The sequence below is a fragment of the Streptomyces sp. NPDC002537 genome, assembly GCF_053594975.1.
In genome coordinates this window covers 1-56,859 of the sequence record NZ_JBSFWT010000029.1, presented here as the reverse complement: position 1 = coordinate 56,859, position 56,859 = coordinate 1, and the positions used below count along the sequence as shown (strand labels likewise).

Annotated in this window: 50 protein-coding genes, 1 rRNA gene and 1 pseudogene (1 of these 52 only partly in view); 31 read left to right on the top strand and 21 right to left on the bottom strand. The window is 69.9% G+C overall.

The genetic code is table 11. The features are described 5' to 3' along the window. Positions 1-103: the 3' end of a GTP 3',8-cyclase MoaA gene (gene moaA / locus ACWD4A_RS15845; RefSeq protein WP_451194145.1), read on the top strand. It extends 887 nt beyond the left edge of the window; 103 of the gene's 990 nt are visible here — the last part of the coding sequence; its start codon lies off the left edge, out of view; the stop codon is at positions 101-103. Between the two features lie 9 nt (positions 104-112). Here moaA and ACWD4A_RS15840 read toward each other — a convergent pair whose 3' ends face one another. Together ACWD4A_RS15840 and ACWD4A_RS15835 are read right to left on the bottom strand one after the other, a co-directional pair. Continuing rightward, positions 113-346 (bottom strand): hypothetical protein, encoded by a 234-nt coding sequence (locus ACWD4A_RS15840; RefSeq protein ID WP_451194143.1) that lies wholly within the window; start codon positions 344-346, stop codon positions 113-115. 210 nt (positions 347-556) lie between these two features. Beyond that, positions 557-943 carry a DUF3099 domain-containing protein gene (locus ACWD4A_RS15835; RefSeq protein WP_451194185.1) on the bottom strand — a complete coding sequence of 129 codons (387 nt, stop codon included), beginning with the start codon at positions 941-943 and terminating at the stop codon, positions 557-559. Positions 944-1,167: 224 nt separating this feature from the next. Here ACWD4A_RS15835 and ACWD4A_RS15830 point away from each other — a divergent pair, with 224 nt between their 5' ends. Continuing rightward, on the top strand, positions 1,168-1,446 hold the full coding sequence (locus ACWD4A_RS15830) for a GlsB/YeaQ/YmgE family stress response membrane protein (RefSeq protein ID WP_451194141.1): 279 nt from the start codon (positions 1,168-1,170) through the stop codon (positions 1,444-1,446). 203 nt (positions 1,447-1,649) lie between these two features. On the opposite strand, the gene tyrS is transcribed toward ACWD4A_RS15830, so the two are convergent. The 3 genes and pseudogenes from tyrS to ACWD4A_RS15815 form a co-directional block, all read right to left on the bottom strand. Next, on the bottom strand, positions 1,650-3,074 hold the full coding sequence (tyrS, locus tag ACWD4A_RS15825; RefSeq protein WP_451194140.1) for a tyrosine--tRNA ligase: 1,425 nt from the start codon (positions 3,072-3,074) through the stop codon (positions 1,650-1,652). A 120-nt stretch (positions 3,075-3,194) separates the two neighbouring features. Then, entirely contained in the window at positions 3,195-4,592 is a 1,398-nt protein-coding gene (locus tag ACWD4A_RS15820) for a metallopeptidase TldD-related protein (RefSeq protein ID WP_451194138.1), read from the bottom strand. 82 nt (positions 4,593-4,674) lie between these two features. Continuing rightward, positions 4,675-4,941 (bottom strand): annotated as a pseudogene (locus ACWD4A_RS15815) (TldD/PmbA family protein); the annotation flags it as partial. A gap of 331 nt (positions 4,942-5,272) precedes the next feature. Here ACWD4A_RS15815 and ACWD4A_RS15810 point away from each other — a divergent pair. After that, entirely contained in the window at positions 5,273-5,806 is a 534-nt protein-coding gene (locus ACWD4A_RS15810) for an NUDIX hydrolase (protein ID WP_451194136.1), read from the top strand. Positions 5,807-5,813: 7 nt separating this feature from the next. On the opposite strand, the gene ACWD4A_RS15805 is transcribed toward ACWD4A_RS15810, so the two are convergent. Beyond that, on the bottom strand, positions 5,814-7,124 hold the full coding sequence (locus tag ACWD4A_RS15805) for a hypothetical protein (protein ID WP_451194135.1): 1,311 nt from the start codon (positions 7,122-7,124) through the stop codon (positions 5,814-5,816). A gap of 127 nt (positions 7,125-7,251) precedes the next feature. Here ACWD4A_RS15805 and ACWD4A_RS15800 point away from each other — a divergent pair, with 127 nt between their 5' ends. Continuing rightward, positions 7,252-7,674 carry an ATP-binding protein gene (locus tag ACWD4A_RS15800; protein ID WP_451194133.1) on the top strand — a complete coding sequence of 141 codons (423 nt, stop codon included), beginning with the start codon at positions 7,252-7,254 and terminating at the stop codon, positions 7,672-7,674. A gap of 760 nt (positions 7,675-8,434) precedes the next feature. Here the strand turns inward: ACWD4A_RS15800 and ACWD4A_RS15795 are convergent. The 3 genes from ACWD4A_RS15795 to ACWD4A_RS15785 are packed head-to-tail and all read right to left on the bottom strand — an operon-like array spanning position 8,435 to position 11,681. Then, a complete protein-coding gene (locus ACWD4A_RS15795) occupies positions 8,435-9,187 on the bottom strand; it encodes a hypothetical protein (RefSeq protein WP_451194131.1) in 753 nt (250 codons plus the stop codon). Continuing rightward, entirely contained in the window at positions 9,184-11,262 is a 2,079-nt protein-coding gene (locus tag ACWD4A_RS15790; protein ID WP_451194130.1) for a hypothetical protein, read from the bottom strand. The genes ACWD4A_RS15795 and ACWD4A_RS15790 overlap by 4 nt, the downstream gene beginning before the upstream one ends. Next, positions 11,262-11,681: a hypothetical protein gene (locus ACWD4A_RS15785; RefSeq protein ID WP_451194128.1), complete on the bottom strand. Its 420-nt coding sequence runs from the start codon at positions 11,679-11,681 to the stop codon at positions 11,262-11,264. The genes ACWD4A_RS15790 and ACWD4A_RS15785 overlap by 1 nt, the downstream gene beginning before the upstream one ends. Before the next feature lie 430 nt (positions 11,682-12,111). On the opposite strand from ACWD4A_RS15785, the gene ACWD4A_RS15780 reads away from it, so the two are divergent. Next, positions 12,112-12,636, top strand: a complete 525-nt coding sequence (locus ACWD4A_RS15780) for a hypothetical protein (protein WP_451194126.1) — start codon at positions 12,112-12,114, stop codon at positions 12,634-12,636. 61 nt (positions 12,637-12,697) lie between these two features. Here the strand turns inward: ACWD4A_RS15780 and ACWD4A_RS15775 are convergent, their stop codons facing one another. After that, a complete protein-coding gene (locus ACWD4A_RS15775) occupies positions 12,698-14,224 on the bottom strand; it encodes a TldD/PmbA family protein (protein WP_451194124.1) in 1,527 nt (508 codons plus the stop codon). 223 nt (positions 14,225-14,447) lie between these two features. Between ACWD4A_RS15775 and ACWD4A_RS15770 the strand changes: the two genes are divergently transcribed. The 4 genes from ACWD4A_RS15770 to ACWD4A_RS15755 are packed head-to-tail and all read left to right on the top strand — an operon-like array spanning position 14,448 to position 27,440. Beyond that, complete coding sequence (locus ACWD4A_RS15770; RefSeq protein WP_451194122.1) at positions 14,448-19,742, top strand: DEAD/DEAH box helicase; 5,295 nt, start codon at positions 14,448-14,450, stop codon at positions 19,740-19,742. Then, positions 19,739-22,753, top strand: coding sequence for a helicase-related protein (locus ACWD4A_RS15765; RefSeq protein ID WP_451194120.1), 3,015 nt, complete (start codon positions 19,739-19,741; stop codon positions 22,751-22,753). The genes ACWD4A_RS15770 and ACWD4A_RS15765 overlap by 4 nt, the downstream gene beginning before the upstream one ends. Beyond that, on the top strand, positions 22,750-27,117 hold the full coding sequence (locus ACWD4A_RS15760) for an Eco57I restriction-modification methylase domain-containing protein (protein WP_451194118.1): 4,368 nt from the start codon (positions 22,750-22,752) through the stop codon (positions 27,115-27,117). Before ACWD4A_RS15765 ends, ACWD4A_RS15760 begins: the two co-directional genes overlap by 4 nt. Positions 27,118-27,164: 47 nt before the next feature. Further along, positions 27,165-27,440, top strand: coding sequence for a hypothetical protein (locus ACWD4A_RS15755; protein ID WP_451194116.1), 276 nt, complete (start codon positions 27,165-27,167; stop codon positions 27,438-27,440). A 146-nt stretch (positions 27,441-27,586) separates the two neighbouring features. On the opposite strand, the gene ACWD4A_RS15750 is transcribed toward ACWD4A_RS15755, so the two are convergent. Further along, positions 27,587-28,057, bottom strand: coding sequence for a hypothetical protein (locus ACWD4A_RS15750; protein WP_451194114.1), 471 nt, complete (start codon positions 28,055-28,057; stop codon positions 27,587-27,589). A 29-nt stretch (positions 28,058-28,086) separates the two neighbouring features. Continuing rightward, complete coding sequence (locus ACWD4A_RS15745) at positions 28,087-28,386, bottom strand: hypothetical protein (RefSeq protein ID WP_451194112.1); 300 nt, start codon at positions 28,384-28,386, stop codon at positions 28,087-28,089. 198 nt (positions 28,387-28,584) lie between these two features. Here ACWD4A_RS15745 and ACWD4A_RS15740 point away from each other — a divergent pair, with 198 nt between their 5' ends. The 5 genes from ACWD4A_RS15740 (at position 28,585) to ACWD4A_RS15720 (ending at position 34,046) form a co-directional block, all read left to right on the top strand. Next, on the top strand, positions 28,585-30,753 hold the full coding sequence (locus ACWD4A_RS15740) for an AAA family ATPase (protein WP_451194110.1): 2,169 nt from the start codon (positions 28,585-28,587) through the stop codon (positions 30,751-30,753). Next, positions 30,750-31,955, top strand: a complete 1,206-nt coding sequence (locus ACWD4A_RS15735; RefSeq protein ID WP_451194108.1) for an McrC family protein — start codon at positions 30,750-30,752, stop codon at positions 31,953-31,955. The genes ACWD4A_RS15740 and ACWD4A_RS15735 overlap by 4 nt, the downstream gene beginning before the upstream one ends. Positions 31,956-32,073: 118 nt before the next feature. Beyond that, complete coding sequence (gene fabG, locus ACWD4A_RS15730; protein WP_451194106.1) at positions 32,074-32,793, top strand: 3-oxoacyl-[acyl-carrier-protein] reductase; 720 nt, start codon at positions 32,074-32,076, stop codon at positions 32,791-32,793. A gap of 5 nt (positions 32,794-32,798) precedes the next feature. Further along, positions 32,799-33,569, top strand: a complete 771-nt coding sequence (fabI, locus tag ACWD4A_RS15725) for an enoyl-ACP reductase FabI (protein ID WP_451194104.1) — start codon at positions 32,799-32,801, stop codon at positions 33,567-33,569. Positions 33,570-33,710: 141 nt separating this feature from the next. Then, positions 33,711-34,046, top strand: coding sequence for a hypothetical protein (locus ACWD4A_RS15720; RefSeq protein ID WP_451194102.1), 336 nt, complete (start codon positions 33,711-33,713; stop codon positions 34,044-34,046). Positions 34,047-34,049: 3 nt separating this feature from the next. Here the strand turns inward: ACWD4A_RS15720 and ACWD4A_RS15715 are convergent, their stop codons facing one another. After that, positions 34,050-34,721 (bottom strand): FadR/GntR family transcriptional regulator, encoded by a 672-nt coding sequence (locus tag ACWD4A_RS15715; RefSeq protein ID WP_451194100.1) that lies wholly within the window; start codon positions 34,719-34,721, stop codon positions 34,050-34,052. Between the two features lie 39 nt (positions 34,722-34,760). On the opposite strand from ACWD4A_RS15715, the gene ACWD4A_RS15710 reads away from it, so the two are divergent. The 4 genes from ACWD4A_RS15710 (at position 34,761) to ACWD4A_RS15695 (ending at position 37,156) form a co-directional block, all read left to right on the top strand. Then, complete coding sequence (locus tag ACWD4A_RS15710; RefSeq protein WP_451194098.1) at positions 34,761-36,047, top strand: CynX/NimT family MFS transporter; 1,287 nt, start codon at positions 34,761-34,763, stop codon at positions 36,045-36,047. Between the two features lie 41 nt (positions 36,048-36,088). Further along, a complete protein-coding gene (locus ACWD4A_RS15705) occupies positions 36,089-36,211 on the top strand; it encodes an SGM_5486 family transporter-associated protein (RefSeq protein WP_451194096.1) in 123 nt (40 codons plus the stop codon). A 161-nt stretch (positions 36,212-36,372) separates the two neighbouring features. After that, positions 36,373-36,576: a hypothetical protein gene (locus tag ACWD4A_RS15700; RefSeq protein WP_451194095.1), complete on the top strand. Its 204-nt coding sequence runs from the start codon at positions 36,373-36,375 to the stop codon at positions 36,574-36,576. 61 nt (positions 36,577-36,637) lie between these two features. Further along, positions 36,638-37,156, top strand: coding sequence for a SixA phosphatase family protein (locus tag ACWD4A_RS15695; protein WP_451194093.1), 519 nt, complete (start codon positions 36,638-36,640; stop codon positions 37,154-37,156). A gap of 199 nt (positions 37,157-37,355) precedes the next feature. Here ACWD4A_RS15695 and serB read toward each other — a convergent pair whose 3' ends face one another. Next, positions 37,356-38,588, bottom strand: a complete 1,233-nt coding sequence (gene serB / locus ACWD4A_RS15690; RefSeq protein WP_451194091.1) for a phosphoserine phosphatase SerB — start codon at positions 38,586-38,588, stop codon at positions 37,356-37,358. An 82-nt stretch (positions 38,589-38,670) separates the two neighbouring features. Then, entirely contained in the window at positions 38,671-40,380 is a 1,710-nt protein-coding gene (locus tag ACWD4A_RS15685) for a streptophobe family protein (RefSeq protein ID WP_451194090.1), read from the bottom strand. Between the two features lie 221 nt (positions 40,381-40,601). Between ACWD4A_RS15685 and ACWD4A_RS15680 the strand changes: the two genes are divergently transcribed. Then, positions 40,602-43,214 carry an FHA domain-containing protein gene (locus tag ACWD4A_RS15680; RefSeq protein WP_451194088.1) on the top strand — a complete coding sequence of 871 codons (2,613 nt, stop codon included), beginning with the start codon at positions 40,602-40,604 and terminating at the stop codon, positions 43,212-43,214. Positions 43,215-43,293: 79 nt separating this feature from the next. Here ACWD4A_RS15680 and ACWD4A_RS15675 read toward each other — a convergent pair whose 3' ends face one another. Beyond that, the gene (locus ACWD4A_RS15675; protein ID WP_451194087.1) at positions 43,294-44,001 is read right to left on the bottom strand and encodes a transglycosylase SLT domain-containing protein; all 708 of its coding nucleotides are present in this window, start codon (positions 43,999-44,001) and stop codon (positions 43,294-43,296) included. Between the two features lie 408 nt (positions 44,002-44,409). Beyond that, on the bottom strand, positions 44,410-45,111 hold the full coding sequence (locus ACWD4A_RS15670; RefSeq protein WP_451194085.1) for a nitroreductase family protein: 702 nt from the start codon (positions 45,109-45,111) through the stop codon (positions 44,410-44,412). 160 nt (positions 45,112-45,271) lie between these two features. On the opposite strand from ACWD4A_RS15670, the gene ACWD4A_RS15665 reads away from it, so the two are divergent. From ACWD4A_RS15665 to ACWD4A_RS15650, 4 genes are all read left to right on the top strand, one after another. Beyond that, positions 45,272-46,417, top strand: a complete 1,146-nt coding sequence (locus tag ACWD4A_RS15665; RefSeq protein ID WP_451194083.1) for a GAF domain-containing sensor histidine kinase — start codon at positions 45,272-45,274, stop codon at positions 46,415-46,417. Then, complete coding sequence (locus tag ACWD4A_RS15660) at positions 46,410-47,057, top strand: response regulator (protein ID WP_451194081.1); 648 nt, start codon at positions 46,410-46,412, stop codon at positions 47,055-47,057. Before ACWD4A_RS15665 ends, ACWD4A_RS15660 begins: the two co-directional genes overlap by 8 nt. A gap of 150 nt (positions 47,058-47,207) precedes the next feature. After that, positions 47,208-47,444 carry a chaplin gene (locus tag ACWD4A_RS15655; protein WP_451194080.1) on the top strand — a complete coding sequence of 79 codons (237 nt, stop codon included), beginning with the start codon at positions 47,208-47,210 and terminating at the stop codon, positions 47,442-47,444. A gap of 176 nt (positions 47,445-47,620) precedes the next feature. Then, positions 47,621-47,938, top strand: a complete 318-nt coding sequence (locus tag ACWD4A_RS15650; RefSeq protein WP_451194078.1) for a chaplin — start codon at positions 47,621-47,623, stop codon at positions 47,936-47,938. A gap of 81 nt (positions 47,939-48,019) precedes the next feature. Here ACWD4A_RS15650 and ACWD4A_RS15645 read toward each other — a convergent pair whose 3' ends face one another. Further along, positions 48,020-48,826, bottom strand: a complete 807-nt coding sequence (locus ACWD4A_RS15645; protein ID WP_451194076.1) for a hypothetical protein — start codon at positions 48,824-48,826, stop codon at positions 48,020-48,022. Between the two features lie 122 nt (positions 48,827-48,948). Here ACWD4A_RS15645 and ACWD4A_RS15640 point away from each other — a divergent pair, with 122 nt between their 5' ends. The 4 genes from ACWD4A_RS15640 (at position 48,949) to ACWD4A_RS15625 (ending at position 52,150) form a co-directional block, all read left to right on the top strand. Then, positions 48,949-49,740 (top strand): ABC transporter ATP-binding protein, encoded by a 792-nt coding sequence (locus tag ACWD4A_RS15640; protein ID WP_451194075.1) that lies wholly within the window; start codon positions 48,949-48,951, stop codon positions 49,738-49,740. A gap of 71 nt (positions 49,741-49,811) precedes the next feature. After that, the gene (locus tag ACWD4A_RS15635) at positions 49,812-50,234 is read left to right on the top strand and encodes an NfeD family protein (protein ID WP_451194073.1); all 423 of its coding nucleotides are present in this window, start codon (positions 49,812-49,814) and stop codon (positions 50,232-50,234) included. Between the two features lie 103 nt (positions 50,235-50,337). Beyond that, positions 50,338-51,294, top strand: coding sequence for an SPFH domain-containing protein (locus tag ACWD4A_RS15630; RefSeq protein ID WP_451194071.1), 957 nt, complete (start codon positions 50,338-50,340; stop codon positions 51,292-51,294). Positions 51,295-51,379: 85 nt separating this feature from the next. After that, positions 51,380-52,150 (top strand): sulfite exporter TauE/SafE family protein, encoded by a 771-nt coding sequence (locus ACWD4A_RS15625; RefSeq protein ID WP_451194069.1) that lies wholly within the window; start codon positions 51,380-51,382, stop codon positions 52,148-52,150. A 108-nt stretch (positions 52,151-52,258) separates the two neighbouring features. Here ACWD4A_RS15625 and ACWD4A_RS15620 read toward each other — a convergent pair whose 3' ends face one another. Both ACWD4A_RS15620 and ACWD4A_RS15615 read right to left on the bottom strand, forming a co-directional pair. After that, the gene (locus ACWD4A_RS15620; RefSeq protein ID WP_451194067.1) at positions 52,259-52,771 is read right to left on the bottom strand and encodes an HNH endonuclease; all 513 of its coding nucleotides are present in this window, start codon (positions 52,769-52,771) and stop codon (positions 52,259-52,261) included. Between the two features lie 376 nt (positions 52,772-53,147). Continuing rightward, positions 53,148-53,687: a YbhB/YbcL family Raf kinase inhibitor-like protein gene (locus ACWD4A_RS15615; protein ID WP_451194065.1), complete on the bottom strand. Its 540-nt coding sequence runs from the start codon at positions 53,685-53,687 to the stop codon at positions 53,148-53,150. 83 nt (positions 53,688-53,770) lie between these two features. Between ACWD4A_RS15615 and ACWD4A_RS15610 the strand changes: the two genes are divergently transcribed. Both ACWD4A_RS15610 and ACWD4A_RS15605 read left to right on the top strand, forming a co-directional pair. Beyond that, positions 53,771-54,250, top strand: a complete 480-nt coding sequence (locus ACWD4A_RS15610; RefSeq protein WP_451194063.1) for a ribonuclease domain-containing protein — start codon at positions 53,771-53,773, stop codon at positions 54,248-54,250. Next, a complete protein-coding gene (locus tag ACWD4A_RS15605; RefSeq protein ID WP_451194061.1) occupies positions 54,247-54,678 on the top strand; it encodes a barstar family protein in 432 nt (143 codons plus the stop codon). Before ACWD4A_RS15610 ends, ACWD4A_RS15605 begins: the two co-directional genes overlap by 4 nt. 52 nt (positions 54,679-54,730) lie before the next feature. On the opposite strand, the gene ACWD4A_RS15600 is transcribed toward ACWD4A_RS15605, so the two are convergent. Beyond that, entirely contained in the window at positions 54,731-55,513 is a 783-nt protein-coding gene (locus tag ACWD4A_RS15600; RefSeq protein ID WP_451194059.1) for a sporulation protein, read from the bottom strand. A 62-nt stretch (positions 55,514-55,575) separates the two neighbouring features. On the opposite strand from ACWD4A_RS15600, the gene ACWD4A_RS15595 reads away from it, so the two are divergent. Both ACWD4A_RS15595 and ACWD4A_RS15590 read left to right on the top strand, forming a co-directional pair. Then, positions 55,576-56,226, top strand: coding sequence for a DNA-3-methyladenine glycosylase (locus tag ACWD4A_RS15595; RefSeq protein ID WP_451194058.1), 651 nt, complete (start codon positions 55,576-55,578; stop codon positions 56,224-56,226). A 541-nt stretch (positions 56,227-56,767) separates the two neighbouring features. Next, positions 56,768-56,859 (top strand): 16S ribosomal RNA (locus ACWD4A_RS15590); the annotation flags it as partial.

The window sequence follows — 56,859 nt, the reverse complement described above, 5'->3', positions numbered from 1 at the left end:
CGACTTCTGGCGCCGTGCGACATGGGCCAAGAAGGCGGGCTCCGGCCTGGGCGACCCTGCGTTCCTGCAGCCGCAGCGCCCCATGTCGGCGATAGGCGGCTGACGGCCCGGCCTACGGGCGGGCCGACGCCTCCCACTCCGCCAGGGACACCACGTCCTTGAGGAACCCGCGCAGATCAAGGAAGTTGGACAGGTGCTCGCGGTGCTCGTCGCAGGCGAGCCACGTCTTGCGCCGCTCGGGCGTGTGCAGCTTCGGGTTGTTCCACGCCAGCACCCACACGGCGGCGCTGCGGCAGCCCTTGGCGGAACAGATCACTGCGGTATCAGAGGTATCAGGGGAGTTCACACCCCGACTCTACGACCCCCGGACACGGCGACGCCGGGCAGCCACGGGGGGAGCCGCCCGGCGTCGGTCTGTCGCTCCGACGGGGGATGCGGAGCGCTTAGGAAGTATGTCACGGGGTGACCGGCGCGCGGCACTGAAACCACATGATTGATCTGAGGTTTTCTTGAGCTTGGCGGCGCGTACGCCGCCGCGCGCGCCCGTGCCCGTACATCAGTTGTGGTCACGCGCGTGATCGCCGGAAGCCCGCCGTTCACCGTCGCGGCCCGCTTCCGCCGCGGATTCCGCCACGTCCGCCGCCGGGCCGGGCATCAGCACCGGGCGGGTCGGCGCGGGCACGAACGTACCGGGCAGCGAAGGCGCGTTCTCCCGGCCCGCGTTGGCGATCACCACGGCGACGTAGGGGAGCAGCGCTCCCAGGACCAGCGTGCCGATGGCCACATAGCGCTCGACGTTCCACAGCACCACGGTCAGCACCACCGAGAGGGTGCGGACGAGCATCGAGAGGACATACCGGCGCTGGCGGCCGCGCACATCCTCGGCCAGACCCCGACGGGCCCCGGTGATCCTGATGACCTCCGGCCCGCCCAGCTTCCGCATCACGTTCCACCACCTGCTTGCCGCGACGACGCGCCATTCGTCCAGGACGTATTCAACGTTACGCCGCCCCCGGCACGGGTACGAGACCGGGGGCACCCGGACACCGGCGCTCCGACCTGCATCTCTCTCCCGCACACGGCGTAGGGCCCGGTCCGAAATGCGCCGTACCGCGAGCGGCCCGAGAATGGCGGGACACGCCATATCGCGCCGCATGAGGAGGCGACATGAGCTGGTTGTGGGCCATCATCGTCGGACTGGTGCTGGGCCTGATCGCCAAGGCGATCCTCCCGGGCAAGCAGCAGATCCCACTCTGGCTGACGGTCATCTTCGGCATGATCGGCAGCGCTCTCGGCAACTGGGCGGCCATGGGGCTCGGCATCGCCGAGACCAAGGGGATCGACTGGGGACGGCACCTGCTCCAACTGGCGGGCGCGGTCCTCGTGGTCGGCGTGGGCAGCCGCCTCTGGGCGGCGGTGCGGGGCGGTAAACAGACCCGCGCGTAGCCCCCGGAACGGACGGATGCCGGGCGGACCGCCGACGCGGCCCGCCCGGCATCCGGGGCGGCGCCTGACCAGGCTTGTGGAAGCCCGGTGCGGTACCGCGCCCCGAAGGGGCGCGGGGAAGCGCTGATCTGCGGCTCCGCCGCGTGGGCGCGACCAGCCACCGGTGGCCCGCAGCCGAATGACCGCACTTACCAGCGGAGCGCCTAGGCCCCGCGGACCTCGGCGATCTTCCGGCCGGCCTTGAGGTACAGCCCCGACGGGTCGGTGATCCCCGCCGCCGCCATCTTGGCCAGGGTCTCCGCGACCACCTCGCCCAGCGGGCGGATCGCGTCGGCCTCGGGAAGCACGACGGCCTCCTGGCCCTCACCGTGCTCGACGATCAGCCGCAGACCGTTCTGCTTGGCCACCCGCCGCGCCGCGGAGGCGCTCGGCTGGAAGCCCAGCACCTGGCTCAGCACGGCCGTGGCGGCCTCGGAGCCGTGCTCCGCCAGCTCCACCACGGGCAGGCTCTCGACGTCCGTGAAGCTCTTCCTGGAGAACTGGGCGACGAACCCGGCACGCGCCGCCATGGCCGCCTCGACCCCGTACAGCGCGGCCACGACCTCACCCGCGAGGACCTTCTTGAGGTCCATCGGGTGCAGCGAACGCTCCTCGACCCGGGCCAGGGCGACCGCGATCTCCGCGTCGGTCCACTCGGTCCACGCCTTGAGGTACGGCTCCATCAGCCGGTCCGGCACCGACATGATCTTGCCGAAGACATCGTCGGCGGGCGCGCTCAGCGCGACGTAGTTGTTCTTGGACTTGGACATCTTCGCGCCCGTGCCGTCCGTGCCCTCGATCAGCGGCATGGTGACGACGAGCTGCGGCTGCTGGCCCTTCAGCTCCATCAGCTTGCGGCCCATCTGCAGGTTGAGCAGCTGGTCGGCGCCGCCCAGCTCCACGTCGCACTCCAGGGCCACGGAGTCCAGGCCCTGCGCGATCGGGTAGAGCATCTCCGTCATCGTCAGGCCCGAGCCCGAGGCGAGCCGGCTGCGGAAGTCCTCGCGCTGCAGCAGCTGCGAGACCGGCACATGCGCCAGCAGGGCCAGCAGCTCCGGGAAGGTGTACGGCGCCAGCCACTCGCTGTTCTGCCGGAAGCTGACCTTCTCGAAGTCGAAGAACGGCCGGACCTGGTCGCGGTAGCCCGCCAGGTTCCGCGCGATGTCCTCGTCGGTCAGCGGCGGGCGCTCCGCCGTACGGCCCGTCGGGTCGCCGATCTTGGCGGTGAAGTCGCCGATCAGCAGTGTGACGTCGTGGCCCATCCGCTGGAAGCGGCTGAGGATGATCACCGGCACGGCGTGCCCGAGGTGCACATCGGTGCCGGTCGGGTCGATGCCCAGCTTGATGCGCAGCCCCTTGCCCCCGGCGCGGCGCTCGTCGATGCGGGCGGCGAGCCTGTCCACGCCCGGGAGCACCTCGACCGTACGGGCGGCGATCAGTTCGGCCTGCTCCCGCGCCGACAGATCCGTCAGGTCGAGATAGCGCCGCGAGCCCGTCTCCGTGAGCAGCCGCTGGACGGTCTGGTCGGAGGAGAGGTCCTGCGCGAGGAGCTCGCTGGCGCGGGCGACGGATTCGCCGAGGCGTGTCATGACGTTCCTGGTGATCGAGGGGATGGAGGGAAAGGGGAGACGAGGGAGGGGGTGGACGGACGCGGCCCAGTCTATTCGGCCCGGTCGCGCGCCCTGGCTGTCACACCCCCGCCCGCGCCGTCACACCCCTTGGCTGACCGAACTCATGTTGAAGTCCGGTACGCGCAGCGCGGGCATCGCCGTCCGGCTGAAGTAGTCGCCCCACTCGCGCGGCAGCGTCTGCTCGGTACGGCCCGCCTCGGTCGCCCGGGAGAGCACGGAGACCGGCGACTCGTTGAAGCGGAAGTTGTTGACCTCGCCGACGACCTCGCCCTTCTCGACGAGATAGACGCCGTCCCGGGTCAGCCCGGTGAGCAGCAGCGACGCCGGGTCGACCTCGCGGATGTACCACAGGCAGGTCAGCAGCAGACCGCGCTCGGTGTCGGCGACCATCTCGTCCAGGGAACGGCCGCCGCCCGCGTCCAGGATGAGGTTGTCGACCGCCGGGACGACCGGCAGGCCCGTCAGCCCGGCGCTGTGCCGGGTCGTGACCAGGTGCTCCAGCACGCCGTCGCGGATCCACTCCGTGGCGCCGAGCGGCAGCCCGTTGTCGAAGGCCGACGCGTCGTCGCCGGAGGCCGTCGTGAGCACGAACGGCGCGCACTCCAGGCCCGGGTACGCCGGGTCGCTGCGCAGCGACAGCGGCAGTCCGGACAGCTTCTCGCCGATACGGGTGCCCCCGCCGGGCTTGGCGAAGACCGTGCGGCCCTCGGCGGCGTCCCGGGCGGTGGCGTGCCACTGCTGGTAGACCAGCAGGTCGGCGACGGCGGTCGGCGGGAGCAGCGTCTCGTACCGCCCGGCGGGCAGCTCGATCCGGGTACGGGCCCAGTCGAGCCGCCGGGCGAGCTCGGCGTCGAGCGCCGCCGGATCCACGTCCGTGAAGTCCCGGGTGGTGCGGCCCACCCACGCGGAACGCGTACGGTCCGGGGACTTGGCGTTGAGCTCCAGGGTGCCGGTGGGCTGGTCGTGACGGAGCCGCAGCCCGGCGGAGCTGCCCATGTAGTGGGAGTCGACCCGGTGCAGGGCGAAGCCGTACAGCTCGCGGCCCTCGGCGCGGGCGCGGGCGAAGGACTCGCCCAGCGCGGGCGCGAAGCCGTCGAAGACGGCCGGGGAGGTCTCGGCGGGCGCGTCGGTGAAGCCGGGGGAGTGCGGGACGCCCGTCACCAGCGGCTGGGCGTCCTCGGCGGGGCCCGCCTCCCGGGCGGCGGCCTCCGCGGCCCGCACCAGCGGCTCCAGCTCGTCCGCGGTGACGGCCGAACGGGAGACGACCCCGGAGGCGGTGCCCTCGGCGCCGTCGACGGTCGCGATCACCGTGACCGTACGGCCGCGGGTCACCCCGTTGGTGGTGAGCGCGTTGCCCGCCCAGCGCAGATTGGCGGTGGAGTCCTCGCTCGCGATCACGACACAGCCGTCGGCCCGCGACAGCTCCAGCGCGCGCTCGACGATCTCGTGCGGCTTGTTCCTGCTACGAGGGCTCACTGACCCGCCTCCTGCGTCGCGTTCAGACTGTGCTTGCCCGGGGGACGCCCCCCGGACCCCCGGCCGGTTCCGTGCTGCGCGCTCACTGAGCCGCCTCCTGCGTCGCGTTGAGAATGTTGACGCCCGTGAAGAGGGCGGAGGGGCAGCCGTGGGAGACCGCGGCGAGCTGGGCCGGCTGGGCCTTGCCGCAGTTGAGGGCGCCGCCCAGGACGTACGTCTGCGGGCCGCCCACCGCCGCCATCGAGCCCCAGAAGTCCGTGGTCGTCGCCTGGTAGGCGACATCGCGCAACTGCCCGGCCAGCCGCCCGTGCCGGATCCTGAAGAAGCGCTGTCCCGTGAACTGGAAGTTCACCGGGGGAGCAGGGGGCATACCGCCTTGAGGGGCGCCTATGCAGGTCAGGCGGTGTTTCACGGTCTGCCCTCGATCCCTGTTCATACTGGTTGAAACTGGACTGTACGGGGTCTGGTGACGACTTCGTGCCGACCCGGAGGCACAGCCTACTGATCAGTGGTCGTGCTGGCCGAGCCCTTATCGAGGCCGTAAGCGACTTCAGACAGCGGCCCCCAGCTCTGCCGCTGCCGCGCCTTCGTCGTCCCTCAGCGATGTTGATCGCACTCCCTCCACCCTTGCTCCTGCCTCTGGAATGCTGGGCGTTGACGGCGAGAGAGGGGCAACACGCATGCAGTGGAAGACCCACGGTGAGCGACAGATCTACACAAATTCCTGGGTGAACCTGTGCCTTGTCGATGTCGAGCAGCCGGACGGGCGGCGCTGGGAGCATCACGTGGTGCGGCTTCGGCACCTGGCCGTAGCGGCCGTGGTCAACGACCGGCGTGAAGTGCTGATGATGTGGCGGCATCGGTTCATCACGGACACGTGGGCGTGGGAGCTGCCCATGGGGCTGATCGAGGAGGGGGAGACTCCCGAGCAGGCTGCCGCTCGTGAGGTCGAGGAAGAGACCGGCTGGCGGCCGGGGCCGATCAAGCCGCTGATCTATGCCGAGCCCGCGAACGGGATCACGGACTCGCAGCACTACGTGTTCCGGGCGGACGGCGCCACGCACATCGGGCCGCCGACGGAGAAGAACGAGTCCGACCGGATCGAGTGGATCCCCTTGGATCAGGTGCGCGGCATGATCGACCGGCGCGAGATCGTCAGCAGCGGCTCGCTCGTCGGTCTGCTCTACCTGCTGATGGACGAATCGATTCGCTGACCGTCTCTCACCGGAGGGCGACCCGCATCCGCGTCTCGAACGCCCTGACTGCGGGCTCCCTCCAGTGAGGCGCAAGCCGCTGGTGGAACTCCCGGAGATGCCCTGTGACGCGCTCGGATTCGACAGCGGAAGCGATCTCCAGTGCGCCGCTCGCCGTGTGGCATGCCTGGTCGAGGTTGCCGCGTTGAAGCTGGATGCTCGCCAGCCAGAACGAGTGGAAGGCGCGGCCCCGGTGGTTGCCCGAGTGCCCGCGCCGGAGGGCGTCGGCTACGAGCGGCTCGGCGGCATCGGCTTCCCCGAGTCGACCGTGGGCGATACCGGTGTCCACGATCAGCTTGGGCTCATCGAAGTACGTGACCCACGACGGATCGTCGTCCGTGTCGGAGATCCGCTCGAAGTGGCTGTGCGCATCCTTGATCGCGGCGTGGGTGGCCGAGCGGTTGTTCATGGACGCGTGGGCGAATGCTTCCCGCAGGGACAGCATCGACATGACGCGCGGCGTGCCGCCGTGCCAGCGGGCGCAGTCCTGGGCCGCGGTCGAGAGCGCGATGGCGTCGGCCGGGCGGTCTTCGTAGGTCGCTTGCAGGCTCATGCATGAAAGGACGTTGGCCATGAAGGGGCGATCGTCGACTGCCTTGGCCAGTTGCAGCGCCTCGGCGAAGTAGGTGCGGGCCTGGCTGTACTGCCGGGCGTCGAAGTAGGTCCAGCCGGTGAGCCGTGCCAGCTCCGCCGCGACACCGTAGAGGTTGCGCCGGTACTCCCCTTCACCGGCTTCCTTGATCAGCTCCACGACGTAGCGCAGTTGCCCTACGACGGCGGGGCGGAGCGTCTCACCGCCGTGCTCGTCGTCGCGCCGCCAGTAGTCCTCGATGGACGAGTGGAGCGCGCGGACCGTGGACGGGCTGAGCTTGGGACCGGCGGCCACGGCAAGGATGCTGTCCAGGTCCGCTCCGGGGAGCGCGACGACCGGATCGGCAGGGGTGCTCAGAGGTGCGCTCGCGGCCCCGCGCCAGGGGGCAGGAGAAGGGGCTGACTCCCAGTCCCGACGGGCCAGTCCGAGCATGTGGCCCGGGATGCGCAGGCCGTCGGCAACCCTCTCGATGACGTTCATGTCCCTGAGCTGGCGCGCTCTGGAGATCACTTCCCCCACGCGACTCTGTGTGATGTCCACGAGGCGCGAGATACGTGCGTTGTTGAACCCGGCGCGATTGGCGAGCTTGAAGATCTGCGCGAAGTCGCGCTCACGGCAGGCCGCGACCATGGCCGGGCTGGACAACAAGTGAGCGGGCAATCCCGCCTGTTGCGAAGGCTGAGGCATGCGGGCGCTCCGTGTCGAGTGACCTGCACTGATCGTCTCTGCGGTGCTGCCGTGGGGTGATGCTACCCACTGTGGGTATCCCGATGGACCTTACTGCGGCGGTTGTGCAGCCGCGACGCTTTGAGGCATGGAGCAGACAGTTGTTGCTACGAACGGGCAGGCAGTGGTGCGCCGTTGGTCGCCACGCCCGATGTCCGTCAGGCGCGCGCGGGGTGCGTTGAGCAAAGCCCTGGCGGACTGGGGACTGACGGCGGTCGAGGACGCGGCGCTCGTGGTGCTCTCCGAGCTGCTGACGAACGCCGTCGTACACGCACGAGTGCCGCCGGGGCGGGAGATCGAGACGCGGTTTCTTCCTCAGCCCAACGGCGTACGCATCCAGGTTGACGACGCGGACGGCAGGCGGCCCCGGCTCTGTGACCAGAGCGCGGAGGGCGGCCGGGGTCTCGTCTTGGTGGCCGGTCTGTCGGACTGCTGGGGCGTGAGCGAACGGAACGGTGTCGGCAAGTCGGTCTGGGCCGTGCTGACGGCACCGCGTGAAGGGTGGGCGTGATGCGCTTGCTGGCGTACATGGTCCGGCGCGGAGACACGGTGCTCATCGGTGGTGAGCAGCGGGAGGTGAAGGATGCCCGCGTGCTTCACCTCTCCCACGGGCGCAGGGAAGTCGTGATGGCGTTCAAGGACGGCCCTTCGGTGAGGGTGGACGCGGACGCCGTGACCAGGGTTCAGCGCACTTGGCGGAGTTCACGCCGGTAAGCGCGCTGACGGTGGCTCGGGCAGGCTCCGATGAGCCTCGACGGACGGGGGCGCGGTCGTCGTACAGGAAAGACGGCGACGTCCCTTCAGCTCCCTCGGCACGGAACGTTCGCAGCGCGGTATCCGATGCACCGTGCTGCGGGCGCTCGCCGTCAAACGTGCCGGAGGGAGGCGGCGGCGGTTACCTGCTCCTGCCGCTGCCAGTGGTCCGGCCCATGGTGACGTGATCTTGTGACACGGAGCCATGGGCCGGACCGCACACAACAGCTAGCCGCTGAGGAGAGGGCAACGGCTGGGCCATGGGCGACCGGCACGGCATCAGCTTCCGCGCCGGTGCCAATCACACCCGCCCCCGCCGCCCCGGCCGCATACATGCACGCTCGTGGATCCAGGCGGCCTCCCACCGCAGTGCTACCGAGTAGGTGGGTTCGGGGTTGTTCAGTGTCCACAGACACGTGCACCGCGCCATGCGTGACGCCAAGAGGAAGTGGATGCCCCGGACCGGATTCTTCCTTGGCATCACTCCCAACTCCTCGCGCAGAGGGCCGACTGACCGGTCATGCTGATGACGGTCCGTCCTGGGCGCTCTGTCCACTGCCATTCACCCCCAGATGGTCCAGGGTTCGGTTCATGACCTGAAGCGCGAGCGACAGAGACTCCTCGTCTTCAACGACGCTGAACACTTCCTCGATCTTTCGGCGGACTAGGAGCTTCTCGTTCGCGGTCTGATCGATCTTCGCGGTGTGGAGCGTTTCCTGAAGCTGCTTGAAGGCACAGAGAACAGACTTGACCTTCTCCTTTGGGTCGCCGGCCGCAAACTGAAGATCGGCATACCGGCTGACCCACCAGACAGGACCGAGCGCCGGATCTGTGAGACGTTCGAGTAGTAGATCAAGCTCAACTGTCTCTCGCGCGTGTGCTGATCGTAGGGCCATTTCCCCTTTGGTTCGCTGCAGTGCCGCCCCTCTTGTCGGCTTGGAGACGCGAATTCGTACGCGCCCTTCCACCCGGAGCCGCTTCTCATGATCCCAAAGTTCCTGGCTGAGCACGGAGTTCATGGCGTCCTCTGCGGCGGCAGGTTGCAGCAGAGGATACGTGCGGGCCACACTCTCCAACTCTTCTCTGAGGAGGTGCCGGGCCAGCGCGTCCGGGGAAAGGGGGCGAGGAGCAGGAGAGTCCAGGTTTAGCCGCCATCGGTAACGAATGATGGCACGATAGTGCAGCCCGTGATCCTTGCTTTCCAGGGATGCGGAGAAGGAGCGGCGATCAGCAATTCGCCGCTCCTTCAGCCAATCGCGAATCCTGATCATTGTGCTGCGGTATCCACCTCAGTTGGGTCCTGAGGGCGCTGTTCTGCCGGTTCGGCTCCAGATGTCACGGAAAGGGGATCGTGCTCCGGCTCGACGTCCTGGAGGAAATCGCTGAAGAGCGCGTCAATCAGAGCGTCCTGCAGAGGCCCCTTCGCCTTGACAATGGCCTTGATGAAGGGGCCAGAGATCCCCAGGGAACCGCCAAGCCTGATGATGAGATCGACCACCGGCCCCTGCGGTAGACGGTCGGTTTCCGCGCCCTCTCGCCAGCTCAGCAGAGTTTTTTGAGCATGAACAGGGTCATCGCCGTGTTGGAAAACATGCTGCCAGGCTTCGAACACGCGCCGCCGTATCGCTTCACCCGCTTCTCCAGGCTTCGTGAGCGCCACCACAAGTGGTGAATTCTCCAACTGGTCTGCGGCCGACGGAACGCTGAAGACGTCGAAGAAGACCTCCCGGTCTGTTCCGATCCGCTTTCCGGCGTTCATGATCCAGGTGGCTACGGTGTCGGCCACAAGAGGTGCGAGGCTGTCGTCAACCGCCAACGCACGCACGGCATTTATGGCCGCCTTCCGTGCCTCGTCAGTACCTGGCGAGTTAAGGATGTAGCGTGCCCGGGTCAATGCCTGGCTGGGATAGGCGCTCCCGAAGGCCCCTGAACAAGCTCGGGCGACAGCACACTGGCGTGCTGGCGACGACTTCCCACCTGCCCACGTGGCCAGTTCGGCTCGTACCTGGCTTCCAAGGGCAGGATGTACAGCAAGTTCGGACAGGAGGTCACCAACCAGTTCCTGTTGCTGCTTTCCTCCGTCGCGAAGCCATCCTTCTGCCAGATCGAAGATCGGAGTGACGCCGACGGTTCCCGCGAGCTGTGTCAGTGCTGCGGCAAGCGCGTCGAGGTGGTCCTTGGCCGGGCCCTGGCTAATGTCCCGAAGCCACTGTGACAGCACTTCCTCAGCCAGTTGCCTGTGCTTCGTCCAGAGGTACCGCAGGATTGCCGGCCCTTGAGATTCGTGGACAAGAGAAGCGGCGCCCGTGGCCGTATCGAAGGACATTCCTGCCGGTTCGAGTCGCTTCGGCGCGTCCGGTATCGCAAGGAGCCCGCCCTCGGGCCTGGGCAGGTTGATCTTCGGTGCGGCAAGCAGGAGGTCAGCGCTGTTCAGTACGACCTCAGCGGGTGCCGTGTTCAGAAACGCGCCCGCGATACGGACAGCTCTGGTCTCCACCCCTTCCCGGCCGCCAGCGAACCAGTCACTCAAGTGAGTTTCCCAGCCGTGGTACTCGTCGAGAGCTTCCTTATCCCTGCTGCTCTTGGCCCTCTCGATGATCGACGCGAGCCGAACTGCCTCACCAGGGGCACAATCATGCGGCAGGAGACCGTGGAACACGCTCTCCTCGTCGTCGATCCACCCGGAGCGGTCGTGCGTCCCCTGGTCACTTTCCAGGTACTTCTTTACGACGGCTGTGGGCCCAGGGCGCTCGAGCTCCACCACGAGAATCTCAGGTCGGGGCCCACCAGCTCGGGCCTGGGCCCAGGAAGTCTTTGTTGCGATAATGACCATGAAACTACCTGCTTTGCGCAGGGTAGACGCATAGGTCGCGAGGTCGCTGAGGAAGGTCTCGGGAAGTGGCTGTGTGACACCACGCAGGTTGAGGAGATAGCCCGCGTCGTGCTCCTCAGGCAGGCATGCCACATCCGGTTCGTCCCAGTCAGGAAGCAGTTCGGAGATCCGATCGGTCGCAACGCTCGAGGCCGCAAGAAGCCGGAGCCCGGCGGACCTACAGCCGTGCTCCTCAGCTGCGAGCAAGACCACGATGTGGACGTTGGCCGTGCCTCCGAAGTGCAGTCGGATGGCTTGCGCGGCTTTGTCGAAATTATCGCCCGGGCTCACGAAGCGGTTCGCCGGCATCAGCTTGTCCGGGGCGACCGGGCGAGGCCGAAGATGCCGCAAGCCGGTCAGGTAGTTCGTGATGTTGTTGTCCCGGCCTGCAACGAGCAGGTCCCGTCCAGCAGAGTTGCCCGTCACGTTCTGCCCGGGCGTGGGGCCGGCCGGGGTCTGGGTCGGCGACGACATCAGCGAGCGCCTCCAAGATTGTTGTCCCGACCTGCAGTGTTGATGTTGCCGAAGGCAAAGTTTCCCGTCACGGTCTGCTGCGAGACAACGGGGGCTTTAGCGCCCTGTGCCTTGAGGGCGTCGATGAGTTCCTGGAGCGCCTCCGGCTGATCCTCACCAACACAGGAAGCGAGGATCTCTCGCACGGGCACCTGCACGGCTCCGGCCATGGCAGCCCGCTGTTCAGGTTCGATGGCCGCCACCGCCTGTTCCAACGTGTCAAGCCGAGCCAACACTTCGGCCTCGCCATCGACGCCCTCGCCCCTGCGTCGTCGCCAAAGAACCACGACACGCTGGCGCGCGTAACCGTAAAGGTCAGTACCCATCGTTCCCGCAACAGCACCACTCGCTGCTGCCAGAATCTCACCTGGCGTCGTCACGGCACCCCCCTTGTATGTCAACCAGCTCGAGCTCGTAGCGTTGATGAGTCTGCCGGTCCCCGTTGCTTACGTAACTGAAGATGATATGGCCGGGACATCCGCCTCGTCCGCTGGGCCACCACGGTGGCTGGATCCCATCGAGGGTCCGTGCGATGCGCTGTCGCCGACCCCCTCATGCGCACTCATGCGCAACAGCATGCGGAGCGGGCCTGCCCCAGAGGCAGGGGCCAAGGTCGTCCTCTCGGATCTCAGGCGCTCGGTGGGTGGAGGGGTACGACATTGCTAGGAGCCGGGGCGGGTTCTGTTGACGTGTCCCGTCCTTGGACGAGGACGGTACCGGCAAGGGTGAGGGCAGTGACCTGACGGCGGAGCTCCTCAATCTCGGCCTTCTGGTTCGCGATGGTCTTCCTGATGCCGCTTCATCAAGGCCATGACGTACCGCGAACCCGGGGGCAGGGCGGGCAAGCCACGACAGGTGTCCTTCAAGAAGCTCGAAGACGCAGAAGCCTTTGCGGTCAAGGTCGAGCGGGACAAGGACCTGGGGACGTACATCAACCCCAAGGCGGGACAGAAGACGTTCGAGCAGGTCTGGAATGAGTGGGTGGAGGCGGGAACCCTCGAAGAGGAACTATTCAGAGCGTCTACGACAACCACTACAGGCCGTTCTTCGGGAGCAAGCCCATCGGCGGCATCACGCCGACAACGATCCTGGAATGGGAGGCCGACCAGAGGGCGTGCCGACATCCCGCTCCTCGAGGTCGCGGCAGGGGGGCACCGCACCACCAGGACGACGGAGCTGGTCTACGGGCACCTCGTGCGCAGGGCGATGGACCGAGGCGCCCGAACCATCCACAACCGCTTGGGGTTGAAGCTGGAACCCTTCAAGGGGCTCATCGCCCCGCCTCAGCTGACCCCGGCTGAAGGGGACGTCGAGGACTGGGACGACGTGGCCTAGGCGGTTCGCTGTGACAGCGTGTCGACCTGGTGCAGACTTCGGGACCCGAGCGGCTGCCCCGTCAGGAGCTGCCCGCCTCGGTGGAAGTGTTCAGGATATTCACATTCCGAAACAGTGCCGACGGGCACCCGTGAGACACGGCGGCGATCTGTGCTGGCTGGGCCTTCCCGCAGTTGAAAGCCCCTCCTAGGACATAGGTCTGAGGTCCTCCGACCCGCTCCATGGAGCCCCAGAACTCAGGGGTACTTCCCTGATAGGCAACATCCCGGAGCTGCCCGCAAAGGCGCCCGTTCCGGATCGCGTATGCCCTCTGCTGTGTGAACTGGAAGTTGTAGCGCTGCATGTCGATCGACCACGAGCGGTCGCCCACGACGTAGATGCCGTTGTCGACGCCCGAGATCAGCTCTTCCGTCGACGGCCCGTCGGGCGCGGGACGGAGCGACACGTTCGCCATCCGCTGCACGGGCACGTGCGCGGGGGAGTCAGCGAACGCGCAGCCGTTGGACCGCTCGAAGCCCTTGAGGCGCGCGGTGCGCCGGTCGAGCTGGTAGCCCGCGAGGACGCCGTCCTTGACGAGGTCCCAGGACTGGGCGGCCACGCCCTCGTCGTCGTAGCCGATGGTGGCCAGGCCGTGTTCGGCGGTCCGGTCGCCCGTCACGTTCATGATCTTCGAGCCGTAGCGGAGGCTGCCCAGCTGGTCGAAGGTCGCGAACGACGTGCCCGCGTACGCCGCCTCGTAGCCGAGCGCCCGGTCCAGCTCGGTGGCGTGGCCGATCGACTCGTGGATCGTCAGCCACAGGTTGGTCGGGTCGACCACCAGGTCGTACGCGCCCGCCTCGACGCTCGGCGCGCGCATCTTCTCCGCCAACAGGCCGGGCATCTCCGCCAGTTCGGCGTCCCAGTCCCAGCCGGTGCCTGTCAGGTACTCCCAGCCGCGGCCGGCCGGCGACGCGAGGGTGCGCATGGTTTCGAAGCCGCCGGTCGCCGGGTCCACCGCCGTCGCCGTCAGCTGCGGGTGCACGCGGACGCGCTGCTGGGTGGTCGTGGTGCCCGCCGAGTCGGCGTAGAACTTGTTCTCCTGCACGGTCGTCAGGGTGGCGTCGGTGTGCGACACCCCGTCCGCGGTCAGCAGCCGGCCGCTCCACTCCGCGAGCAGCGCGGTCTTCTCCGCGTCGGGCACGTCGAAGGGGTTGACCTCGTACGAGGAGACCCAGGTGCGGTCGGCGTGCACCGGCTCGGCGGCCAGCTCCACCCTCTCGTCCGACCCCGCCGCCGCGATCACCTTCGCCGACAGCTTCGCCATCGCGACGGCCTGCCCGGCCACCCGCGCCGCCGCGTCCATCGTCAGCTCCACGCCCGCGGCGAAGCCCCAGCTCCCGCCGTGCACCACGCGCACCGCGTAACCCTGGTCGGTGGCGTCCGATGAGCCCGCGGGCCGGGCGTCCCGCAATCGCCAGGAGGCGCTGCGCACCCGCTCGAACCGGAAGTCCGCGTGCTCGGCGCCCAGCGCGCGGGCGCGGGCGAGCGCGGCGTCGGCGAGCGGGCGCAACGGCAGCGCGAGGAATGACTCGTCGATGGAATGGGGCATGGGTCCTCCTGGTGGTCGCTGTGAATCATGCCGCTTCACGGCCGCGGTGCGCAGCGCGTTTCCGAGTACGGTGGCGTATCCGGCGCCTCCCGCGTCTGTGTCCGTGGCTCTCGCATTCGATCGGTGACTGTCCGACCCCGCCACGTTAGGCTGATCATCATTGGCCGCCGGGGCGGGGGTGCGGCCGATAGCCGATGGCACGCAAGGGGAGAATGCCTTCACGATGGACGTTTTCGGTGCTCACCAACAGCTCATCTCGGACTACGAGGCGTTCACCAGCTCCCTGGTGGGTGTCCGAGACCCGGAGATCCAGCGCCATCTGGACGGCGAGCGGCAGCGCCGGACACGCTGGCCGGATCCACGGATCTCGCTCAACCCGAACTTCCGCGCTGGCGGCACCATCGCCGAGCTGGCCGACGAAGGACTGTTGCACCCCGAGTGCCGCACCTACTTCCGTGCCAAAAACGATGAGACGGACCCCGGGAGCCGGACGCTTCCCCTGTACAGGCATCAGCGGGAGGCGGTCGAGGCGGCGGCTTCCGGAAAGTCCTATGTGCTGACCACCGGTACCGGCTCGGGCAAGAGCCTCGGCTATATTCTGCCGATCGTCGACGCGGTGCTGCGTAACCCCAACCCCACGGGTATTTCCGCGATCGTCGTCTACCCGATGAACGCGCTCGCCAACAGCCAGATGCACGAGCTGAGCCGCTATCTGAAATGGGGCGTTCCCGAGGCGGCCCGGCGGGTCACCTTCGACCGGTACACGGGCCAGGAAGGCACCGCCGAGAAAGCAGCCGTGCTCCGCACCAAGCCGGACATCCTGCTGACCAACTACGTCATGCTCGAATACCTGCTGACGCGCCCGGAAGAGCGTCAGGAGCTGATCGGCGCCGCGCGCGGGCTGCGCTTCCTGGCGCTGGACGAGCTGCACACCTACCGCGGACGCCAGGGAGCGGATGTCGCACTGCTGGTACGCCGCCTGCGCGACGCCTGCGAGGCGCCGCACCTGCAGTGCATCGGCACTTCGGCGACCATGGCCAGTGCCCGTACGTTCGACGAGGCGCGTGCCGAGGTCTCCGGCGTCGCCACCCGCCTCTTCGGCACCGCGGTGCCCCCGGACATGGTGATCGGCGAGACCCTGGAACGGGCGACCTCGCCCGACGCCCTCCCCGACCGGGGGACGGAAGGGCGCCGGTCGGCGCTGGCGGCGGCGGTCCGGCGGGCCGTGGCGGTTCCGGCCGACCTGGCCGAGGACTACCGCTCCCTCGCGGCCGACCCGCTCGCCGTGTGGATCGAGGACCACTTCGGGCTGCGCTACGACGACGACAGCGAGCGGCTGGTGCGCCGGACACCGGTCACCGTGCCGCAGGCCGGCGCAGCACTGGCCCGCGAGAGCGACGAACCGGAGGGCGACTGCCGGCAGGCGATCGAAGCCATGCTGCGGGCCGGAGCCGCCGTCCGGCACCCGCAGTACGACCGCCCGCTGTTCGCCTTCCGGCTGCACCAGTTCCTGTCCAAGGGCGACACCGTCTACGCGAGCCTGGAGCCGCCCGCTGCCCGGTATCTCACCAGCCAGTACCAGGTGAGTGTGCCGGACGCCCGGGAGAAGCCCCTGATCCCGCTGGCGTTCTGCCGCGACTGCGGTCACGAGTACCTGGTCGTGACCCGGAGCAAGGACGCGGGCGAGGACCGCTTCAGTGCCCGCAGGGACCCCGACGCGCCCGCCGAGGACGGCGACGGCTACCTCTATGTCAGTGACGAGCGCCCGTGGCCCACCGCCCCCGGGGACATCCTCACGCGGCTGCCCGACAGCTGGGTGGAGAGCGATGAGAACGGCGAGCGCACGATCGTCAAGGCCCGCGCCCAGGACCTGCCGCGCACGGTCCTCGTCGCCCCTGACGGCCGGATCGAGGGGAGAGGGCCGGAAGCCGGGCGCGGTGACGCCCTGCGGGCCTGGTGGATCGCCGCCCCCTTCCGGTTCTGTCTGCGCTGCCGCGTGTCGTACGAGCAGCTGCGCGTCAGCGACTTCGCCAAGCTGGCGACGTTCTCGGCCGAAGGCCGGAGCTCCGCCGTCTCGTTGATCAGCGCCAGCATCGTGCGCTCCCTGCGAGGCGACGAGGGGCTCGACGACCGGGCCCGCAAGCTCCTGACCTTCGTCGACAACCGGCAGGACGCCAGCCTTCAGGCCGGCCATTTCAACGACTTCGCCCAGGTCACCCAGGTACGTGGGGCCCTTTACCGGGCGATGGCCCAGGCCGGCCCGCACGGGCTGAATCACAAGGAGCTGCCGCAGGCGGTGACGGCGGCGCTCGGCCTGCCCATGGAGGCGTTCGCCAAGAAGCCCGGCGCCAAGTACAGCCAGCGCGAGGACGCGTGGTCGGCGCTGCGCTCCGTGTTGACCTACCGGGTGCACGCCGACCTGGAACGCGGCTGGCGGATCACCATGCCCAACCTTGCCCAGACCGGTCTGCTGCGCTTCGACTACACCGACCTCACCGAGATCGCCGCCGACCCTGACTGCTGGAGGAAGGCGCACTGGACGCTCGCTGCCGATACCGCCGCCCACCGGGAGGCGCTGGCCCGCGTTCTCCTCGACGAGCTGCGCCGGTCGCTGGCCGTCGACGAACCGCTGCTCGCTCAGCAGGGCTTCGACGAGCTGCGGCGGGTCTCCGAGGCACATCTCGTCGGGGTGTGGGCCGTGCCCGAGCGTGAACCCCGGGTCCCGGCCAGGGTCGCGTTCGCCGGCCGTGGCCCCAAGGGGGCGCCTTCCGGCGAGGCCATCTACCTGAGCGGCCTCGGCGCCTACGGCCGTTATCTGCGCCGCCCTGGCCAGTTCTCCGATGTTCCCGCCCTGGCTGGCCGACGAATGAGCGTGGGCGATGCCGATGACGTCATCCGCAGCCTGTTCAAGGTGCTCGAAGAGTGCGGGCTCGTCACGATCGACCGTGAGGAGCGGGACGGCTCGCTCGGCTATCAGGTGCGGGCGGCCGCCCTGCGCTGGCTGCCCGGCGACGGCCTGCGTCCCGAACCCGATCCGCTGCGCAAGGTCAGCGACCCCGGATCCGAGCCACGCGTCAACGAGTACTTCCGTGACCTCTATCGCGAGACGGCTTCCGGACTAGCCGGACTGGTCGCCCGGGAACACACCGCGCAGGTCCACCCCGACCTGCGCCGCGATCGCGAGGACGCCTTCCGCGACGGTGAGCTGAAGCTCATGTACTGCTCGCCGACCATGGAACTCGGAGTGGACATCTCGACGCTCAACGCTGTCGGAATGCGCAATGTCCCCCCGACGCCTGCCAACTACGCCCAGCGCTCCGGCCGGGCCGGCCGCTCCGGCCAGCCCGCGCTGGTCACCACCTACTGCTCCACCGGCAGTGCCCACGACCAGTACTACTTCCGCCGTCCCGAGCAGATGGTGTCCGGCAGCGTGAAGCCGCCCAGGTTGGACCTCGGCAACGAGGAGCTGCTGCGCTCCCACGTCCACGCGATCTGGCTGGCGGAGACCGGTGTCGCTCTGGGATCCCGGCTCACGGACCTTATCGACGCCGAGACGCCGGCCCCCGGGCCTGAGCAGCCCGTCCCCCTGGCGCTCACCCCGGCCATGCGTGCGCAGCTCGACAGCGAAGCCGCCCGTCGCCGCGCCGTCGCCCGCGCCATGGCGGTGCTGGCCCCGCTCATCGAAGAACTTGGGTTCCCGGCCTGGTGGTACGACACATGGATCGAGGACACGGTCCGTGGAGCGTTGCAGCTGCTCGACGAGCGTTGTGACCGCTGGCGTCGCCTTTACCGCGCCGCGCTCGCCGAGGCCGCCGAGCAGCACCGTGTCATCTATGACCTCTCGGTCGACGTCGCCGACCGCCGACGGGCCATGGGGCGGCGAGCTGAGGCGGAGAACCAGCAGCGGCTGCTGCGCAACGAGGAGAGCGAGGAGTCTTTCAGCGACTTCTACACCTACCGCTACTTCGCGTCCGAGGGTTTCCTCCCCGGCTACTCCTTCCCGCGCCTCCCTCTCGCCGCCTACATCCCCGGGCAGCGCGGCGAGGGACGGCTTGGTCAGAAGACCGGCACCTACATCCAGCGCCCCCGGTTCATCGCCATCGGCGAGTTCGGACCCGGCGCGCTGATCTACCACGAGGGCCACCGCTACGCCGTGGACCGCGTGCAGGTTCCCTACGGCGCCACCCCGGGCGAGGTCGCCACGAGCGACATCAAGGTCTGCCCCAGCTGCGGCTACTGGCACGACCGCAAGGACGGCGCCGACACATGTGACGAGTGCGGGACCCCGCTCGTGCAGGTCATCAGCCGCCTGATGCAGCTCAGCACCGTCTACGCCACCCCGCGCCGCCGCATCTCCTCGGACGAGGAGGAACGCCGTAAGTCCGGCTTCGAGCTGCGGACCATATACCGATTCAACGAAACGGGCCGCAGGCCCGGGAAGCTGACCGCGACGGTTACCGATGTGGACGGTCGCAGCACGGCCGAGGTGGCCTACGGCGACACCGCGGCCATCCGCGTTGTGAACCTCGGCTACCGCAAGCGCAAGCACCCGGCGGATGTCGGCTTCTGGCTGGATCCCTCAGCCGGCAAGTGGCTCGGCGCGGGCAAGGCCGCGGAGCTCGCGGAGTCCGCCGCGGAGGACGAGGCGCTGGGCTCTTTCGACAAGGCCCAGCGCACCATCCAGGTCGTCCCCTACGTCGAGGACAGCAAGAACATCGCCGTGCTGCGCCTGGCCGAGCCGGTCGACGAGAACACCGCCGTCACGCTGCGCTACGCCCTGGAGCGCGGCATCGAGGCCCACTACCAGCTGGAGGACTCCGAGCTGAGCAGCGAGGACCTGCCCGACGACGAGGACCGCGGCCGGATGCTCTTCATCGAAGGGGCGGAGGGCGGCGCCGGCGTTCTGCGGCTGCTGCACGACGACCCGGACGCGCTGGCCGCCGTTGCCCGCACCGCGCTGAGCATCATCCACGTCGACCCGGACACCTTCAAGGATGAGGAGAAGGCCGCGGGCGCGCACGAACGCTGCGAGCGCGGCTGTTACGACTGCCTGCTCTCCTACAGCAATCAGCGCCACCACACCCGCATCGACCGCCACGCCGCTGTCCCGCTGCTGCGCCGTCTCGCCGCGTCTCGCACAGCGGCCGATCGCCCGGCTGCGGCCGATCCCCGTCAGGCGGCTGCTGCTCTCACTGAGAGCAGCGCCCACGCCGAGGGCGAGGGCTTTGTAGAGTGGCTGCGTGACGCCGGACACCGGCTGCCCGATGCTGCGTCCACCGAGGTAGTGGGCACCGGCGTGGTGCCCGACTTCACCTACCACCTGCCCGGTGCGGATGTCGCAGTCTTCCTCGACTACGGGGACCACGACGGCGCCCACAGCCGGCAGCGTGACGAACGGGCGGGCCATCGGCTGATGGACGAGGGCTGGCTCGTGTTCAGATTCGGCAGTGACGAGGAGCGGGACGACACCGTGCGCAGCAATCCGAGCATCTTCGGTTCCGGTCGGAGCGGCCGGTGAGTACGGCACCCGCTGCCTTCGGCGCACCGCTTCCCGCCGAGTCCCGTGCCCCGGGCATGCTTGTCCGGGCCCGAGGCCGTGACTGGGTGGTCCTCCCGGAGTCCACGGACGCCCTGACCATCGCGCGCCCGCTCGACGGCGACGTCGAGTTCACCGCCGGCCTCTTCCCGGAGGAGATCACTGCCCCGGGGTTCGGCTGGCCGTCCCGGGGGGACGGCGAAGCCGGAGACTTCGCCTCCGCCGGACTGCTGCGCACCGCGCTGCGCGTGGCCGCCTCCTCCTCAGCAGGTCCCTTCCGCAGCCTCGCCGGCATCGCGGTCCAGCCCCGCCAGTACCAGCTGGTACCGCTGATGATGGCGCTGCGCATGGACACCGTGCGCCTGCTCGTTGCCGACGACGTCGGCATCGGCAAGACCGTCGAGGCATCGCTGATCGCCAAGGAGCTCCTCGAGCAAGGTTCCGCCGCCCGGATGTCGGTGCTTTGCTCGCCGTCCCTGGCCGAGCAGTGGCAGCGGGAGCTGCGGGAGAAGTTCGGGCTGGAGGCCGAGCTCGTCCTGCCGTCGACCGCCGCGCGGCTCCACAAGCGGGTCGAGGGCGACGGGCGCACCATCTTCGACCACTACAGGTGCACCGTGGTCTCCACCGACTTCATCAAGCAGCGGGAGCGTCGAGAGGTCTTCCTCCGCACCTGCCCGGACCTGCTGATCGTCGACGAGGCGCACACCTGCGTCGGTACAGGGAGCACCCGGCAGCAGCGCTACGAGCTGCTGTCCGCGCTCGCCACCGACCCCAAGCGCCACCTGCTGCTGGTCACCGCCACCCCGCACAGCGGCGACCCCGAGGCGTTCGCGAAGCTCACCGGCCTGCTCTCACCGGACCTCGCGAAGCTCGACCCCACGGTCCCCGCCCACCGTGACGCCCTCGCCCGGCACATGGTGCAGCGCCGCCGCGGCGACATCCGTTCCTACTTCGGCCAGGACACGCCCTTCCCCCGCGACCGGAAGCTGCGCGAGAAGCCGTACGGCCTCGACGACGACTACGCGCGCTTCGTCACCGACGTCCTCGGCTACGCCCGCGAGCAGGTCCGGCGTCCCGGCGGGGGACTGCGGCAGCGGATGAGCTGGTGGTCGGTGCTCGCCCTGCTGCGCTGTGTGCTCTCTTCCCCCAAGGCCGCGGCGGCGACGCTGACGGTACGGGCGGACATCGCCGCTGCGCGCAGCGAGGCGGAGGCCGACAAGCTGGGCCGCGAGTCCGTCCTCGAACTCACCGACGGCGACGCGGCGGAGGGGCTCGACGCTGTACCGGGCGCGCTACTGGACGATCCGGAGGCCGTCGGCACGCCCCGTGACGTACGGCGTCTCAAGCAGTTCGCCGACCGGGCCGACAAGCTGTCCGGCCCGGACCAGGACGCTAAACTGCGGACCCTCACCGAAGAGGTGAAGGCACTCCTCGTCGACGGCTACGACCCGATCGTGTTCTGCCGCTACATCCCTACCGCCGAGTACGTGGCTCAGCACCTCGCGGAGGCCCTCGGCCGCAGCGCTCATGTCGACTCCGTCACCGGCACCCTGCATCCCGAGGCCCGCCAGCAGGCGGTCGACGACCTCGTGGCCAGGCCGGGGCGCCATGTCCTGGTCGCCACCGACTGCCTCTCCGAGGGAGTCAATCTCCAGGACCACTTCGGCGCTGTCGTCCACTATGACCTCTCCTGGAACCCCACCCGCCACGAGCAGCGCGAAGGCCGTGTCGACCGCTTTGGCCAGGCCCGCGAGACCGTGCGTGCCGTCACGCTCTACGACACCGACACCGGCATCGACGGGCTGGTCCTCAAGGTCCTGATCCGCAAGCACCAGGACATCGCCCGTCAGACCGGTGTGATCGTTCCCATTCCCGACGCGGGCGAGGGCGTCCTCCAAGCTCTCTCCCAGAGCCTGCTTCTGCGCGGGCAGGCAACGGCCGAGCAGCTCGCTTTCGAGCTCGACGAGGACGCCCTGATCGGTGCTGCACGTGATCAGCTTCACAAGGAGTGGGACAGCGCCGCGGAACGCGAATCGAAGGTCGTCACCAAGTTCGCCCACTCCGGTATGCGCCCCGAGGACGTCGAACGGGAGCTGACAGAGCTCCGCCAGGCACTCGGCGAGCCCGGCGACGTGGCCGCCTTTACTCGCGAGGCCCTGACCGCCCTCGGCTCCTCCGTCCGCCCGCACACACTCGGGTTCACGGCCCCGGCGCTCCCCCTCCCGCCCGGGCTGCGGCACGCCCTGGGGATCTTCGACGACGAGGAACAGGCCGCGATGCCCGGCAGCGGCCAGCAGAGCGCCGTCACCGCCAAGGGCAAGGCGAAGGGCAGGGCGAAGAGCGGGACCGGGAAGGCGGCGCGCGAGCTGGTCTTCCGGGACGACCTCCCCGTCGGCCCTGGCGAGCACGCCCTGACCCGCACCGACCCCGCGGTGAAAGCCATCGCCCGCTACCTCTTGGACGCCACTCTCGACCCGACCGTCCCCGAGCGCGACCGCCCGGCCCGCCGCCTCGGTGTGATCGCCACCTCCGCCGCGCCCTCGCGTACGGTCCTGGTCCTGGCCCGGTACCGGATGAAGCTCCACCTCCCCGGCCGGGCCGGCCGGGCCGACCACGATCTCGTGGCCGAGGACGCCCGCCTGCTCGCCTGGCGTGCCAATCCTGCCGACGGCACCCGCAGCTGGCTCACCGACGACGAGATCGCCACGCTGCTCGCGGCCACCCCGGACGCCAATGTCCTGCCGCCGCTGCGCAACCAGCAGATCGACCGGGCCGTCGGTGAACTCCCCTCTGTGCTACCCCACTTGGAAGCCCACGGTCTGGACCTCGCCGACCGGCTCGCCGCCGCCCACCAGCGGGTGCGCCAAGCCGCCGGCCAGCGCGGGCGCGCCGCCGGCGCCGCCGCCGCCCGCCGGATCACCGTCGCTCCCGCCGGACCGCCGGACCTGCTCGGCCTCTACGTCTACCAGCCCGCACCCGGAGGACCCCGGTGACCGCCCTCACCCCCGACCGCCTGCCCGCGAGCGCGGCCGTCACCATCGAGGGCGGCCTGCTCTCCGCCGACCTCATCGGCAAGATCCGCGAGGGCGACCGCGAGCTGCTCCGCATCGCCCCCGCCGACTACGGCCTGCCGCGCGGCGAGCGCCTCACCGACGCCGCGAGCCGTAAGTGGAACTACCTCAAGGTCGTCTACAGCGGTTTCCGGGCGCAGCTTGCCGATCACCCCGGCAATGTCTCCACCACCAAGCTCACGCGTGAGCAGTGGCTGTACATCCTGCTCAACGAACTCGGCTACGGACGCCCGGCTTCCGGCCCCCGCAAGGGCATCGAGGTCCCCGGCCGCAGCGACCGCTACCCGGTCAGCCACGAATGGCAGTCGCATCTGCCGGTCCACCTGCTCGCCTGGGACACGCCACTGGACCGTGCCACCGGGCCCGGCGCCGGCAAGAGTCACAACAGGGCCCCGCAGTCCATGCTCCAGGAGCTCCTCAACGTCTCCGACACGCGCTTGTGGGGCCTGCTCTCCAACGGCCGGGCGCTCAGGGTCCTGCGTGACTCCACCGCCCTGGTCGGCTCCTCCTACGTCGAGTTCGACCTCGAAGCGATCTTCGAAGGGGACCTGTTCTCCGACTTCCTGCTGCTCTTCACCCTGCTGCACGCCTCTCGCTTCGAGCTCACGCCGAAGCCGGACAGGCGCCGCCGCGCGGCCGTCCCCGCCGACGTTGCGGAAGCCGATGGCGAGGCGGGCGCGGAAGAGGACGTGGAGGAGGGCGAGACGGCATCCGGTGCTGCCCTCGGCCCCGCCGACTGCCCCCTGGAATGGTGGCGCCAGCACTCCGTCGAGACCGGCATCCGTGCCCGTGACCACCTGCGGGACCAGGTCAAGCAGGCCCTCGGCATCCTCGGCACCGGTTTCCTCGAAGCGAACCCGAAGCTCGGCGAGGCCCTGGCCCGTGGCGGGCGACGCGCTCTGGACGACTTCCACCACGAGTTGCTGCGCCTCGCCTATCAGCTGATCTTTCTGTTCGTCGCCGAGGACCGCGGCGCCCTCCTCGACCCGAAGGACGAGGCGTCGGTCGCCCGTGCCCGCTACGCCGCCTACTTCTCTACGGCCCGGCTGCGCCGTATCGCCTCCCGTCGCAAGGGAGACCGCAACACCGACCTGTGGTGCGGCCTCGTCCGCGTGCTGGATGCCCTCGGCAAGGACGGCGGCCGCGAGGAACTGGCCCTCCCTGGACTCGGTGGCCTCTACTTCCGCACCGAGGACGACCCCCGGGCCACCGCCCTCCTGCCCGGCAGCCCGGAACCGCTGCGGACGGCCGAGCTGTCCAACGAACATTTGCTGGACGCGATCCGTCTCCTCGCCCGCGTCAGCGACGGCCAGGGCCGCAGGATCCGGGTCGACTACCGCCACTTGGGCGCGGATGAGCTCGGCAGCGTCTACGAGTCCCTGCTGGAACTCGTCGCCCGCCGCAGGCCCGGCACGAACACCTTCTGGCTCCAGGACCTCGCGGCAGGCAGCAAGCGCAAGACGACCGGCTCGTACTACACCCCCGCCGTCCTCATCGAGAAGCTGCTGGACAACGCCCTCGACCCGGTCATCGCGCGGCACGCGGCCTCCGGTAACCCGGACGACCTGCTGAACATCCGCTTCGTGGACCCCTCCTGTGGCTCGGGCCACGTCCTGGTAGCCGCTGCCCGCCGGATCGCGCTGCGTTATGCGGTGATGTACACGGGCGAGGACGAACCCGCGCCGGACGTGGTGCGCGACGCGATGGCCAAGGTGGTACGTGCTTGTGTCCACGGCGTCGACATCAATCCCCTGGCGGCAGAGATCGCGAAGGTATCGCTGTGGCTTGAATCCCTGCGGCCAGGCGAGCCACTGGCGTACCTGGACGACCGGATCAAGGTCGGGGACGCGCTGCTGGGCACGACGCCGCTACTGCTGGAGGGCGGGCTGCCGGACGGTGCCTTCAAGAAGCTGACCGGCGATGCAGCCGATGTCGTCAAGCAGCTCAAGGCGCTCAACAAGCGGGAGCGCCCCCACGAGAAGAAGGGCTCGCAGCACGTCCTGACCGAGCCGCTCGTCCACACCGGCACGGCAGACCTGCGGGTGAAGGCCGAGAGCCTTGCCTCGCTGCCCGACCGGACGCTCGCGCAGATCCGTGAACACGCCCGTCAGCACCGGGAATTCGAGCGCGACCCGGCGATGGCGAAGGCCAAGAAGATCGCTGACGCGTGGTGCGCGGCCTTCCTGTGGCGCAAGCATGCAGCCGCGCCTCCGGCCATCACCAGCGCGACCCTGCACGACCTGGAAGAGGGCTTTCCGCTCCAGAGCGGGGGAGAGGGGGAGCTGGAGAAGATCGTCACTCGTAACCGGTTCTTCCACTGGCACTTGGAGTTCCCCCGCGTCTTCCGTGTCGAGGACCGGGAGGCGGCCGACGCCAATCCCGATACGGGGTGGCAGGGCGGGTTCGACTGCGTGCTCGGCAATCCGCCGTGGGAGCGGGTGAAGATCCAGGAGAAGGAGTGGTTCGCCGCCCGCGACGGTGAGATCGCCGACGCGGCCAACGCGAGCGAGCGCAAGAAGGCTATTCAGGCCCTGCTCACCAGCACGGACGAGAACGGCGCCCCGGTCGAGGCCGACCGCCAGCTGCACGCCGACTTTCAGACGGCGCTGCGGGAGGCCGCTGGCACGACGGTGATGCTGCGCGATTCCGGGATCTTCCCCCTGACCGGTACGGGCGACGTGAACATGTACGCCGTGTTCGCGGAGAAGGCCCGGACGCTGCTGGCGCCGGAGGGCATGTCAGGGCTGGTGCTGCCGACGGGGATCGCCACGGACAAGACGACGTCGGGGTTCTTCCGCGATCTGGTGGAGAAGCGGCAGCTGGTGACGGTGCTGGATCTGGAGAACGAGGAGAAGCTGTTTCCGGCCGTTACCAATCGGGTCGCCTTCTGTCTCTTCACGGTGTGCGGACCGGCGCTCCGGTACGAACGCGTTCGGCTGGCCTTCCGGGCCCGTCGACCGGAGCAGTTGGACGACCGTGAGTTCACGCTGGACGCGGAGGGGTTCAAGCACATCAACCCCAATACGTGGACGGCACCTGTGTGTGAGGGGCCTGATCAGCTGAGGGCGCTGGAGGGGATTCACCGGCGGGTGCCGGTGTTGTGGTCCAAGTTCGATAAGGGCGCCGGTGTCAATCCGTGGGGGCTGCGGTTCCTGCGGATGCTCGACATGGCCACCGACTCCAAGAGCTTCCTGACTCAGGATGTTCTTGCGGGCGGTGAGTGGACTCTGAATGGCACCGTATTCGTCAAGGGTGAAGAACGTTACCTCCCTTTGTATGAGGGCAAGTTCGCGCATCATTATGACGGCCGCTTCGCCACCTACGAGGGTGCCACTCAAGCACAGATCAATAAGGGCACGCTGCCCCGCCTTGAGCCGGAGGATCATGCTGATCCGTCTAAGCTTCCTCTGCCGCGCTACTGGGTGCATGAGGCGTTGGTTGAAGACCGACTTGCCGGCGAGCCGCTGAGGCCGGAGACGGAGTGGCCACATGACTGGCTGATGGGTTGGCGTGATGTCTGCCGGAGTTCCGATGTTCGGACAGTCATCCCCTCTGTCGTCCCTCGTACGGCTATGGGGCACACGGAACCATTGCTGTTGCCTACGAGCCAGTCACTGCCGTTGTACGGTTTGCTGGCGAACCTGTCATCCGTGGTCCTGGACTTTGCCGCTCGTCAGAAAATTTCTGGCGCACACCTCACGTACACGTACCTGGAACAGCTTCCGGCGCTCACCCCCGACACCTACGACACCCCCGTCCCCTGGCTCGACGGCACACCCCCCGCCCCCTGGATCCGTGATCGCGTCCTGGAACTCACCTACACCTCCTACGAGATGGGCCCCTGGGCCGAGTACCTCGGCGATGGCGGGCCGCCGTTCGTCTGGGACGAGGAGCGCCGCTTCGCCATCCGTGCCGAGCTGGATGCGGCATACCTGCACCTCTACGGGATCCCCCGCGAGGACCTGCCCATCATCCTGAACAGTTTCCGGGCGTTCCGTAACAAGAACCCGGACCTGTTCCACGCCACCAACGCGGCGATCATCCGCGCCTACGAGGCGATGGCCGAGGGACCGTACGTCTCGGAGCTCACCCCGCCGCCAGTTCATGGCCCTCGCCACGCTCCCGGCACCAGCCCTCTCACCCGTCCCCGCCGACCGGTGGTCCCGCCTCAGCCGGAGGCTGTGGAGATCGAGAGGGCCGATGAGGTCGAGCCGCCCCGGGCGCATGACGGGCTCTTCGGGATCAGTGAGGTGGGCGGAGACGAGCAGCTCGGTTTCTGGGGCTGATCGATGAAGACGGCCGCTGGTTCAACGCGAGGGCTGGCGGCCGTCGTGTGTCGTCTTCTGGAGCAGAGCTTCCCGGATATCAGCTCCTGCTGGAGCTGGCGGTCAAGATGCTGATCTCCCGCGGCGTCTGCGCCGACTTCGCCCAGCTCGTTGTCTCGGAACTCGTCTGCGACGCCGTCCGTGGCCTCGGGGACTTCGTGCCGCTCGTCGTCGAGGTGGAGGCGGTGCTGTGCGGGGCAGATGTCAGAGTCCACGACCCGCAACCGTTGAGCATGCCGGTCCGCAGCGGTGCCTCTGGGCGATCCGGGCGCGGGTGGGTCTGATACGCGGCGCACCATCACCGGGCGGGGCCGTTTCCGGGCCTCGCCCGACTGCCGTTGTCACCGGGCTTTGTGCCGTTGGCGCACTGTTCATCGGGCGGCAGGCGGGCTTCCCGCCATGCGTCTCACGAGTCTTCGCGCGCCTTCCTTTACAGCAGAATGCGCTTCCCCGAGATGAAGCCGGGGATATCCGAAACGGGGAGGACGCGTACGCCTCGGTCCCCGCTGCCGGTGAGCGCGTCACGATAGGCGACGATGTCGCGGGCGTCCGAAGTGACGACGACGGCTTGCGGATGCCGCGCGGCGACGACCACGAGCAGGGCGTCGACCGCGTCGGGCCGCTTCTCCTGCGGAATCGACGCCACGGACAGCAGGCGGCCGGCGCGCTTCGCGTCGTCCTCCACGTGCCCGGCCTGGCAAACGCCGCACGAGGACGGAGCCGCGCCATGGGTGCCGAAGACCGTGCACTGCGCGATGGCACGTGTCAGGGGAGTCCACCGTCCGGGCCGCCACGCCTGCGCCAGGACGGGTAGCGGCACGACCGGCGGGTGACCGCTCTCCGTCAGTACCGTGTGCAGGATGTGCGCGGGCTTGTCCTGGCGGTCCAGCGCGATGAGCATCCCGGTGTCATACACGAAAACCGGTGAACTCACGCGGCGGCCTCGCCCGTGGCGGCGAGAGCTTCGGCGATTCCGGCACGGGCCGCTGCCAGATCGGCCTCGTCGATCTCCGGAGCGGAGCCTTCGGGCACGGGCAGGGCTTCGGTGGCGCCGACCACGGCATCTGTCTCCGCGAAGCGGCGGGTCACCACGGCGTCCTCGGCCATCTGCCGGAGGACCGCGGAGGTGACGTATGACGACACATCGAGCCCCATGGCCTCCGCGTGCTCCTTGACCGTGGCGCGGACAACCGGATCCATGCTGATGCTGAAGCGCTCCTTGGCGGCCATACCACTGACCGTAGCACGCCGTGTTACGTAGATGGAGAGTGTCGCTGGGCGCACCCGGGGTGACATGTAGGCCGCTGAGTGTCACACCCTCGGAGTAGGGTGATCGTCATGGGGGCGGCCGTGGGATTCGGGAAACCGACCTGCGGAGCGAATGCCTTCCCCTCCTGCCCCGCGCCGGGATGAAGAGAAAGGCGACCCGTGTCCCTCACCGCGTTCGACGTCAGTGCCCGGGCGGTGCACCGCGCTGCCCGCACCCTCGCCCAGCACCAGCCCGACGGCCTGCCCTGGCGTGAGCTGTGGCCGAAGGTCCGTGCGGCGGAGCCGGACCTGGAGGGTGCCTGGCGAGAGCTGGCGCCGATAGCCGTAACCGGCGTGGACACCAACCTGAGTTACAACGGGACGCACCTCGTCAAGGCTGGATGGCTGCGCCGCACCGGCCGTCGGTGGCGGCTCACCGGACGCGGTGTCGAGGCCCTGGCCGACTACCCGGACCCGGTCCGGTTCTTCTCCGAGGCGAGAGGCGGCTACCTCGACTGGAAGACGAACCGCTCCTCTTTCGACGCCGCGGCCTCCCTCCTGTCGGAGCTGCCGGACGGACGCTGGGTGCGCGTCTCGGAGCTGGCCGCCGAGTACGAGTTCGACGCGGACGCCCTGGCCGCCTGCTTCCAGGGAACCCAGCCCGACGGCTGGCACCTGGCGCTGGGTTATGAAGGAGACGTATGGCCCGAGCTGCCGCTGCTGCCCGCCGAACGCGAGGAATGGCGCACGCTGCTGATCCGCGACGGGCTGTACGACGAGGCCCGCTCCAGTACCGACATGGTGCGTGCCCGCCCGGAGCAGAGGCTGACGGCGGACGAACTCAACGCTCTGGTGCTCGGGGAGCAGAGCGATGCGGCGAGCGACCTGGAACAGCCCCGCCGCGTGTGGATCATCCGCGGCACCGACGTGCAGGGCGCCAGCCTGATCCGCGGCCCGTGGCGGGACGAGAGCCTGGTGACGCTCCCGGCCGAGCGGCTGCCCATGCTGGCCGAGGGGGCCGGTCGGGAAAGGGTCCGGACCGTCGTCGACCAGGCGTACTCCAGCATCTCGCAGGCGCGCCGGGACCGGATGACCGGGGAACTGCACGCCTTTCTCTCCCGGATACGGGAACGCGACATCGTAGTCTGCACCGACGGCAGCAAGGCGTACATGGGCGTGGTCCAAGGGCCGGCCCGTTTCACCACTCCGGACGACGGCCGCACCGTCGTCCAGCGCCCCGTGCAGTGGCGCAACCTGGACGCACCGCTGGATTACGTCGTCGATCTGCCGGACGGAATGGTCGGCCGGGTTGCCGACGCCGACGCCCTGCTCGTCGAGGCCAGCGAGTACACCAGGGAGCTGGCGGCGCTGATCGGCATCGAGCCCGAGCGCGCGCCGACCAGTGTCCCGCACGCGGCGCCCGTGCTCCCCGACGTCACTCCTGAACTCGTCAAAGAACTCACCATGGCCGATGCCGACTGGCTGCAGGAATGTGTCGAACTGCTGCGTGACAAGCCCCAGCTGATCCTGCACGGGCCGCCCGGCACGGGAAAGACCCATGCGGCTCTCGCGCTCGCCAGGCACTTGACGGGAGGGAATCCGACCAACACCCGGCTGGTGCAGTTCCACCCCGCCTACTCCTACGAGGACTTCTTCGAGGGCTTCCGGCCGAACGCCGTCAAGACCAAAGGAGACACGAAGAAGGAACCCGAGCCCTCCGGCATTGTTTTCGACCTTGTCAGAGGGCCGTTGCGCAGGCTCGCCGACTCCGCCGACGAGCGCCCGGCCGAAATCTTCGTGCTCGTCATCGACGAGATCAACCGCGGCAATCTCGCCAAGGTCTTCGGTGAGCTGTACTTCCTCCTCGAATACCGCAAGGAGTTCGTGCACCTGCTCTACGGCTCGGACGAAGGACGCGGCTTCCGCCTCCCGCCCAACCTGTACATCATCGGCACGATGAACACGGTGGACCGGACCGTGGCCCTGATGGACGCCGCCATGCGCCGCCGCTTTTCCTTCATGGAACTGCACCCGGACGAAGAGCCCGCCAAGTCCCTGCTCGGCAACTGGCTCGAATCCCACGAACTCCCCGGGGACGCCGCACGGTTGCAGACCGAGCTCAACCGCAGGATCGCCGAAGGCCCCGCTCAGGACCGTGAATTCCGCATCGGCCATTCCTATTTCATGAGCCCGGGAGTGCACTCCGGCCCGCAGGGGATGGACAGGCTCTGGCGCAGACAGATCCTGCCGCTGCTCGCCGAGTACCACTGGGGAGACGGCACCGATGTCAAGGAGCTGTACGGCCTCGAAGAGCTGCGCGGCAACCTCGGCCTCGACACCGCGCTGTGAACACCGAGCCGCGGGTCCGGCTGCGCGAGAGCGGCGACTGGTCCGAGTGGCACCTCACACGCGACCAGGCGGCCGCTCTCAGCGACTCCGAACTCGTCGACATCCGCACGGGAACGGGGGAGGCCTGGAAGCTGCGGGCCAAGGGGATGGTCGGCGCGGCACGGATCGGGCACGGTCCCGCCGCCGTGCACCTGTCCATCACCCCCAAGATCCCTGTCGACCGGCTGCTCTATCTCCTCGGGCACGCGGCCGAGCACGCGGAGTGGTCCGACTCCCCGGTCGACGCCGCTGCCCGCCCCGATCTCCTGCCCGCCATCGCGTACGTGTTCACCCGCGCCGCCCACCGTGCCCTGCGCCCCGGCCCGCTGCTCGGCTACCGGGAGGTCGAGGACAGCCTGCCGGTGCTTCGCGGCCGGCTGCGCTCATCGGCTCAGCTGCGAAGGCACCCCGGGCTGGCGCTTCCGCTGGAAGTGACCTACGACGACCACACGGCCGACATCCCCGAGAACCAGCTGCTGCTCGGGGCGATGCGCCGGCTGCTACGGACCCCAGGTCTCGCCCCTGCCAACCGGACCGTCCTGCAAGGTCTGGCCGCTCGCTTCGACGGGGTCGGCGCCCCGGTGCTCGGCGCGCCGCTGCCCACCTGGGCCCGTACCAGGCTGAATCTCCGTTACCACCAGGCCCTCGGTTTGGCTGACCTCATCCTGCGCGGTGCCTCCTACGAGTTGGACGACGGGCGCACCGTCGCCGTTGACGGCCTGCTGCTGCGTATGTGGCAGGTGTACGAAACCTTCCTCGGCCAGGTGCTCGGCACGGCGCTCCGGGAACGCGCCGGCGGCAGGACCGAGCTCAAGGACAAGAAGCACTACATCGACACGGGCAAGAAGTACCGGCTGAAGCCCGATCTCGTGCACTACCTGGCCGGTACGCCCGTCATTGTCGCCGACGCCAAGTACAAGGGCGACTGGAGCCGGGCCGATCTCTACCAGATGCTTGCCTACTGCGTCCGGCTCGGACTCGACGATGGGCATCTCCTGTATGCCCATGGGCGCGAGGACGTCGTACATGTACCGGTGATCGCGGGAACGGTACGGATCCACCGGCACGTGCTTGACCTCTCGCTGCCGCACCAACGGCTCGAGGCCCGGGTCGGAGAGTTGGCTGACAGCATGATCGAGGCACGATCGCGAGGATTTCTGTAGAGATCCAACAGCGTGCGCCCATCGCCCCTGTCGCAGGTCGATTCCCTCTTCCCCGACCTCTACCGATACGTTTCGGTGTAGTCAGCAGCACTCATGGATGAAACGGAAGGGTGATCCCTTGAGCCGCTCGGTTCTCGTCACCGGAGGAAACCGGGGCATCGGCCTCGCCATCGCCCGCGCCTTCGCGGAGGCGGGGGACAAGGTCGCCATCACCTACCGCTCCGGAGAGCCGCCCGCGGAACTCGTGGCGCTGGGCTGCCTCCCCGTGAAGTGCGACATCACGGACCCCGAGCAGGTCGAGCAGGCCTACAAGGAGATCGAGGAGAAGCAGGGCGCGGTCGAGGTGCTGGTGGCCAACGCCGGCATCACCCGCGACCAGCTGCTGCTGCGGATGTCCGAGGAGGACTTCACGTCGGTGGTGGACACCAACCTCACCGGCACCTTCCGGGTCGTCAAGCGCGCCTCGAAGGCCATGCTGCGCGCCCGCAAGGGCCGGGTGGTGCTGATCTCGTCCGTCGTCGGCCTGATGGGCTCGGCGGGCCAGGCCAACTACGCCGCCTCCAAGGCCGGTCTGGTGGGCTTCGCCCGCTCGATCGCCCGCGAGCTGGGCTCCCGCAACATCACGATCAACGTCGTCGCCCCCGGCTTCGTGGACACCGACATGACCCGGGTGCTCAGCGACGAGCAGCGGGCGAACATCGTGAAGCAGGTGCCGCTCACGCGCTACGCACAGCCCGAGGAGATCGCCGCCTCGGTCCGCTTCCTCGCCTCCGACGAGGCCGCATACATCACTGGAGCCGTCATTCCCGTCGACGGCGGATTGGGCATGGGTCACTGAACGTCATGAGTGGAATCCTCGCAGGCAAGCGCATTCTGATCACCGGCGTGCTGATGGAGTCCTCCATCGCCTTCCACGCGGCCAAGGTCGCGCAGGAGCAGGGCGCCGAGGTCATCCTGACGGCGTTCCCGCGGCCCACGCTCACCGAGCGCATCGCCAAGAAGCTGCCGAAGCCGGCCAAGGTCATCGAGCTGGACGTGACCAACCAGGAGCACCTGGACCGCCTGGAGGGCCTGGTCCGGGAGGAACTCGGCGGCCTCGACGGCGTCGTCCACTCCATCGGCTTCGCGCCGCAGGACGCGCTCGGCGGCAACTTCCTCAACACCCCCTTCGAGTCGGTCTCCACGGCCATGCACGTCTCGGCGTTCTCGCTGAAGTCGCTGACCATGGCCTGCCTGCCGCTGATGCCGGAGGAGGGCGGCGCGGTGGTCGGCCTGACCTTCGACGCGCAGTTCGCCTGGCCGCAGTACGACTGGATGGGCCCGGCCAAGGCCGCCCTCGAGGCCACCAGCCGTTACCTGGCCCGCGACCTCGGCAAGCGGCACATCCGCTGCAACCTCGTCTCGGCCGGCCCGATCGGCTCGATGGCCGCCAAGTCCATCCCCGGTTTCTCGGACCTGGCCGAGGTGTGGAACACCCGCTCCCCGCTGGAGTGGGACATGGCCGACCCCGAGCCCGCGGGCCGCGGCATCGTCGCCCTGCTGTCGGACTTCTTCCCGAAGACGACCGGCGAGATCGTCCACGTCGACGGCGGCGTCCACATGATGGGTGCCTGACCCGGTTCACGACGCCGAAGGCCGCGCGACCGTCCGGTGGACAGTCGCGCGGCCTTCGCGTATGGGACAGGTCGGCCGCCCGCCCGAGTCGAGAACATCGCCCTCCACCCGCACACTGAGGGGACGGGAGGAGGTACGGACATGAACGCTCCGCTCCGCCGGACGGCGGCACTGCTGTTCGCCACCGCGGCCCTGGCCGCCACCGCGTGCCCGCCCGTCCTCGCGGCACCCGCGCCGGACGAGCCGCCGCTGGAGGCGGAGTGCAGCACACGCGTCCAGGGCTCGCACGCCACGGCCGACTGCTTCAACGGCAACTCCACCATCGATCGCGTACAGCTGCACATCGAGTGCGCCCGCTGGTGGGACCCGGACATGGACACCGCGCCCGTCGCCGTCACCCCGGCCAGCCATGTCTCCCTCACCCAGCGCTGCTGGCTGGGGATACGCCACGCCTGGGTGACGCACGACCCCGGCTGACCCTCAGCGCACCCCGCGGCAGCCGTACGGGTAGCGGCCCGCCTCGTCCTCCGCCGTCCGCTCGTCGCCGTCCCTGATCGCGGCCACCAGCCGGCCGTGGTCCGCCAGCCCCTCGGGCCGCAGCTCCGTACCGACGTCGGCGCGCAGGAACTGGCGCAGCACCCCGCCGAGGTCCGCGTACACCTCCGCCAGCACCTCGTTGTGCGCCGCGGCGACCACCGCGGTGTGGAGCGTCGCGTCGGCCTCCACGAACCGCTCCGCGTCCCCGGAGTGCCAGGCCTCCTCGCGCCGCTCCAGCAGCAGCGTCAGCTGGGCGAGGTCCTGTTCGGTGCGCCGCCGGGCCGCCAGCCGCGCCGCCTGGGTCTCCAGGGCGGCGCGCAGCTCCGCGACGTGCAGGGGGTCCGCGTCCGCGAAGCGGCGGTTCATCACCCCGGCGAGCTCGCTGGTCGCGACGACATAGGTGCCCGAGCCCTGGCGGATGTCCAGCAGGCCGTTGTGCGCCAGGGCGCGCACGGCCTCCCGCACGGTGTTGCGGGCCACGCCGAGCTCCTCCACGAGCGCGGGCTCGGTGGGAATGCGCGAACCGACCGGCCACTCGCCGGACGTGATCTGGTTCCGCAGCTCGGCGATCACCTGGTCGACGAGGGGGGACCTCCGGGGAGATGTCAGAGGCATTGTCGTGCTCCATTCATCCCATGATTCTATGATGCCGGTATGGCACACACGGCAGACGAAGATCTCACGGCGGTCGGCACCGCCGCACCGCCCCCCGCCACCGACACCACCGCCCCGGGCCCCGGCCGCGCCCCCGGCCGCTGGCAGACCCGGCTCCTCGTCATGGGTCTCGTCGCCGCCGCCCTCAACCTCCGGCCCGCGATCACCAGCCTGGGCGCGCTGATGAAGGAGGTGAAGGCCGGGCTCGGCATGAGCGGCGCCGTCGCCGGACTGCTCACCTCCGTGCCCGCGCTGTGCTTCGCGGTCTTCGGCATCGCGGCGCCCCGGCTGGCCCGCCGCTGGGGCGCGGCCCGCGTCGTCTGCGCCGGGATGGCGGTCATCGCCGCCGGCCTCGCCCTGCGGCCGTACGCCGGCGGGGTCCCCGCCTTCCTGGCCCTCAGCGCCCTCGCACTCGCGGGCATAGCCGTGAGCAACGTCCTGATGCCGGTCCTCGTCAAGCGCTGGTTCCCCGACCGGGTCGGCACCATGACCGGCCTCTACTCCATGGCGCTCTCCGGCGGTGCCGGTGTCGCCGGCGCCGCCACCGTCCCGCTGACCCACGCGATGGGCGGCAGCTGGAAGCTCGGGCTCACCACCTGGGCCGTGCTCGCCGTCGTGGCGGCCCTGACCTGGCTGGCGATCAGCGCCCGCGGCCGGACGGATGGCGATCTCGCACCCGCTCCGGGCGCCGCGCAGGACGCCCCCGGCGCCAGGATCACCCGCAGCCCCACCGCCTGGGCGCTGGGCCTCTTCTTCGGCCTCCAGGCCACCGGCGCCTACATCGTCATGGGCTGGCTGCCGGCGATCTTCCGGGACGCCGGGGTCTCCGCCTCCACGGCCGGTGTGCTCGCTGCGATGACCATGGTGGTGGGCGTGCCGCTCTCCTTCGTGCTGCCGGGCCTCGCCGCCCGCCTGCCCCACCAGGGCGTCCTGGTCGTCGCGCTCGCCGCCTTCGGACTGTCCGGGTACGCGGGCCTGTGGCTGGCCCCCGCGGGCGGGGCCTGGGTGTGGGCGGTGCTCCTCGGCGTCTCCAACAGCGCTTTCCCGCTGGCCCTGACCATGATCGGCATGCGGGCGCGGACCGGTGCGGGCGTGGTGCGGCTGTCGGCCTTCGCCCAGAGCATCGGCTATCTCATCTCCATCCCCGGCCCCCTGCTCGTGGGCTGGCTCAACGAGCGCACCGGTGGCTGGAACTGGCCCATCGCCCTGATGGCCGCGCTGATGGTGCCTCAGATCGTGACGGGCGTGCTGGCCGGCCGGAACCGCACCGTCGAGGACGAGATCTGACCCGGCCGTACGAGTCCGGGACGAAGTGCGACACTGGTGCCATGCAGCAGCCCGTGCTCGACCCCAACCCCAAGAACGGCCAGAAGACGCTTCTCGCCATCCTCGGCGCGATGCTCGCGATCACCGCGGTCATCGCCGTGATCGCGACGCTCGCCTCGCCCTGACCTCCGGCCGTCCCTGTCGGGGGGTTAACCCCCCATCCCCTAGGGGGTCCGGGTCAGGGACAAGTGGGTGGTTCACCGGATGGGAACGGGGCCTCGTTCTCCGTAGGTTCGTAGTACACCGCGACGGCGCGGTGTCCCTGGACCGACTCGGAGGCGATCCCATGTCCGCCGGCACCCCGCACCGGACCCGCGGCAGCGTGCAGACCAGGCTGCCCTGGTGGGGTCTGGTGCTGCCCGCAGTGGCCTTCGCGGTGCTGTTCGCCCTGCTCGCCACACCCGCGGCGCCGGAGTCCGGCACCGCCCTCGCCGCGACGGGCGCGCTCTCGCACCTCGTCGACTTCGTCCAGCATTCGATGGGCGCGTAGCGATGGGCACAGCCCCCAACACCCCGAGCCCCGCCGCCCGTTTCGTGCGAAGCTGGACACCATGAGCGCCGAACCGACCCGCAGGATCGTCCTTCTCCGCCATGCCAAGGCCGACTGGCCCGACGTGGACGACCACGACCGGCCGCTCGCCGACCGCGGCCGCCAGGACGCCCCCGCCGCCGGCCGCCACCTCGCCTCCGCAGGCGTCGTCCCCGACCTGGTCCTCTGCTCCACCGCCGCCCGCACGCGCGAGACCTGGAAGCTCGCCGTTTCCGAGCTCCCGCAGCGCCCCCGCACGGTCTACGAAGACCGGCTGTACGAGGCCTCGGTCGGCGAGCTCATCGCGGTGATCAACGAGACCCCCGAGGACGTCACCGACCTGCTGCTCATCGGGCACAACCCGGGCATGCACGGCCTGGCGGAAGGCCTCGCGGGCGATGCGGAGGGCGACGCGCTCACCCGCATGAACCGCTCCGGTTTCCCGACGGCATCCATCGCCGTCCTCACCTTCACAGGCACCTGGAAGTCGGTGGAACTGGGCGCCGCCCACCTCACGGACTTCTGGCGCCCGCGCGGCTGAGCCTCGGCTCTTTTGCCGCGGGGCACGCAGTTCAGCCCGTCCTGGGGGCACCTCCTGGGGGTCCCCCCGGACGGAGTCCGGGGGAGGTAGCTGGGGGAGTTTGAGGACGCGGCCGAAGGACGCCCCCGCCGCAGGTGGGTACGGACCCGCACCCGGGAGGGGACGGAAACCCGCCGTATCCCGGGTGCGGCCCGCAGGGCTACTCGTGCGTGTTCGCCGCCTCGACCTCTTCCCGGGTGACGCCCAGAAGATAGAGCACCGTATCCAGGAACGGCACGTTCACCGCCGTGTGCGCGGCCTCCCGCACCACCGGCTTCGCGTTGAACGCGATTCCCAGCCCCGCCGCGTTCAGCATGTCCAGATCGTTCGCGCCGTCCCCGATCGCCACGGTCTGCGCGAGCGGCACCCCGGCCTCCGCGGCGAACCGCCGCAGCAGCCGGGCCTTGCCCGCCCGGTCCACGATGTCCCCGATGACCCGGCCGGTCAGCTTGCCGTCCACGACCTCCAGGGTGTTGGCCGACGCGAAGTCCAGCCCCAGCCGCTCCCGCAGGTCGTCCGTGACCTGGGTGAACCCGCCGGAGACCACCCCGACCTGATAGCCGAGCCGCTGCAGCGTCCGGATCAGGGTCCGGGCGCCCGGCGTCAGCCGGACCTCCGCCCGCACCTTGTCCACCACCGACTCGTCCAGCCCCGCCAGCAGCGCCACCCGGGCGTGCAGCGACTGCTCGAAGTCCAGCTCGCCGCGCATCGCCCGCGCGGTCACCTCCGCGACCTCCGCCTCGCACCCGGCGTGCGCCGCGAACAGCTCGATGACCTCGTCCGTGATCAGCGTCGAGTCCACGTCCATCACGATCAGCCGCTGCGCCCGCCGCTGGAGACCGGCCGCCACGACCGCCACATCCACCCCGCGCGCCGCGGCCTCCGTGGCCAGTACGGTCCGCAGGGACTCCGTCTCGGTACCCGAGACGGCGAACTCCACCGCCGTCACCGGGTACTTGGCGAGCCGGAAGATGCGATCGATGTTGCCGCCCGTGCCCGTGATCCGGGCGGCGATGGCGGCCGTCGACTCGGCGGTCAGCGGATGGCCGAGCACCGTGACATGGGAACGCCCCGTGCCGCGTGGCCTGTTGTCGCCCCGGCCCGAGATGATCTCCGCCTGGAGGTGCAGTGAATCCGCCCAACTGTGCACCGTCGCCCGCAGTTCCCCCTCCATCGCGCCGCCGCCCGCCGGAGCGGTGACCAGCGCGCAGAGGGTGATCCGGCCCCGGGTGACGACCTGCTCGATGTCGACGACGTCGACGGCGAAGGCGGCGAGCGTGTCGAACAGTCCGGCCGTGATGCCCGGCCGGTCCTTCCCGAAGATCTTGACGAGGAGGGTGGGGTCGTCGTCCCCGATGACGGCAGTGACAGGCGAGGTCTGCGATGCGCTCATGGTCCTCCCACCGTATCCGGCTTCACGGAGGATCCGTACACCTGTCCCGTGACCGGACGGCGAAGAACCGGACTACGGCTCGTTAACGTCGCCCCCGCGGTGGTCCCGGAGGCGGGCCCGGCGGGCGCCCCGGAGGCGGCGGCCCCTCCTCCGGCGAAGCGGAACCGTACCGGTAGCTGGACCCGGGCCGCCGCGGGGGCCGCTGCCGAGGTGGCGGCGGGGGTATCGCCGGCTGCGTCGGCGCGGTGAAGCGGTCGTCGGCCGGCGGCTGCTGCCGGTACGGGTTCGGCTCCTCGCGGCGCCGGTGCGGGGGCAGCTCGTCACGCTTGTAGGGATTCGTCTCGTCGAGCGCGGGCCGGTGGGCCGGCGGGGAGTACGGGCCCGGCAGATACGCCAGGTCCGGATACGTACGGCCGCCGCCCCGGCCCGTCGCGGGTGCCACCGCGCGCCGTCCCGCCGCCCGCACCGCGTACGCCAGCAGCCCGCCCGCCGCCCCCGCGGCCGCGCCCCACACCGCGCCGAGGCCCAGCGCCATCGGCACGCTGCCCCGCAACTCCAGCCCCGCCCCCACGGCGTCGAAGCCCAGCACGGACAGGCCCGCGTCCGCCTTGACCCGGGTCGCCAGCACCAGCAGCGGCAGCGCCAGAGCCGTCGCCACCCCCAGCGACACCGCGCAGCGCCCCGCGAAGGCCACCGCGCCCAGCTCGCCGCGGGGCGTACGGACCGCGGTGAGCACCCCCGCCGCCAGGATCAGCAGCACACACCCGACCCCCAGCAGCCACACCCGCCCGTCCAGTTGGGCCAGACGCCCCAGCGTCACCGGCTCGTCGGCCTTGGCGCTGAGCAGTTCGTCCAGCGGAGAGGGCAGCACCTGGACGAGCGCCCCCGTCGCCGTGCCCCGCCAGGACACCAGCAGCCCCAGCGGCACCCCGAGCCATACACCGTTGGGCGCCCCGAGCAGCGCTCCGCCGAGCACCCGCTTCGGGTGGTCGTCGGCCGCCGCCGCGGCCAGCGCCGCCGAGAGGCCCGCGCCGACCGCGAGGACCAGCACCGCGCAGAGCGCCGAGACCGCCGGGCGCACCGTCCGGTGCAGCACCTCCCAGCCGCTGGGCAGCGGCGCCCGCCGCGCGGCCAGCACCGTGACCAGCAGCACCCCGAGCACCCACACCGCGCCGCCGAGCAGCGAGGACGCGGTGTCCACGGAGAAGCCCACGGACGCCTTGGCGCGGGCCAGCCCGGCGAGCCGGTCCGGCAGCCCGCCGCCGATGTCCCCGATGCCGGGGATCGACAGGCCCGGCCCGCCGCCGTTCGCGCCCCCGATGCCCAGGCCGCTCCCGTCGATCGTGACGGTGTCCGAGCCCACCCACGCCAGCCCGCCGAGGAGCAGCAGGAAGAGCACGGCCACGGCGCCCGCCCGCGCCGCGAGCTCCCCGGCGCGCACCGTCGTGCCCGCCGAACGCAGCGACCGCGCGAAAACCAGACCCAGCAGGAGCGCGCCCGCCAAGCTCACGCCCAGTGGCGCGATTTCGATGGCGCTGTGCGCCGCCGCGCCCTTCAGACCGAATGCCTCCAGATCCCCCGAAGGGGTGACGGAGCCGCCCACGGCGAGCACCACGGCGGCCGCGGTCATCGGGCCCAACGCCCCCGCCGCGTCCGCCCCCAGCAAATGCAGCCCCAGTGCCGCAATTCCCGCCATAGCGAGAAAAGCCCAGCTCACAGCGGCTATCGAGGTAAGAATCAGCTCCGCGACGGATATTCCGCCACGGTCCCGCCCCGCGCTTTTCATGGTCATGACGGCCCCCCCGTTCCCGACCCGCTGCCCGGATTGCGCATGATCCGTACGTATCCGTGGCGGTTACCACTCTCCGGGTGTGGTTCGGGTCCGTCAACGGCGCCCGTTACCAGGTCGCGCCCTTCCCCGACTTTCGGTTCGGGGACTGTGCCTGAAATAGTTCCTCCCGATGTTCGCCATCCCTAGACTCCCTGTGCAGGGGGCTCATCGGGGGACAAGTAGTGGGGCATGGAGTGCCGGAACTCGTACTGGAATTGAATGGACAGACCTGGACGCTCGATCCGTCCAGGTCGTACACCCTGGGGCGTGATCCGCAGGGTGACATGGTCTTGCAGGACGCTCGCGTCTCATGGCGGCACGCCACCGTGCGGTGGGGTGGACGCGGCTGGGTCATCGAGGACCACGGCAGCACCAACGGCACCTATGTGCAGGGTCAGCGGATCCACCAGATGGAAATCGGCCCGGGTTCGACCGTGCACCTCGGCAACGCGACGGACGGCCCGCGGCTGAATATCGCCGCCGCCGGCGCCGGTGCCGGGGTGGGCGCCCCGGCCGCCGACCTCTACAGCGCGCAGACCGCGATGGCCGCGCCGCAGGCTCCGGCGCACCACCAGCCGCCGCAGCACCAGCAGCCCGGGGCCGGCTGGCAGCAACAGCCCCCGTACCAGCAGCCGCAGCAGGATGCCTGGCAGCAGCAGCACCAGCAGCAGGCGCAGCAGCCGTACCAGCAGGCGTACGTTCCGCAGCAGGCGCAGCCCGAGCCCGCCCAGCAGCCCCCGGCGCAGGGTGGTACCCCGCCGCAGGGCGGTGGCACCCCGCCCGTCTACGGCGACCGCAGCCCGACCAGCTTCCACCAGATGGCCGTCGGCCGCGGTGTGATGCGCATCGGTCGTGCCCTGGAGAACGAGCTGGTCGTCTCCGACCTCCAGGTCTCCCGGCACCACGCCGAGTTCCGGGCCACCGGCGACGGCCGCTTCGAGATCGTCGACCTCGGCAGCCACAACGGCACCTATGTCAACGGTCAGCCCGTCAGCCGGCAGCTCATCGGCCCCCACGACATCGTCGGTGTCGGTCACTCCACCTTCCGCCTGGTCGGCGACCGGCTGGAGGAGTTCGTCGACACCGGTGACGTCTCCTTCTCCGCCCGTCACCTCACCGTCACGGTCGACGGCGGCAAGCAGATCCTCAAGGACGTCTCCTTCGGCGTCCCCGAGAAGTCGCTGATCGCCGTCATCGGCCCGTCCGGCTCCGGCAAGTCCACGCTGCTCAAGGCGCTCACCGGCTACCGCCCGGCCAACGAGGGCGACGTCCTCTACGACAACCGCAACCTCTACAAGCAGTTCGCCGAGCTCCGCCAGCGCATCGGCCTGGTCCCGCAGGACGACATCCTGCACAAGGAGCTGACGGTCCAGAAGGCGCTGCGCTACGCCGCGAAGCTCCGCTTCCCCGGCGACACCGCGGCCTCCGAGCGCGAGGCCCGGATAGGCGAGGTCCTCACCGAGCTCAAGCTCGACATCCACAAGGACAAGAAGGTCACCTCCCTCTCCGGCGGCCAGCGCAAGCGTGTCTCCGTCGCCCTGGAGCTGCTCACCAAGCCTTCGCTGATCTTCCTGGACGAGCCCACCTCCGGCCTCGACCCGGGCATGGACCGCGATGTGATGCAGCTGCTGCGCGGCCTCGCCGACGACGGCCGCACGGTCCTGGTGGTGACCCACTCGGTCGCCGAACTGGCGCTGTGCGACAAGCTGTTGGTGATGGCGCCCGGTGGCTCGGTCGCCTACTTCGGCCCGCCCGAGGAAGCGCTCAACTTCTTCGGCTACGACACCTGGGCGGACGTCTTCTCCGCCTTCGAGAACTACCGCGACTACGACTGGGCGGGCCGCTGGAAGGGCTCGCAGCACTACCAGATGTACGCCGCGGACATCGACGCCGTCGCCCCGCAGTCGGTGCACGTCCAGCCGCAGATGGTCCGCCCGCCCAAGCCGCAGAGCTGGGGCTCCCAGCTGTGGACGCTGATGCGCCGCTATGCGTCGGTCATCGCCTCGGACCGCGGCTTCATCGGCCTGATGCTCATCATGCCCGCCGTGCTCGGCGGCGTGAGCTGTGTGATCCCCGCCGACTACGGCCTCGGCACCCCGGCGAAGGGCCACTTCAACCAGGACGCCGGCACGATCATGCTGATCATCGCGGTCGGCATGTGCTTCTCCGGCGCGGCCAACTCCGTCCGTGAGCTGATCAAGGAACGGGTGATCTACGAACGGGAACGCGCCGTCGGCCTGTCCCGCTCCGCCTATCTGATGTCCAAGGTGATCGTGCTCGGCCTGATCACCGCGGTGCAGGGCGTGCTCATCTGCGCCATCGGCTTCTCCACCCGCGAGCTGCCGACGAAGGGCCTGATCCTCAAGAACCTGCCGGCCGCGGAGCTCTGCCTCGTGGTCATCGCCCTCGGCTTCACCTCGATGATGATCGGCCTCGTGATCTCGTCCCTGGTGAAGACCGCCGAGAAGACCATGCCGCTGCTGGTCATGTTCGCGATCGTCCAGGTCGTCTTCACCGGCATCATGTTCAAGATCTACGACTCGCCGGGCGTCGAGCAGGCCGCCTGGCTGATGCCCTCCCGCTGGGCGCTCGGCGCGGCCGCGGCGACGCTGGACCTGGTCCACATCAGCCTGCCGATGGACAAGAACAACCGGGACAACACCGACCCGCTGTGGGCGCACACCGCGAGCCAGTGGGCCATCGACGTGGGCGTGCTCGTCGCCCTCGGCATCGTCTGCGGCTTCGCGGTCGCCCGGCTGCTGCGCCGCCACGAGCCCGAGGTCATGCGCAAGTGACGCATCCGTGAGAACGCCGAAGGGCGGCACCCGGTCCGGGTGCCGCCCTTCGGCGTTATGTGCTGGTCCGTCGGTCCGCTCAGTAGGCGGAGTTGACGTTGTCCATCGAGCCGTACGTCTTGGCCGCGTAGTTGCAGGCGGCGACGATGTTGGCGACCGGGTCGTAGATGTCCCAGGACGTGCCCTCGACGTGGTACGCCTTGAAGGTCGGGTCGATCACCTGGAGCAGACCCTTGGAGGGGATGCCCGCGGCGGCGTTGGAGTCCCAGTTGTTGATGGCCTGGGGGTTGCCGGTGGACTCGCGCATGATGTTGCGGTGGAGACCGTCGTACGAGCCCGGGATGTTGTGGGCGGCCATGACGTCCAGGGCCTCGCGGATCCACCCGTCGAGGTTGTTGGCGTAGGCCTTCTTCGCCGGGGCGGCGGGGGCGGCCTGCTCGACCGGCTTGCGCTCCTCGGAGCGGCTCGCGGCTTCCTTGTCGGCCCGCTCCTTGTCGGCCTTGGCCTTCGCCTCGGCCTCCGCCTTCTGCTTGGCCTCGGCCTCGGACTTCGCCAGCTTCGCGGCGATGTCCGACTGCTTGCCGAGCTGCTCCTGCTGGTCCTCGACGCCCAGGGCCTTGGCGTTCCACGCGACCGGCTTGACGGCGATCGACTGGGTGCCCGCGTCGGCCGCACCGCCCGGGAGGGCGGCGAACGTCAGGGCGGCCACACCGGCCGCGGCGATGCCCGCGGCGGAGAACTTGTGGACCTTGGTGAGACGGCTATAGCCGGAGATGGGGGAGCGCATGCTGAGCTGAACCTCTTCCAATCGCTTGAGTCGCAGTGGCCCGGAGAGGCGCTGCAAAAAGCGCCGCGTCTCGATCGACGGCGCCCTGCGACGGGGCAATTGTTAGCGGCAGCAAAAAGCTGTGGCAAAGGAGTGACGTACTACCCGGCTTCGTTGCGGAGGGCCCCTCGGCGACCGGGCGAAAGTGGTCGCCGAGGGGCCCTCCGCCCGCTTATGGAGGCCTTATTTATCCACTAGCCGGGTTCGTAGGTGATCTGTGTCCTATGCCCGGCGTCACACCGGGCCCCCTAGGGGCTCACCCGGTGTGCACACCCTGACGCTTTGCGTATGTGATCGTTTGCTCGGGTCTCGTGAGCGCTCGGATCCCCATGCGTGGCGCGTCCCCATCCGTGCCCGGATCCCCGCGCGTCAGATCTCCACGAGCACCTGGTCCAGGCTCTTGCGGACCAGATCCGGCACCTGGCAGTCCGCCGCCGGATAGCCCACCGGGATCACCGCGAACGCCTTCTCGTTCGCCGGGCGCCCCAGCACCTCGGACAGGAACCGCATCGGGCTCGGCGTGTGCACCAGGGCCGCCAGCCCCGACAGGTGCAGCGCCGACAGCAGCATCCCGACCGCGATGCCCACCGACTCGTCCACGTAGTAGTGCTTCCGCTTCTCCCCGTCCGCACCCAGCCAGTACCGCTGCTGGAAGACCACGATCAGCGCGGGCGCGTCCGTCAGATGCGGCTTGACCTCGTCCGTGCCCAGCGGCCGCAGCGCCGCCAGCCACTCCTCGCCCAGCCGCCCCTCGTAGGAGACCCGTTCCTCCTCCTCCGCGGCGGCGCGGATCCGCCGCCGCACCTCCGGGTCCTTCACCAGGACGAAGGTCCACGGCTGCTGGTGCGCCCCGGAGGGCGCGGTGGCCGCGCACGCGATCGCGTCCCGTACCACCTGCTCCGGCACCGGATCCGCGGCGAACTGCCGCACGGTCCTGCGCCGGTCCATCCGCTCCCGCAGCTCGGCGGCGCGGGCCAGGGACTCGGCGGCGGGCATCCGCTCGGGGCGATAGGGCACCGGCCGGTAGGGATCGCCGTGGGTCGGTGTCCATCGTGTCGTTGGTATAGACATGTCCCGAGTCTGGTCCCCGGCGGCGTTCCATGAGGGGCACATCCCCGAACTCGCCCCCGGAACCCGGCGGACCGGGACTTCCGGCCTAGGCCCCCGGGACGGGGAGCGGGCCGCCGACGGCCCGATACGCCCCCCTGAGCACCTCGGTACCGTGAGCCTCATGACCAATGGCCCACGCTCCGGGTTCACCGCCGTGAGCACCGCCCTGCTCGCCATGAGCAGGCATCTGGAGGTGCGCGACGTCCTCAAGACGATCGTCGTCTCCGCCCGTGACCTGCTGGACGCCGAGTACGCGGCGCTCGGCGTCCCGGACGACCACGGCGGCTTCGCCCAGTTCGTCGTCGACGGGATCAGCGAGGAGCAGTGGAAGGCCATCGGCCCGCTGCCCCGCCAGCACGGCATCCTCGCGTCGATGCTCGAGGACGCCACCCCGCAGCGGCTCGCCGACGTCCGCAAGGACCCCCGCTTCGAGGGCTGGCCCGACGCGCACCCCGACATGAGCGACTTCATCGGCATGCCCGTCGCCGACGGCGAGGAGATCCTCGGCGCCCTCTTCCTCGCGAACAAGAGGTGCCCCAAACCCGAGGGCGGCTGCGGCTTCACCGCCGAGGACGAGGAACTCCTCGGCGTCCTCGCCCAGCACGCCGCCATCGCCCTCACCAACGCCCGCCTCTACGAGCGCAGCCGCGAGCTGACCATCGCCGGGGAACGCGCCCGCCTCGCCCACGAGCTGCACGACGCCGTCGCCCAGAAGCTCTTCTCCCTGCGCCTCACCGCCCAGGCCGCGACCGCGCTCGTCGACCGCGACCCCGCCCGCGCCAAGGTCGAACTGCACGAGGTGACCCGGCTCGCCGCCGAGGCCGCGGACGAGCTGCGCGCCGCCGTGGTCGAGCTGCGCCCCGCCGCCCTCGACGAGGACGGGCTCGTCGCCACCCTCCGCACCCAGATCCAGGTCCTGGACCGGGCCCACACCGCCCGCGTCACCTTCGCCTCCCAGGGCATACGGGCCCTCCCCGCCGCCCAGGAGGAAGCGCTGCTGCGGGTCGCCCAGGAGGCCCTCCACAACGCCCTGCGGCACTCCGGGGGCCGGCGCGTCGAGGTCACCCTCACCCGCGTGGGCCAGGGCGCCGCGCTGCGCGTCGCCGACGACGGCTGCGGCTTCGAGCCCGGCGCCGTCCGCCGCGAGGGCCGCCACCTCGGCCTCGTCTCCATGCGGGACCGGGCGAGCGGCGCCGGCGGCAGTCTGACCGTTGTCTCGGAGCCCGGGAAGGGCACCGCGATCGAGATGGAGGTGCCGGGTGGCTGAGGAACGCATCATCCGGGTGCTGTTGGTGGACGACCACCAGGTGGTCCGCCGGGGGCTGCGGACCTTCCTGGAGGTCCAGGACGACATCGAGGTGGTCGGGGAGGCCGCCGACGGCGCCGAGGGCGTCGAACGGGCGGAGGAGCTGCGCCCCGACGTGGTCCTCATGGACGTGAAGATGCCCGGCACCGACGGGATCGAGGCGCTCCGCAGGCTCCGGGAGCTCGCCAACCCCGCCCGGGTGCTGATCGTCACCAGCTTCACCGAGCAGCGCACCGTGATCCCGGCGCTCCGGGCGGGCGCGGCGGGCTACGTCTACAAGGACGTGGACCCCGAGGCCCTCGCCGGCGCGATCAGGTCCGTGCACGCCGGGCACGTGCTGCTCCAGCCCGAGGTGGCCGGTGCCCTGCTGTCCCAGGAGGAGGCGGGCAACGGCCAGGGGAGGGGCAACGCGCTCACCGAGCGGGAGCGCGAGGTGCTCGCCCTGATCGCGGACGGCCGCTCCAACCGGGAGATCGCCAGAGCCCTGGTCCTCTCGGAGAAGACTGTCAAGACCCACGTCTCGAACATCCTGATGAAGCTGGACCTCGCCGACCGCACCCAGGCGGCGCTATGGGCGGTACGACATGGGATCGGCGCATGATCCGGTCATCCGGAACGTCGTCTTCAGATCAGAGATTCATACGGTCGTGTGGTGGTCCACTTGGCCCCGCAACCTGACCGTCCGTGACCCGTTTTCCATGGCGTACGCGGCGGCTGGCCGTGACAACGTTCCAGGAAGGTCATTAGAAGAGTGAAGAACATGAAGAAGGTCGCTGCCGTCACGATCGCCCTCGGCGGTCTCGCCTTCGCGGGCGCCGGTGCGGCCTCCGCCCACCAGGCCGAGGGCGAGGCGAAGAACTCTCCCGGCGTCGTCTCCGGCAACGTCATCCAGGTGCCGGTCGACGTGGACGCGAACATCTGCGGCGACACCATCAACGTGGTGGGTGTCCTCAACCCGGCGGCCGGGAACCTCTGCGTCAACAAGTAGTTGATGCGTCGCCTGTCCGGCTCCGGCACGACGGAGCCGGGCGGGCGGGGGCGACCAATCGCCCGAATGAGGGCAAACGCCGCTGATGGCCGTGCCATCGGCGGCGCGCTGGCGTTCATCAGTACGCGACCCCGCGGCTGGGGCCGTCAAGGACATCAGCAGAAGGAAGACCCTCCATGAACAGTGCCAAGAAGGCTGCCCTCCTCCTGGCTGCGACGGGCATGGCTCTCAGCGCCTCCGTCAGCGCCGCCGTCGCCCACGACGAGGGCGGGGGCGCCGTCGCCAACGGTGTGGCCAAGGGCTCGCCCGGCATCGTCTCCGGCGATGTGATCCAGGTCCCGATCCAGGTGCCGCTGAATGTCTGTGGCAACACCATCGACATCATCCTCGGGCTCCTCAACCCGACCTTCGGCAACACCTGCATCAACGCGGAGGAGGAGCACCACCACGAGATGGGTCACCACCACGGTCACCATCACGGGGACGAGGACTGACCCCACGGCGCTCGTCGGTACAGGGCGAGGCCCCGCGGACGCTCCGTCCGCGGGGCCTCGCCGCATGTATGCCCGGGGCGGTCAGTGCCGCCTCCGCTCCCGCTCCTCCGCCATCGCGTTGTACGCGGCCACCTGGGCCCGCCGGGCCGTCCGCTCCACCGGCCGCAGCGCCGCGGCGCGCGCGGCGATCTCCGAGGCGCTCACCGCGCCGCCGTGCTCCCGGCCCTCGCGGTCACCGGGCTCGTACGCGATGGACACCAGCGCGCCGACCCGCTGCGCCAGCTCCAGCACGCGCACCGCGCGCGGCGGATAACCCGGCGCGAGCACCTCACGGCCCCGCTCCGCCCGTGCGCGGTACGCCTCCAGCGCCGCCTGTGCCACCGGACCCGAGCCCGCCACGTCCAGCCGGGTGAGCACCTCGGTCGCGTCGCGCAGCGCCTCGGCCAGCTCCCGCTCGGCCTCCCCGAGCGACGGCACGTCCGCGGGCGGGGTGTCCCGTACGGGCAGGCAGTGCCACGTCACCTCCACGTGGACATCGCCGGCCGGGCCCACCTCGTACACCTCGGGGACGAGCCCCAGTGCCGCGCCCGGCGCGATGACCGCTTCCTCCGCCTCCATCGCCCGCGCGTTGAACTCGGGCGGCCCGCTCAGCCCCAGCGGATGCCCCGGCACCGGCAGCGCGAGGCGCAGCCCCGTGGCCCCCAGCGCGCGCAGCCGCCCCAGGGCCAGCGTGAGGCCGACCGGACCGGGCTCCCCGGGCAGGCCGACGACGCGGTGCGCGGCGTCGTCACCCGTGATCCGGTGCGCGGCGTCATCGGGAGAGGTGAATCCGGCAATGAGGGCATTTCCCCACGCAGTGAGCCGTCCTGAGCGATGTTCATCGAGCATGGCCCCAGCCTAGGGACTGGCACCGACAACGGGTGGCGTAAGTTTTTCCCTGGGGCTGTCCCCTGGGGGCTCCGCCCACAGGGGCGAGCGACGACGACACTGCAATGGGAGACAACGCGCTCATGAGCGAAGTGCTGGAACTGGTGGACGTATCCGTGGTCCGCGAGGGCCGGGCTCTGGTGGACCAGGTCTCCTGGTCGGTCAAGGAGGGGGAGCGCTGGGTCATCCTCGGCCCCAACGGTGCGGGTAAGACCACCCTCCTGAATGTCGCCTCCAGCTACCTCTTCCCGACCACGGGCACCGTCAAGGTCCTGGGCGAGAAGCTCGGCGCGGTCGACGTCTTCGAGCTCCGCCCCCGGATCGGCGTGGCGGGCATCGCCCTCGCCGACAAGCTGCCCCGCAGCCAGACCGTCCTGCAGACGGTCCTCACGGCGGCGTACGGCATGACGGCCACCTGGCAGGAGAACTACGAGGAGGTCGACGAGCAGCGCGCCCGCGCCTTCCTCGACGTCCTCGGCATGACGGAGTACCTCGACCGGAAGTTCGGCACCCTCTCCGAGGGCGAGCGCAAGCGCACCCTCATCGCCCGCGCGATGATGACCGACCCGGAGCTGCTGCTGCTCGACGAGCCCGCCGCGGGCCTCGACCTCGGCGGCCGCGAGGACCTCGTGCGCCGTCTCGGCCGCCTCGCCCGCGACCCGCTCGCCCCCTCGATGATCATGGTCACGCACCATGTCGAGGAGATCCCCGCGGGCTTCACCCACGTCCTGATGATCCGCCAGGGCAAGGTGCTCGCCGCGGGCCCCGTCGAGCTCGAACTCACCTCCCGCAACCTGTCCCACTGCTTCGGCCTCCCCCTGGTGGTCGAGCGTCAGGGGCAGCGCTGGACGGCTCAGGGCCTGCCCCTTACCTGACCCCGCCCCACCCCCACGGCCCGCCCCCGCGCGCACTGTCCGGGGGCGGCCGTCGCGCCTACCATGAACACGTGGACACATGGGCGTGGTGGCTGGTGGCCGCCGTCGGACTGGGCATCCCGCTGGTCGTCACCGCGCTGCCCGAGTTCGGGATGCTCGCGGCGGGAGCCGTGGCCGCCGCCGTCACCTCCCGGCTCGGCGCCGGAGCCGTCACCCAGTTCGTCGTCTTCGCCGTGGTCTCGGTCGCCCTCATCGCCGTCGTGCGGCCCGTCGCCAACCGGCACCGCCGCCAGCGCCCCGCCCTGGAGACCGGGGTGGACGCGCTCAAGGGCCGTCAGGCCGTCGTCCTCGAACGGGTCGACGGCAACGGCGGCCGCATCAAACTCGCCGGCGAGATCTGGTCGGCGCGCTCCTACGACGCGGACCGCAGCTACGAGGCGGGCCAGCAGGTGGACGTCGTCGAGATCGACGGCGCGACGGCCGTCGTCCTGTGAGCGCCCGCGCACGGCTCGATATGGCCTCATTCCCTGCACGGCGCCACCGCGTTCTGAAAGACTTCACCGAAGAGATCAACACCGACAGGCACGGGGAGCCACGATGGAACCGATCATCATCGTCCTGATCATCTTGGTGGTGCTCGTCTTCATCGCCCTCATGAAGACGGTGCAGGTGATCCCACAGGCCAGCGCGGCCATCGTCGAACGCTTCGGCCGCTACACCCGGACCCTCAACGCCGGGCTGAACATCGTCGTCCCCTTCATCGACTCGATCCGCAACCGCATCGACCTCCGCGAGCAGGTCGTGCCGTTCCCGCCGCAGCCGGTGATCACCCAGGACAACCTGGTCGTCAACATCGACACCGTCATCTACTACCAGGTGACCGACGCGCGCGCGGCGACCTACGAGGTCTCCAGCTTCATCCAGGCCATCGAGCAGCTCACCGTCACCACCCTGCGCAACATCATCGGTGGCATGGACCTGGAGCGGACCCTCACCTCCCGCGAGGAGATCAACGCGGCGCTCCGCGGCGTCCTCGACGAGGCCACCGGCAAGTGGGGCATCCGCGTCAACCGCGTGGAGCTCAAGGCCATCGAGCCGCCCACCTCCATCCAGGACTCGATGGAGAAGCAGATGCGCGCCGACCGTGACAAGCGCGCCGCGATCCTCACCGCGGAGGGCATCCGCCAGTCGCAGATCCTGACCGCCGAGGGCGAGAAGCAGTCGGCGATCCTCCGCGCCGAGGGTGAGGCCAGGGCCGCCGCCCTGCGCGCCGAGGGCGAGGCCCAGGCGATCCGCACGGTCTTCGAGTCCATCCACGCCGGTGACCCCGACGAGAAGCTGCTCTCCTACCAGTACCTCCAGATGCTGCCGAAGATCGCCGAAGGCGATGCCAACAAGCTCTGGATCGTCCCCAGCGAGATCGGTGACGCCCTCAAGGGTCTCAGCGGCGCCGTCGGCAACTTCGGCCCCATGGGCCCGTCGCGCAGCGGTGGCGGCCAGGGCCCGAAGGTGACCAAGGAGACGCCCCGCCGGGAGCAGCCGCCCATCGACTGACGCCGGGTCGCTCCTGCATGATCGGTAAGGCCCCTCGACCCCTCATGGGCGGGGAGGCGACACACTGATCATGAAGGAGATGGCCTTGTCCATCTGGGAAGCACTCGCGATCCTCGCCGCGGGCGTCGGCGCGGGCACCATCAACACCATCGTCGGTTCGGGCACCCTCTTCACCTTCCCGGTGCTTCTCGCCTTCGGGCTCCCGCCGGTCACCGCGAACGTCTCCAACACCCTGGGGCTCGTCACCGGCAACATCAGCGGCGCCATCGGCTACCGCAGGGAACTCCGCGGCCAGCGCGGCCGCGTCGTCCGCTTCGGCGTGACGGCCCTGATCGGCGGGTTCACCGGAGCCGTCCTGCTGCTCGCGCTGCCGTCCAGCGCCTTCGACACGATCGTGCCCGCGCTCATCGGCATCGCCCTGGTCCTCGTCGTGCTCCAGCCCCGGCTGGCCAGGGCACTGGCCCGCAGCCGGGAACGCAACGGCACCACCGAAGCCGCCACCGACGGCGGCGTCGCGCTCCTCGTGGGCCTCCTGCTCGCCAGCGCGTACGGCGGCTACTTCGGCGCGGCCCAAGGGGTCCTCTACCTCTCCCTGATGGGCCTGCTGCTCCGCGACGACCTCCAGCGCATCAACGCCCTCAAGAACGTCCTCGCCGTCGTCGTCAACGGCGTCGCCGCGCTCTTCTTCGTTTTCGTCGCCGACGTCGACTGGCCCGCCGCCCTGCTCATCGCCGCGGGATCCACCCTCGGCGGCCAGCTGGGGGCCAAGGTCGGCCGCCGCCTGCCGCCCACGGCACTGCGCGGGGTCATCGTCGTGGTCGGCATCGTGGCCATCGTCGAGATGCTGCTGAAGTGACCGGCTGAAGTGACCAGCTGAAGTGACCGGGGAATCAAGCCCGTCCGGCGATTGAGCCCCGACTGCTGGAAGGGGCGGGCAGGGGAGAACCCCCGCCCGCCCCGGCACTCAGGCGGACACGGCGACCCGCCCGGCCCCCGCCCACCACTCCGGCACCTCGTCCCGCAGACCCAGCGCCAGCATCAACGCATCGGCCGGCGAAGGCTCGAACGGCGGCGTCAGCAGCCGCATCCCCGCCTGCTCCGGCGTCCGGTCCGCCTTGCGGTGGTTGTCCTCCGCGCACGCCGCGACCGTATTCAGCCAGCTGTCCGCGCCCCCGCGTGAACGCGGCACCACGTGGTCCACCGTCGTGGCCCGGCGACCGCAGTACGCGCACCGGTGCCGGTCCCGCACCAGCACACCCCGCCGCGACCACGGCGCCCGTCTTCGGAACGGCACCCGTACATACCGGCACAACCTGATCACCTGTGGCACGGGTACGTCGACCGCCGACGCCCGGACCCGCCCCGGTCTCGCCTGCTCGACAACGGCCTTGCCCTGGAGCACGAGCACCACGGCACGCCGCCGCGTCACCGTCGCCAACGGCTCGAACGTCGCATTGAGCACCAGCGTTTCCCGCACCCCGAACACCTCCCGGCCCGTCCCCGCCCCAGCGGCAAAGATGGCTCAACTGTGCCCCTGGACAGAACGGGAGACAACGTAATTTCCGTACGGGAAAAGCGAGTTGAAAGGGAGTGGAACAGAAGGAGAAAAGGGAGCGCTCCGGACCCTTCCCCCGTGTGAGACACAGGGCCCGGAGCGCACGGCAGCGGACGCGGGCGCCCGGACCGAGGCCCTGGGCTCCGGCAGACGGCGGACGCGTCAGCGCCCCGCCGCCCCCGCCACTGCGGTATCCACTGCCCGACGGCCATGCGGGGCCGTCAGCCATGCACCACTGTGCGATTCGGGGCGGCGGGGCGCAACGCATTTTTCCGGTCGGCCCGCCCGGTCACGGACCTCAGCCGGCGGCGGGCACCTCGTACTCACCGATCAGCTGCGCCCGGCCGAGCGCGTGGAATCGCAGGTTGAAGCCCACGACCGCGGGCGAGACCTCGGCGTCCGGGCCCAGCTTCTCCTGGTCCACCGCGTACACCGTGAACACGTAGCGGTGCGGCCCGTCCCCGGCCGGCGGCGCGGCACCGCCGAAGTCCCGCGTCCCGTAGTCGTTGCGGACGTGGACGGCTCCCTCGGGCAACCCCTTCAGCTCCCCGCTCGCGGCCCCGGCGGGCAGCTCGGTCACCGACAGCGGAATATCGAAGAGGACCCAGTGCCAGAAGCCGCTGCCGGTCGGCGCGTCGGGGTCGAAGCACGTCACGGCGAAGCTCTTCGTACCCTCGGGGAAACCCTCCCAGCGCAGCTGCGGCGAAAGATTGCCCTTGGCGTACACCTGGGCGTCGGCCAGCCTCCCACCGGGCGTCAGATCCTCGCTCTCCACGGTGAACGAGGGCACCGACGGATGGAAGTCGTGGGGGAGCGGCGGTCGCTTCTGCTCGGGCACTTCGGAGCCTCCTGTTTACGAGTGGAACGATGAAGCCGCCAGCCTAGCCAGGCATCCGCCGCCGGGGCTGCGACCATACGAATGTGCTCCGACAGCTTCGACTCATCCGACGACGACCGGCCGGCCGCGCCCTGCGCGTGCTGACCGCCTTCCTCGCCGCCCTGCCCCTGCTCCTCCTGCCCGCCTGCTCCTCCGGCGGGCACAAGGAAGCGAAGACGACCTCCACCGCGGGCCCGACCCGGACCACCCCGGGCTCCGCCGGGGCGCCCGCGTGGGCGAAGGGCATGCGGACCGTCTCCCCGGACCAACTGCCCCCCGAGGCCCGCAAGACCCTCGAACTCATCGACAAGGGCGGCCCGTTCCCGTACGACAAGGACGGCACGGTCTTCGGCAACTACGAGAACCGGCTGCCGAAGCAGGCGCGCGGCTACTACCACGAGTACACCGTCCCCACCCCCGGCTCCCGCACCCGCGGCGCCCGCCGCATCATCACCGGGAACCACGCCGAGCGCTACTACACCGGCGACCACTACGAGACCTTCCAAGCGGTGGTGAAACCATGACCGGCCTGCTCCCCGCGCCCGGCCTCACCGGGCTCTTCATCGGCACCATCCCCCCGGGGCTCTACCGGCTGCCCCCCACCGAGACCGCTTCCCGCGTGATCTCGCTCGCCGCCGACGCGGACTGGCGGGCGGCCACGCTGCCGCTGGGCGGCGTGACGGACAAGGCGGGCTTCCTCGACCGGTGCGCCACCGCCCTGGACTTCCCCCAGTGGTTCGGACACAACTGGGACGCCCTCGCCGACTGCCTCATGGACCTCTCCTGGTGGCGCGACGAGAGCAAGGCCCGCGGCTACGTCCTCCTGGCGGAGGACTGGGACGCGTTCCGCACCGCCGCCCCGAGGGACGCCCGCACGGCAGAGTCGATCTTCGACGAGGCGGTCGACTACTGGACGGACGGCGAGGCCCCGTTGACGGTCCTGCTGGGCTGAGCCCGTGCCCCCGGCCCCGCCACGCGGCGGGGCCGGGAACGGGAACCGGCGGTCAGAGCCGGCCGCGACGCCCGCCGGCCTCGGTGAACCACCCGTCCAGATACGCCGCCCAGTCCACCCCGCCGTACGAGGACAGGTCGACGACGAACGAGCGGTACGTATCGCCGCCCCCGCCGAAGACCCCCGACCTCTTGTCCATCTCCAGCACCACGTCCATCTCCCGCCCGTCCGCCACGAACGACAGCTCGACCTCGCTCAGCCCCCGGTACCGCTCGGGCACCCGGAACTCGATCTCCTGATAGAACGGCAGCCGCTGCCGCGTCCCCCGGATCCGCCCCCGCTCCAGATCCGCGCTCTTGAACGCGAAACCCAACCGCCCGAACGCGCCGAGGATCGCCTGCTGGGCCGGCAGCGGATGCACGTGCACCGGGTCGAGGTCGCCGGAGTCGACGGCACGCGCGATCGCCAGATGAGTGGTGACGCCGAGGTGCATACCGGTCAGGTGCCGCCCCAGGAAGGTGGTCGCGGGAGTCTCCCAGGGCACCTCCAGCCCGAACGGCACCACGTGCACCGCCCCTGCCCGCACCTCGAAGGCCCCGCCGAGCTGTATGCGGGTGAACTCGACGTCCTGCTCGTACTCCTCCTCCCCGCCCTCGACCTCCACCCGGGCCTGGAGTCCCACGGACAGCCCCTGGATCTCCTGCGCGACCGAGCCGCCCTGGACGCGCACCTCACCCCGGACGACGCCACCGGGTACGACGTTCTCGTCGAACAGCACCGTCTCGACCGAGGCACCCCCGGCCCCCAGGCTCGCCAGCAGCTTCTTGAAACCCATGCTTCCCCGCTTCCTCCCCGGACCCGCCCATGACAGGGGCCCTTCCATTACGCTCGATCAGCATGATCGCCGCGCCCGACCGTAGGCCCATCGCCCGGCAGTTCTTCGACCGTCCCGTGCTGGAGGTCGCCCCCGACCTGCTGGGCCGCACGCTCGTCCGGACGAGCCCGGAGGGACCGATCGAGGTCCGCATCACGGAGGTCGAGGCATACGCGGGTGAGGCCGACCCGGGCTCGCACGCCTACCGCGGCCGCACCGAGCGGAATGCGGCGATGTTCGGACCGCCCGGCCACGCCTACGTCTACTTCATCTACGGCATGTGGTTCAGCCTCAATGTCGTCTGCGGTCCGGAGGGCATGGCGAGCGGGGTACTGCTGAGGGCGGGCGAGGTCGTCGAGGGAGCACCTCTCGCCCGCACGCGACGGCCGAAGGCCCGGCGTGACCGCGAGCTCGCCCAGGGCCCGGCCCGCCTGGCGACCGCCCTTGACGTCGACCGCGACCTGAACGGCACCGATCTCTGCGGTGGCCCGGGGACACCGCTGTCCCTCCTTACGGGACATCCGCTCCACGCCGGCCAGGTGCGCAGCGGACCGCGTACAGGCGTGGGCGGCGAGGGCGCGGCACACCCCTGGCGCTTCTGGGCGGACGGCGACCCCACGGTCAGCCCGTACCGCCCGCACGCCCCCCGCCGCCGGGGCGGGAAGAACACCTAGGGACGGCGCTTGACTCCGGGCCGCCGAACATCTAACGTAGCCCGAGCCGCTTGAGACGGACGGCGCCCTGTGCGCGGACCGACGAGCGGCACAATCACTGCTACGAGTACTGCCCCTGATCGGGGTCCAATTTCGCTGTGCCGAAATTCGGATGCCGATCGGCTCGATTAGGAGCCGGACGGGAAAGCCGCTAAAGTAGTGAACACCCCGCCGACAGGGGATCGGAAACAAAATTCCAGCCGGGAACGGCACGGAAAAGGATCTGATAGAGTCGGAACACGAAATACCGAAGGGAAGCGCCCGGAGGAAAGCCCGAGAGGGTGAGTACAAAGGAAGTGTCCGTTCCTTGAGAACTCAACAGCGTGCCAAAAGTCAACGCCAGACTATAAAATACCCCGTCTCCAGCCGTTTGGCTGGGACGCGGTTCCTTTGAAAAGTCCTTCCTCTTGAGGAAGGCGCACAGCGAGGACGCTGTGAACGACCGGGCTTATTCCGCCTGGTTGTTCCGCTCTCGTGGTGTCGACCCGATTACGGGTAAGCATTCACGGAGAGTTTGATCCTGGCTCAGGACGAACGCTGGCGGCGTGCTTAACACATGCAAGTCGAACGATGAACCGGTTTCGGCCGGGGATT

Bases quoted from the DNA above. Each gene is read 5' to 3' on its own strand.
- ACWD4A_RS15710 (WP_451194098.1), top strand. From the start codon at position 34,761: ATGGCACACACGGCAGACGAAGATCTCACGGCGGTCGGCACCGCCGCA.
- ACWD4A_RS15630 (WP_451194071.1), top strand. From the start codon at position 50,338: ATGGAACCGATCATCATCGTCCTGATCATCTTGGTGGTGCTCGTCTTC.
- tyrS (WP_451194140.1), bottom strand. From the start codon at position 3,074: ATGACACGCCTCGGCGAATCCGTCGCCCGCGCCAGCGAGCTCCTCGCG.
- ACWD4A_RS15775 (WP_451194124.1), bottom strand. From the start codon at position 14,224: ATGCCCCATTCCATCGACGAGTCATTCCTCGCGCTGCCGTTGCGCCCG.
- ACWD4A_RS15715 (WP_451194100.1), bottom strand. From the start codon at position 34,721: ATGCCTCTGACATCTCCCCGGAGGTCCCCCCTCGTCGACCAGGTGATC.
- ACWD4A_RS15780 (WP_451194126.1), top strand. From the start codon at position 12,112: ATGACGTACCGCGAACCCGGGGGCAGGGCGGGCAAGCCACGACAGGTG.
- ACWD4A_RS15670 (WP_451194085.1), bottom strand. From the start codon at position 45,111: ATGTCTATACCAACGACACGATGGACACCGACCCACGGCGATCCCTAC.
- ACWD4A_RS15800 (WP_451194133.1), top strand. From the start codon at position 7,252: ATGGAGCAGACAGTTGTTGCTACGAACGGGCAGGCAGTGGTGCGCCGT.
- ACWD4A_RS15645 (WP_451194076.1), bottom strand. From the start codon at position 48,826: ATGCTCGATGAACATCGCTCAGGACGGCTCACTGCGTGGGGAAATGCC.
- ACWD4A_RS15675 (WP_451194087.1), bottom strand. From the start codon at position 44,001: ATGCGCTCCCCCATCTCCGGCTATAGCCGTCTCACCAAGGTCCACAAG.
- ACWD4A_RS15795 (WP_451194131.1), bottom strand. From the start codon at position 9,187: ATGATCAGGATTCGCGATTGGCTGAAGGAGCGGCGAATTGCTGATCGC.
- ACWD4A_RS15600 (WP_451194059.1), bottom strand. From the start codon at position 55,513: ATGGGTTTCAAGAAGCTGCTGGCGAGCCTGGGGGCCGGGGGTGCCTCG.
- ACWD4A_RS15640 (WP_451194075.1), top strand. From the start codon at position 48,949: ATGAGCGAAGTGCTGGAACTGGTGGACGTATCCGTGGTCCGCGAGGGC.
- ACWD4A_RS15595 (WP_451194058.1), top strand. From the start codon at position 55,576: ATGATCGCCGCGCCCGACCGTAGGCCCATCGCCCGGCAGTTCTTCGAC.
- ACWD4A_RS15790 (WP_451194130.1), bottom strand. From the start codon at position 11,262: ATGTCGTCGCCGACCCAGACCCCGGCCGGCCCCACGCCCGGGCAGAAC.
- ACWD4A_RS15650 (WP_451194078.1), top strand. From the start codon at position 47,621: ATGAACAGTGCCAAGAAGGCTGCCCTCCTCCTGGCTGCGACGGGCATG.
- ACWD4A_RS15810 (WP_451194136.1), top strand. From the start codon at position 5,273: ATGCAGTGGAAGACCCACGGTGAGCGACAGATCTACACAAATTCCTGG.
- ACWD4A_RS15805 (WP_451194135.1), bottom strand. From the start codon at position 7,124: ATGCCTCAGCCTTCGCAACAGGCGGGATTGCCCGCTCACTTGTTGTCC.
- ACWD4A_RS15830 (WP_451194141.1), top strand. From the start codon at position 1,168: ATGAGCTGGTTGTGGGCCATCATCGTCGGACTGGTGCTGGGCCTGATC.
- ACWD4A_RS15750 (WP_451194114.1), bottom strand. From the start codon at position 28,057: ATGCTCATCGCGCTGGACCGCCAGGACAAGCCCGCGCACATCCTGCAC.
- serB (WP_451194091.1), bottom strand. From the start codon at position 38,588: ATGAGCGCATCGCAGACCTCGCCTGTCACTGCCGTCATCGGGGACGAC.
- ACWD4A_RS15705 (WP_451194096.1), top strand. From the start codon at position 36,089: ATGCAGCAGCCCGTGCTCGACCCCAACCCCAAGAACGGCCAGAAGACG.
- ACWD4A_RS15700 (WP_451194095.1), top strand. From the start codon at position 36,373: ATGTCCGCCGGCACCCCGCACCGGACCCGCGGCAGCGTGCAGACCAGG.
- ACWD4A_RS15695 (WP_451194093.1), top strand. From the start codon at position 36,638: ATGAGCGCCGAACCGACCCGCAGGATCGTCCTTCTCCGCCATGCCAAG.
- ACWD4A_RS15835 (WP_451194185.1), bottom strand. From the start codon at position 943: ATGCGGAAGCTGGGCGGGCCGGAGGTCATCAGGATCACCGGGGCCCGT.
- fabI (WP_451194104.1), top strand. From the start codon at position 32,799: ATGAGTGGAATCCTCGCAGGCAAGCGCATTCTGATCACCGGCGTGCTG.
- ACWD4A_RS15745 (WP_451194112.1), bottom strand. From the start codon at position 28,386: ATGGCCGCCAAGGAGCGCTTCAGCATCAGCATGGATCCGGTTGTCCGC.
- ACWD4A_RS15720 (WP_451194102.1), top strand. From the start codon at position 33,711: ATGAACGCTCCGCTCCGCCGGACGGCGGCACTGCTGTTCGCCACCGCG.
- ACWD4A_RS15665 (WP_451194083.1), top strand. From the start codon at position 45,272: ATGACCAATGGCCCACGCTCCGGGTTCACCGCCGTGAGCACCGCCCTG.
- ACWD4A_RS15770 (WP_451194122.1), top strand. From the start codon at position 14,448: ATGGACGTTTTCGGTGCTCACCAACAGCTCATCTCGGACTACGAGGCG.
- ACWD4A_RS15685 (WP_451194090.1), bottom strand. From the start codon at position 40,380: ATGACCATGAAAAGCGCGGGGCGGGACCGTGGCGGAATATCCGTCGCG.
- ACWD4A_RS15605 (WP_451194061.1), top strand. From the start codon at position 54,247: ATGACCGGCCTGCTCCCCGCGCCCGGCCTCACCGGGCTCTTCATCGGC.